Here is a 57,671-nt window from a genome sequence, read left to right on the forward strand (position 1 = left end):
CTGAAGCCAAGCTCAAGGAAGAAGGCTTTGCCTACCTGAAGTTGCGTGATTATCAGGAAAAGGCGATCCATGCAGTAGAACAAGCGTTAGCCAACAACCAACGCGACTGCTTGCTTGCCATGGCCACCGGCACCGGTAAAACCCGCACGATCATTGGCTTGATGTACCGCTTCCTGAAAGCGGAGCGCTTCAAGCGCATTCTGTTTCTGGTCGACCGCAGTGCCCTCGGCCAACAGGCTATCGACTCGTTTAACGACACTGCCCTTGAGCAAAACCACACTCTCGCTCAGATCTACGACATCAAAGAGCTGGGCGATATGGCAGCCGAGGCGGAGACCCGCATCCAGGTGGCCACCGTGCAGGCCATGGTCAGCCGTATCTTTCGCTCTGACACGCCGCCTTCGGTTGGCGAGTTCGACTGCATCATCGTTGACGAGGCCCACCGTGGTTACACCCTCGATCAAGAGATGAGCGAGGGCGAGCTGGTCGTTCGTGATCACAATCAGTACCTCTCACAGTACCGCCGTGTGCTGGATTATTTTGACGCGTGCAAAATCGGCCTGACCGCCACCCCGGCCAAACACACTAGCGAGATTTTCGGTAAGCCGGTGTTCACCTACAGCTATCGTGAAGCCGTGGCGGATGACTGGTTGATCGACCATGAACCACCGATCCGCTACGAAACCCAGCTCAGCAAAAACGGCATCCGATTTGAAAAGGGAGAAAAGGTCAGCATCATCGATACCCAGACCGGTGAAATTGATGTCGCCGAACTGGAAGACGAACTCAACTTTAATATCGAGTCGTTCAACCGCCGGGTGATCACGCCTGCTTTTGACAAAGTGATTTGCGATGCCCTAGCCAATGAGCTGGACCCCTTTGGCGAAGAAAAAACCATGATTTTCTGCGTCAACCAAGCCCATGCCGAACGGGTGAAAAACCTCCTGAATGCGGCCTTCAAAGACGCTTACGGTGAGCAATACAACCAAGCGACGGTGCAAATCATCACCGGCCAGAGCGACAAAGTTGAACAACTGATTCGTAAGTACAAAAACGAACCACACCCCAGCATCGCGATCACAGTAGACCTGCTCACCACAGGCATCGACGTGCCGAAAATCTGCAATCTGGTGTTTATGCGCCGGGTGCGCTCACGCATTCTCTATGAACAGATGAAAGGCCGCGCAACCCGACGTTGCGACGAAATTGGTAAAACGGTGTTCCGTATCTACGACCCCGTCGATCTCTACGCCAGCCTCGAAGCCGTCGACACCATGAAGCCCCTGGTGAAGAACCCGAATGTTTCGCTAGAGCAATTGGTCAGCGAACTCACCAGTGATGCCAGTCACGACGCTCCCGGCAACCAGGACGACAGTAGCCACGCCCACGATGTGCTCGACGTACTCAGCCAGCGCATCATGCGAATTCTGCGCAAGGCCGACCACAAAGCCGAATCCAAGCCCTCGGCGTTTTTCAAGGTAGTTGTCGCGTCAACCGTCTAACTATGCCGCTCTTTTCTCGACCTGTTGCTCTCGATCCGGGTTCAAAAACACGGTACCGATCGGCTCCCAGTTACGCGTCTGACCCGACCAGCGCTCCGGGGTTTTCCCCTTGGCTCGTTCGTACAGCTCATGTCGCAGGGCCAAGACTTGATGATCCAGCCCTCGATGCCGCTCGACTGGCGTGACAAAACGGATCCGGCTATGCCGGTGCTCGTGGTTATACCAACGCATAAAATCCCTCACCCAAGCTCGTGCGGCGTCCAAACTGGCAAAACCATCCTGTGGCCATTGCGGGCAGTACTTCAGCGTTCTAAACAGCGACTCCGAGTAGGGATTGTCGTTGCTCACCCGTGGTCGTCCCCGCGAGGGCGTGATGCCCAGCTCGTACATCTTGCTCAACAGCGTCACCGATTTCATCGGCGCTCCGTTGTCCGAGTGCAGCACCAGCGGTTCGCGTAAACACTGCTCGCCGATCACGCTGCGTTGCAGCAGTGCGGCGGCTTTCTCGCCGCTTTCCGCGTCGTAGACCTCCCAGCCCACGGCCTTGCGGCTGTAAATATCCTCGATCAGATAGAGATAGTAGTACTTGCCGCGTATCGGCGACGGCAGATACGTGATGTCCCACGACCAGACCTGATTGGGCGCTTTGGCCGCATGAGTCGTCGGTGCTGCGTACCGCCTGGGGCGCTGACAACGGCCTCGATGTTGCTGTTGACCCGCCGCACGCAAGACGCGATAAAACGTGGCCTCCGACGCTAGATAACGCCCTTGATCGGCCAGGCGCGGCACGATCTGGCTGGGCGGCAAGTGAGCATAATCAGCGCCGTTGCACAGCGTCACAATCGCCTGGCGCTCGACCTCACTCAGCGCATTACGCGGCGTTGGCCGTGTGACAGTCGTTCGGGCATCGGTGCGGATAACGTTTGTTTCAGTCCACCGTTGCAAAGTCCGCAGCGATAGTCCGATTTCCCGGCAGGCCCTGATTTTTCTGGCTCCCGCCACGACCGCGTTGCTCAGCCAGCCAACGAGTAACTGCCGTTCTGGCAAAGTCGTCAGTTGTCCTCGTTGTCGGTCCCCCAGTAGTCGTTGAGCTTTTTTCGCAGCACCAACAACGCAGCTGTTTCAGCAAGTGCCTTGTCTTTTCGACGCAGTTCGCGCTCAAGTTCCTGGATGCGTTTCTTATCTTTGCGAGACTGCTCCCGATCTTCTTTTTGCTGGGCCTTTTCCGATTTCTGGCCGGTGATGAAGGCTTGTCGCCAGGCAGTGATTTGCTCGGGGTAAAGGCCTTTGCGGCGGCAATACTCGCCCAGGTCGATCTCGGACAAGCCGGCCGCTTCAAGGACGACAGCAAACTTGGTTTCGGCTGACCAACTCTCGGCCGGTGACTTGTTTTCGGACACTGCACTTCCTTCAGAACTGAGCTGCTTGCGCCAGTTGGACAAAGACATTTCGCTGACCCCTTCGCGCCGGGAAACCTCGGCCATCGACAGGTTCAGTGGGGGAAGCAGCATCTTGAGTAATGCGGCTCTGCGTTCAGGTGAATAGTACGGCACAACCAATCTCTTTCCGCCCCCGGTATGCTTTTTAGGAAAAACCGGAGAGGCGACAACTATCCTGACACCGGGGGCCCTCCCTGAAGAAAAAACTCCAAGAGCTTGAAGATATTTGGGGCGTAGAACCTGCAAAACTGCACAAGCATCTGCACGAACTGGGACCCAAGCAGGCGGCCCAGTTTATTCGTCAGCATAGTCAGTTGCTGACCCAACTGGATGCAGTCAGCAACCTGATGGGCTCAGAAAACTATCCGATTATTTCCACCCACCGCGATGAACTGATGGTGCGTGAGCAAAGCTACGGCGCCTATCACAAACCTCAGGACTACCTCGAAAGCTTCCACGACTTTGTCCACAGCCAGCTCAACCAATCCGCAGCCTTGGGCGTGGTAGTCAATCGACCGAAAGACCTCACTCGCGAACAACTGCGTAGTGTCCGCTTACTTCTGGATCAGCACGGATTCAGCGAAGTCAGCCTGAAAAGCGCCTGGCGCAACCAGACCAACCAGGAAATCGCTGCGAGCATTATTGGCTATATCCGTCAGGCCGCTATCGGCGAAGCTCTGCTGCCCTTCGACCAACGCGTGGCCAATGCGATGCAGAAAATCTATGCCCTTCAGCAGTGGACGCCGGTACAACGCAAATGGCTTGATCGTCTGGCAAAACAATTGGTGCTTGAGGTGATCATCGACACCCAACAAGTCAACGAGGCCTTCCAGAACGATGGCGGCATCAGGAGCTTGAACCGCCACCTCGGCGGCAACCTGGATAAGGTACTGGAAGCCTTGAACGACAATCTGTGGCCCGAGGTCGGCTGAGCCAGTTGACAGGCGCTAAGCAAAAACGCCTAAACTGTCCTCAGTCCTAGGACAAAGGACAGTTGCTAACCGAGGCCCAATGAAGAGTCAAGACGTACTTCTGCTGATAAAACTGATCTGCCTGGAACAGCGCGAGCGTCTGCAGCGCCAGCTCGACAGCGAAACAGCAGAACTGATCAAGCTCAGCGATACCACCGACCAATGGCAAGGCTGGGAGGATCACCCAGAACAGGACCCGCCCGTTCATAACGACAGCTACTCTGTTCGCGCCCTACAAGCCTCACTCGGCATCAGCAAAACCGAAGTCGCCTCGGCACTGAAACGCTGTCAGCAGATTGGGTTACTCCGCATAGACCCAAACACCCAGCTACCTCGGGTCAACAACAAAGCGCTTTTGGGCTTTATTGAACATGGCCTGCGTTATGTCTTTCCAGTCAAACCCACCGAAATGGTGCGCGGTATCCCAACCAGCTTTTCCGCCCCCGTGTTACAGGGCAAGCTGATGAGTGGCGGCGACCTGATCCACGTTTGGCCAGACGCCTACGGCAATCGCAAAGGGCAGTCCATAACCCCTCTGTTCAAGACAGTACCGGGTGCGGTCAAAAGGGACTCCCTTTTGTATGAATACCTGGCGCTGATAGATGCCGTTCGCCTGGGTAATGCCCGGGAAGCCAATCTTGCAAACCAACTGCTGCGCGAGAAGATTTTGTAATCATGAGCCGCACACAAAACATTCAAATGCTCGAAGTCGTCGCCAAGGCGCTCGGGGAAGGCCTGTGCCAAGAGGTCGCGTTCGTCGGTGGTTGCACGACAGCCTTGTTGTTGACCGATGAATTCAGCCTGGAAGAGGTGCGCTACACCGACGATGTCGATTTGGTCGTGCACCTGACCGGCTATGCCCAGTGGCAACAGTTGGTCGAACAACTCAAGCAAAAGGGCTTCAAGCAATCGCCGCAGGATGAGGTTATTTGCCGCATGCGCCTGGGCGAGCTGAAAGTCGACTTCATGCCCGAAGACGCTGAAACTGCAAACCTTTTGGGCTGTAACAACCGCTGGTTCACCGATGGTTTAGCCACCGCGCAATGGCACGAATTGCCAAGCGGCTCTCGTATTCGCCTGTTCAGCCCGCCCTACTTCCTTGCCAGCAAACTTGAAGCCTACGCCGGTCGCGGCGCCCAAAACCCACTGGGCAGTCAAGACCTTGAGGACATTCTCAACCTGGTTAACGGCCGCGAAGAATTGTTGACCGAAGTAGAATCTGCCGCCCCCGAACTCCGTACCTACCTGACCCAGACAATGGCTGAACTGCTGCTGAGCAATGACTTCGGCTACCTGGTGCAGGACGCCGCTCGCGGCGATAGCGAACGAGAGCAGATCATCTGGCAACGTTTGCATCACATCGTCCGGGTAACCACCTGAATGCTCGCCACTGTTAAATGGCATACCCAAGCAGGCACCCTCACGGCGGACAACCGTGATGCCTTTGCCCATGCCCATGCCAGTCTCTACGTGATTGCCGATGGCAGCAGCAGTCATCCTCGCAGCGGAGAATTGGCCCAGGCCCTGCTTAATGATCTAACCATCGGCTTTAACCCGTTACTGACCACGGAACTGAACGCAGAGCAACTGGCCGAAGCACTGGTGCGAATAATTGCCCACAGCCATCAGACGCTACGTGACGATTTCCCCCTCGCAGCCTGCAGCTATCTAGTGCTTTGCCTGCTCCCCGATACTGCATTCACTGTTCATGAAGGTGACTGCTGCCTCGGCACCATTGAAGATGATGGTGAAATCAGTTGGCTGAGTGCTGTACATTGCGCCCCCAACTGGCAGGGCGACCTGACCCATGCGCAAATTGCACAGGCTTCATCGCGTCATACGTTGACCCGCTGCTTCAGCGCCCGGCGAACAAGTAGCCCTGAAATCAATTACTGGCCCGCCCGCCCCAATCAACACTGGTTGCTGGCGAGTGATGGCTTCTGGGCCGGTTTGTGTGCCCAGGAACAACAGACATTTTTGCGTGACGGCCACTTGCCCGCCCCGCCCACCGATGACGACATCAGTTGCCTGAGCGTCATTATGCGAACGATTTGACGAGCCGAACCATTCATCCTTTTCGACTCTTATTCAGCCCCATTTTTTAGAGCACTTCCCATGAACAACAGCGACATCGTCCAGAAGCTCTGGAACCTTTGCGACGTCCTGCGCGACGACGGCATCAACTACAGCGACTACGTCACCGAACTGGTGTTGCTGCTGTTCATCAAGATGGAATTCGAACAGGTTCAGAACAACGACAGCTTCAGCCACAAACTGCCCGTAGGCGCACGTTGGCCGGACCTGAACAGCAAATCCGGTTTGAACCTGCTCAACCACTACCGGCAGATGCTGCTCGATCTGGGCAAAAACACCGACCCACTGATCGCCGCCATCTACGCCGATGCCCAGACCCGCCTCAAAGAGCCGCGTCACCTGGAACAACTGATCAAAAGCCTCGACGGCATTGACTGGTTCAGCGCCCGTCGCGATGGCCTTGGTGACCTTTATGAAGGCCTGCTGGAAAAGAACGCCAGCGAAACCAAATCTGGCGCTGGTCAGTACTTCACCCCACGTCCGTTGATCGACAGCATCATTAACTGCATCAAGCCCCAGCCCCTTGAAACCATTCAGGATCCGGCAGCAGGTACTGCGGGCTTCTTGATTGCTGCCGATGCCTACATCAAGAGCCACACCGACGATCACTATGATCTTGATGAAAAAACCCGAAGCTTTCAGCGCAACCGTGCCTTTGTCGGTGTAGAGCTGGTGCCTGGCACCCGTCGCCTGGCGCTGATGAACACCTTGCTGCACGGCATGGAAGGTGATGAGGAAGGTGTGGTGCACTTGGGCAATGCTCTCGGGCAGACCGGGGCCAACTTGGAAAAAGTGGATGTCATCCTGTCCAACCCACCGTTTGGCACCGCCAAGGGCGGCGGCGGTCCGACCCGCGATGACCTGACCTACAAGACCAGTAACAAACAGTTGGCCTTCTTGCAGCACATTTATCGCGGCCTCAAACCCGGTGGCCGCGCCGCCGTGGTGCTGCCGGATAACGTGCTGTTCGAAGCGGGTGTCGGCACCGATGTGCGCCGTGACCTGATGGACAAGTGCAACCTGCACACCATCCTGCGTTTGCCCACCGGCATCTTTTACGCTCAGGGCGTGAAAACCAATGTGCTGTTCTTCCAAAAGGGCACCGTCGAAAACCCTCGTCAGGATCAAGGTTGCACGCAGCGTGTGTGGATCTATGACTTGCGCAGCAATATGCCAAGCTTCGGCAAACGCACTCCTTTCGGCGCACAGCACCTCAAACCATTTGAGGATGCCTACGGGGACAATGCCAACGGCAACAGCTCGCGTGCGGAGAATGTCGAAGGCAACGGTGAACTCAGTCGCTTCCGTGTGTTTACGCGCGAGCAGATAGAACAACGCGGCGATTCGCTGGATATCAGTTGGCTGAAGGATTCCGCCAGTCTTGATGCGAGCGACTTGCCGGCGCCCGAAATATTGGCCGGTGAAGCTATGGCCGAATTGACCGAAGCCCTGCATGAACTGGAAGAGCTGATGAAGGCGCTTGGGGCTGGGGACGAAGTGGTGGCACAGAAGCAACTGATGGCGGAAGTCATGGGATTGGTGGTTGCTCAGGAGAATGGGGATGAATGAGTTGCCAACGGGGTGGGTAACCGCTTGCATTCGCGATGTTGCTGACATAAACCCCAAGCAGGCTTTCGATGATCACTTGGCAGCAGGCTTTGTGCCCATGTCCCACGCCCCGACCAATTTCCGGGACAAGTTGCGTTTTAGTGATCGCAGCTGGGGCGACATCAAGAAGGCCTATACGAATTTTAAAAATGGCGACGTAATATTCGCCAAAGTGACTCCTTGCTTTGAAAACGGCAAAGCCGCGTTTGTTGAAGGTCTACCTAATGGTATAGGTGCGGGAAGCAGCGAATTTTTTGTACTGCGTCCATGTAATGAAGAGGTGTCAGCCAAATATCTGCTGGCGTTAGTTAAAAGCCGTGGATTCATGCGTGAAGGCGCATCGAACATGACCGGAGCAGTAGGCCTACGCCGTGTACCAAAACAGTTTGTTGAAAACTACCCTGTGTTGGTTCCACCATCTGCCGAACAAATCCGCATAGCCCAAAAACTTGATGAACTGCTGGCTCAGGTAGACACCCTCAAAGCCCGCATCGACGCCATCCCCACCCTGCTCAAACGCTTTCGCCAATCCGTCCTCGCTGCAGCAGTTTCCGGGCGGTTGACAGAGAGCTGGCGAGATGGAAAACAGCCTGAATGGTCATATCAAAAAGCCGCTGATGCTTGCGATAAAGTTCAAAGCGGAGGAACACCGAGAGAAGGGTTTACTGACCGCGGCGTTCCCTTTTTGAAGGTCTACAACATCGTCAATCAAAAAGTTGACTTTGACTATCGTGCGCAATGCATAACAGAAGCAATACACAAGGGGTCATCCGCAAAATCCATTGCAAAGCCTGGCGATGTCATCATGAACATCGTTGGGCCGCCGCTTGGCAAGATCGCAACAATTCCAGCAAGCCATGAAGAGTGGAACATTAATCAGGCGATCACACTCTTCAGACCGAGCAGCAGAATAATATCTGGCTGGATTACCATCGTTCTTGAAGGTGGCGATAATCTGCGAAATATAATTAATGAAACAAAGGGCTCAGCTGGGCAGGTGAACATTTCACTTTCTCAGTGCAGGAGTTTTGTGTTTCCTGTTCCATCGTTAATTGAACAACAAGAGATCGTCCACCGCGTCGAACAACTCTTCGCCTTCGCCGATCAACTGGAAGCCAAAGTCGCCTCAGCCAAAAGCCGTATCGACCAGTTAACCCAAAGCATCTTGGCCAAAGCCTTCCGCGGTGAACTCGTCCCCCAAGACCCGAACGACGAACCCGCCAGCGTGCTGCTGGAACGCATCAAGGCCCAGCGCGTCGCCGCCCCCAAAGCCAAGCGTGCGCAAAAAAGTGCGCGCGTTTAGTTTCGTTTACTGAAGGTGCCGCAATATCGGATGACGCCCGCAGACGTTGTAGGCAAACTCCGAATCTCGTATATGGGCACTTTGATGCCTTGTTGCGCTTTTCTTCGACGGGATACTCTCCTGACGTCGCTGACCATTCAGCGATCGGGCTTGGAAACCCGTCGAACCGTAGCGCAACAGCACCCCATCATGACTGCAGAGGTTTTTACGACTGCAATCCTGTGTTATGGCGGCTGTGCGTGGGACGCCTTCGGGCGTGCCGGTTCCTAGGTTCCCGGTTTTCCAACCTGCGTACAGCCGTCACCCATTCGCTTGGAAACGAATGTGGCGGCTCCTTGAACCCAGGAGTAACACCATGACCAAAACAGATACGCCCTCACCTTCAGAACTAAAAACCATCGGCTTCACGCCACTGATCTACTGCTCGGATCAGGCGTTATTCAACGTCCGCGCCGGCGTCCCCATAGTCGAAGCATTGGCACAGGCCTCCGACCTGCTGTTCCTCGCCAGATCATTTGCTCAGGATGCCGCCTTCGCAAAAGACACCGACCGCCACGCCTGGGCCGCGCATTATCTGACGGCAATGAGCAAGGCAGTGATTGATGACGTGGTAAAGGTCCTGACCCCGCGACCTGCCCGGACAAAGAGCAAATCCGAAGACCCGCGGCCTGAAAGCAACTAAAGGCACAGAAACGAAAAAGCCCCCGTTACCTTGCGATAACGGGGGCTTTTTGCTGGAAGCAGCAAGATCAAAAGATCGCAGGCTGCGCCAGCTCCTACGCGAAACGGGCTTTTTGTAAGGCTTACATTTCTACCTGTGTACCCAGCTCAATCACCCGGTTCACCGGCAACTTGAAGAACCGCAGGTTGCCGTTGGCGTTTTTCAGCATGAAGGCGAACAACACCTCACGCCAGCGGGCCATGCCGACGAGCTTGGAGGTGATGACCGTTTCCCGACTGAGGAAGTACGTCGTACGCATCGGGCTGAAGTCCAGCTCATCGAGATGGCACAGCTTCAGCGCTTGCGGCACATCCGGTTCGTCCGTGAAGCCGAAGTGCAGGATCACCCGGTAGAAGCCCTCACCGTAGGAGTCAACCTCAAACCGTCGCTGTGTCGGTACCCGCGGAATGTCCTCGTAAACCACCGTCAGCAACACCACCTGCTCATGCAGCACCTGGTTGTGCAGCAAGTTGTGCAACAACGCATGGGGCACCGCATCCGGCCGCGCGGTCAGGAACACCGCCGTACCCTGGACCCGGTGAGGTGGCTGCACACGAATACTGCTGATGAAAATCGGCAACGGCAGACCGCCCTCATCCAGCCGATCCACCAGCAGCTCTTTACCGCGTTTCCAGGTGGTCATCAGGATAAACAGCACAATCCCCGCCAATACCGGGAACGCACCGCCCTGCACGATTTTAGGCACGTTGGCAGCGAAGTACAGCCCGTCCACCAGCAGGAAGCCGACCAGGATCGGCACCGTCAGGACAGGTGACCATTTCCACAACAACAGCATGACCGCCGCCACCAGAATACTGGTGATCAACATGGTCCCGGTTACCGCCACACCGTAGGCCGAGGCCAGGGCGTTGGACGACCCGAAACCGATCACCAGCAAAATCACCCCGACCATCAGCGTCCAGTTCACCGCACCGATATAGATCTGACCTTGCTCGGCGCTTGAGGTGTGCTGAACGTACATGCGTGGAATGTAACCGAGCTGAATCGCCTGACGGGTCAGGGAGAACGCACCGGAAATCACCGCCTGGGAAGCAATCACCGTTGCCAGCGTCGACAGCACGACCAATGGGATCAATGCCCAGCCCGGTGCCAGCAGATAGAACGGGTTACGCGCGGCGTCCGGGTTCTCCAGCAGCAAGGCGCCCTGGCCAAAGTAGTTGAGCACCAGTGCCGGCAGCACTAACGCGAACCAGGCACGGGCAATCGGCTTGCGACCAAAGTGGCCCATGTCCGCATACAACGCTTCAGCACCGGTCAACGACAGCACCACCGCGCCAAGGATCGCGATACCGATGCCAGGATGAACCTCGAAAAACCGAACACCCCAGACCGGATTCAACGCTTGCAACACTTCCGGATACCGGGAAATACCAAGCGCTCCCATGACACCCAGCACCACGAACCACAACACCATCACCGGACCGAACAACTTGCCGATGCGGTCAGTGCCGTGTTTCTGGATCAGGAACAATCCCACCAGCACGATCAGCGACAACGGCACGACCCAGCGTTCGAGGCCCTCGAATGCCAGCTCCAGACCTTCCACCGCCGACAATACAGAGATCGCCGGGGTGATCATGCTGTCGCCGTAGAACAACGCAGCACCAATCAGGCCGAGGATCACCAGCACCGATTGCAGCCGCGGATACGATGCCGAGGCTCGCCGCGCCAGCGCGGTCAGGGCCATGATCCCGCCTTCGCCCTGGTTGTCGGCGCGCAGAATGAACAACACGTACTTGATCGAGACGACCCAGACCAGCGACCAGAAAATCAGCGCCAGAATCCCGAATACTCCGTCATGGTTGGCTTGCACCCCATAGCCGCCGGTAAACACCTCTTTGAGGGTGTAGAGCGGGCTGGTACCGATATCGCCATAAACCACCCCGACCGCCGCCACCAACATTCCCAAGGGCTTTGCTGCCCCGGAATGCGCTGAGCCTACTGCCTGACTACTTGCCTGACCCATCAACCACTCCTGCCACCAAGACCGGGGCTTCATGTAAAAAGCACGACACGAACAAGCGCCTGCGCTTTGCCAATCTGCGCAGACTGTCGTGCAGCATGCGCTGTTTTACTTATTGATACAGGCGATTTATTGACTGAGAAAATACGCCTGGGTGTAACGGCGCGAAGCATAGCGCAGCACTCGTCGTATTTCCCTCCATAAAGCTGGTCAAGTACGCTGACCACCGCTAGAATTGCGCACTTTTTGATCAGAGGCGCGTCAAGCGCCCGTCTGTCGCCTTGCCGTTGTCGGCTGGAGGCGTCACAAAACACCGAGGTTAGACATGTCCACCACAACGCCGGCCAACCCTAAAGTTGGCTTCGTATCCCTGGGTTGCCCGAAAGCACTGGTCGACTCCGAGCGCATCCTTACCCAATTGCGCATGGAAGGCTATGACGTCGTGTCCACCTATCAGGACGCCGATGTCGTGGTGGTCAACACCTGCGGCTTCATCGACTCGGCCAAGGCCGAATCCCTTGAAGTGATCGGCGAAGCCATCAAGGAAAACGGCAAGGTCATCGTCACCGGCTGCATGGGTGTCGAAGAAGGCAACATCCGCAACGTACACCCGAGCGTGCTGGCCGTCACCGGTCCGCAGCAGTACGAGCAAGTGGTCAATGCCGTGCACGACGTCGTGCCACCGCGCAAGGATCACAACCCGCTGATCGACCTGGTGCCGCCGCAAGGCATCAAGCTGACGCCGCGTCACTACGCCTACCTGAAGATTTCCGAAGGCTGCAACCACAGCTGCAGCTTCTGCATCATCCCGTCGATGCGCGGCAAACTGGTCAGCCGTCCGGTGGGCGATGTGCTCGACGAAGCCCAGCGTCTGGTCAAATCCGGCGTCAAAGAGCTGCTGGTAATTTCCCAGGACACCAGCGCCTATGGCGTTGACGTCAAGTACCGCACCGGTTTCTGGAACGGCGCGCCGGTGAAAACCCGCATGACCGAACTGTGCGAAGCGCTCAGCACCCTCGGCGTCTGGGTTCGCCTGCACTACGTTTACCCGTACCCACATGTCGACGAACTGATCCCGCTGATGGCCGCCGGGAAAATCCTGCCGTATCTGGACATCCCGTTCCAGCACGCCAGCCCGAAAGTGCTGAAGGCGATGAAACGCCCGGCGTTCGAAGACAAGACTCTGGCGCGCATCAAGAACTGGCGCGAGATCTGCCCGGACCTGATCATCCGTTCGACCTTCATCGTCGGCTTCCCCGGCGAAACCGAAGAAGACTTCCAGTACCTGCTGAACTGGCTGACCGAAGCCCAGCTCGACCGCGTTGGCTGCTTCCAGTACTCGCCGGTTGAAGGCGCTCCGGCCAACGATCTGGATCTGGAGATCATTCCGGATGAGGTCAAGCAAGACCGCTGGGACCGTTTCATGGCGCACCAGCAGGCCATCAGCTCGGCGCGCCTGCAAATGCGCATCGGCCGTGAAATCGAAGTACTGGTCGATGAAGTCGACGAGCAAGGCGCGGTCGGCCGTTGCTTCTTCGATGCCCCGGAAATCGACGGCAACGTCTTCATCGATAACGGCAGCAACCTCAAGCCAGGCGACAAGGTCTGGTGCAAAGTGACCGACGCCGACGAATACGACCTGTGGGCTGAACAGATCTAAACGCAAAAAATATGAAAAGCCCCGCTCTCTTCACGAGATGCGGGGCTTTTTTACGTCTATCGTATTGTTCAGCAAGAGGATTTAACCTCGCGCACAGAACAAGGGGCAGGCGGGCATGCGCCATCATTCGGTCATCCACACACCGAAACACAGCGACTACGAAGAACTGACCCGGGTCTGGGAGGCGTCGGTCCGCGCTACGCATGATTTTTTACCGGACAGTTACATCGAGCTGCTGAAGAACCTGGTGCTCACCCGCTATCTGGATGCCGTCATGCTGATCTGCACCCGTGACCGAAGCCAGCGCATCACCGGGTTCGCCGGCGTTGCGGCAGGCAAGATCGAAATGCTCTTTATCGCCCCCGAACACCGTGGCGAGGGCCTGGGCAAACAACTGCTGCGCTACGCCATGGAACACCTCAACGCCGATGAACTGGACGTCAACGAACAAAACCCGCAAGCCTTGGGGTTCTATTTCAAACAGGGTTTCGAAGTCATCGGACGCTCGGAGGTCGATGGCATGGGCCAGCCATATCCGCTGCTGCACATGCGTTTCAAGCAGGCCAATCAACAGGCCCGGCGCGGCTAAAAGCCACACAAGGCAAATGGACCCGCGATTAACCGGCGCGAGGCAGGTACAATGCCTCCCCCCTTTTGTAACGGCCCCTGTCATGACTGACCCGATTCGTCTCTCCAAACGCCTCATCGAGCTCGTCGGCTGCTCCCGTCGGGAGGCTGAGCTGTTCATTGAGGGCGGCTGGGTCACCGTGGACGGCGAAGTCATCGATGAGCCGCAGTTCAAGGTCGACACCCAGAAAGTCGAACTCGACCCCGAAGCCAAGGCCACCGCGCCGGAACCCGTGACCATCCTGCTGCACGCGCCAGCGGGCATGGATGCCGACACCGCCCTGCAACTGATCGGCCCCGAGACCCTGAGCGAAGAACACCGCTTCAGCAAACGTCCGCTCAAGGGCCACTTCCTGCGCCTGACCGCCAGCGCCGACCTGCAGGCCAACGCCAGCGGGCTGCTGGTGTTCACCCAGGACTGGAAGATCCTGCGCAAACTCACCGCCGATGCCAGCAAGATCGAGCAAGAGTATGTGGTCGAGGTCGAAGGTGACATGGTCGCTCACGGGCTCAACCGCCTGACCCACGGCCTGTCGTACAAAGGCAAGGAACTGCCAGCGGTCAAAGCCAGCTGGCAGAACGAAAATCGCCTGCGCTTCGCGATGAAAAACCCGCAACCGGGCCTCATCGCCCTGCTCTGCCAGGCTGTCGGCCTCAAGGTCGTCGCCATCCGCCGCATCCGTATCGGCGGTGTTTCCATCGGCAAAGTGCCGGTGGGTCAATGGCGCTATCTGTCTGCCAAAGAGAAATTCTAAGGCGGCCACACATTTCGGCGTCGCCGTTAACGGCAACGCCCACAGCTGAATGATCAGGACTGCACACATGATTCATAACGACGTACTGCGCAGCGTGCGCTACATGCTCGACATCAGTGACAAAAAAGTCATCGAGATCATCAAGCTCGGCGGCATGGATGTCACCCTGCCCGACCTGGTGACGTACCTCGACAAGAAAGAAGAAGACGAAGAAGGCTTCGTACGCTGCCCGGACGAGGTCATGGCGCACTTCCTTGATGGCCTGGTGTTCTTCAAGCGTGGCAAGGACGAAAGCCGTCCGCCGCAGCCGATCGAGCTGCCGGTCACCAACAACATCATTCTGAAAAAGCTGCGCGTGGCCTTCGAACTGAAAGAAGACGACATGCACGCGATCCTCAAGGCCGCCGAATTCCCGGTCTCCAAGCCTGAGCTGAGCGCACTGTTCCGCAAGTTCGGCCACACCAACTACCGCCCATGCGGCGACCAGTTGCTGCGCAACTTCCTCAAAGGCCTGACCCTGCGCGTTCGCGGCTGACCATGAGCTACAGCGTTTCCCCGATCGGCTTCGTGCGCTCCTGCTTCAAGGAGAAGTTCGCCATTCCGCGTCAGCCGCAACTGGCGCCGGCCGCTCGCGGCATTCTGGAGCTGGTGGCGCCGTTCGATCAGGGGGATGCGGTGCAAGGCCTGGAGCAGGTCAGCCATGTCTGGCTGCTGTTCCTGTTTCATCAGGCGCTGGAAGACAAGCCGCGACTCAAAGTCCGCCCACCGCGCTTGGGCGGCAACAAGTCCATGGGCGTGTTTGCCACGCGCGCAACCCATCGGCCCAACGGCATTGGCCAATCGGTGGTCAAGCTGGACAAGGTTGAAGCCAATCGCCTGTGGATCTCCGGCATCGACCTGCTGGACGGTACGCCGATTCTCGACATCAAACCCTACGTGCCCTACGCCGATATCATCCCGGGTGCGTCCAACGAGATCGCCAGCGCCGCGCCGCAGCTGATTCCGGTGCAGTGGGCGGATGCCGCCTTGCAACAGGCGTATACGCAGGCTCAGCGCCTTGAAGAGCCCTTGGTCGAGCTGATCGAGCAATGCCTGGCGCAAGACCCACGCCCGGCGTACCAGACACCTGCCCCCGAACGCGAATACGGCGCACAGTTCTGGGACCTGGACGTGCGCTGGCATTACCCGCAAGCCGGGCTGATTCGCGTCCTCGAAGTCATCCCTGCGAAAACCTGAACGCCAGAAACGCAAAAGCCCGCATTGCCTTCTCAGGCAACGCGGGCTTTTGCTTTTATGTGGGAGCAGCCCGGCTGCTCCCACATTTTTCAGTGCCGCTTACTTCTCGACGAACGCACGCTCGATCAGGTAGTCACCCGGCTCACGCATGCGCGGCGAAACTTTCAGGCCGAAGCTGTTCAGTACTTCGCTGGTTTCGTCGAGCATGCTCGGGCTGCCGCAGAGCATGGCACGGTCGTCTTCAGGATTGATCGGCGGCAGGCCGATGTCGCTGAACAGCTTGCCGCTGCGCATCAGGTCGGTCAGACGACCTTCGTTTTCGAACGGCTCGCGAGTCACGGTCGGATAGTAGATCAACTTGTCACGCAGGGCCTCGCCGAAGAATTCGTTCTGCGGCAGGTGCTCGGTGATGAACTCGCGGTAAGCGACTTCGTTGACGTAACGTACGCCGTGGCACAGGATCACTTTTTCGAAACGCTCGTAGGTTTCCGGATCCTGAATGACGCTCATGAACGGCGCCAGACCGGTGCCGGTGCTGAGCAGGTACAGATGCTTGCCAGGCTTCAAATCGTCCAGCACCAGGGTGCCGGTCGGCTTTTTGCTGATGATGATCTCGTCGCCTTCCTTCAGATGTTGCAACTGGGAAGTCAGCGGACCATCGGGAACCTTGATGCTGAAGAACTCGAGATGCTCTTCCCAGTTCGGGCTGGCAATCGAGTAAGCGCGCATAAGCGGGCGGCCGTTGGGCTGTTGCAGGCCGATCATCACGAACTGGCCGTTCTCGAAGCGCAGGCCCGGATCGCGGGTGCACTTGAAGCTGAACAGAGTGTCGTTCCAGTGGTGAACACTGAGGACACGCTCGTGGTTCATGTTGCTCATGTACGGGGGACTCCTGGAGATTTTGTCTGCGCATGCTCTGCGCCAAGAGAGCAGTGCGCAATTGCATCGCATTCTAATGGCAGCGACAATATCTGTTAACTGGATTATTAAGATAAGGGTTATCGGTTATATAGATATGCGATTTACTCTACGTCAACTTCAAGTCTTCGTCGCCGTCGCTCAGCAAGAGAGTGTCTCTCGTGCTGCGGGCCTGCTCAACCTTTCACAATCAGCGGCCAGCACCTCGATCACCGAACTCGAGCGCCAATCCAGCTGCCAATTGTTCGACCGCGCCGGCAAGCGGCTGAGCCTCAACGCCATGGGCAAACAACTGTTGCCGCAGGCGGTGGCCTTGCTCGACCAAGCCAAGGAAATCGAAGACCTGCTCAACGGCAAGTCCGGTTTCGGCTCGCTGGCGGTCGGTGCCACCCTCACCATCGGCAACTACCTGGCGACCTTACTGATCGGCAGCTTCATGCAGCGTCATCCGGAAAGCCAGGTGAAGCTGCATGTGCAGAACACTGCCAACATCGTGCAACAAGTCGCCCATTATGAAATTGATCTGGGTCTAATCGAAGGCGACTGCAGCCACCCGGACATCGAGGTACAAAGCTGGGTCGAGGATGAACTGGTGGTGTTTTGCGCCCCGCAACATCCGCTGGCCGCCCGTGGCCAGGCCAGCATGGAGGAGCTGACGCACGAGGCGTGGATCCTTCGCGAACAAGGCTCCGGCACGCGCCTGACCTTTGACCAGGCCATGCGTCACCACCGAAGCGCCTTGAATATCCGGCTTGAGCTGGAACACACCGAAGCGATCAAGCGCGCAGTGGAATCTGGCTTGGGGATTGGCTGTATTTCACGACTGGCGCTACGCGACGCGTTCCGCCGCGGCAGTCTGGTGGCGGTTGAAACACCGGACCTGGATCTGGCGCGGCAGTTTTATTTCATCTGGCACAAACAGAAATATCAGACGTCGGCCATGCGCGAATTTCTCGACCTGTGCCGCGCCTTCACCGCTGGGGTCCAGCGCAGTGACGAGATCGTTTTACCGACGATTGCTTAAAGCAGAATGACCGCCCACACCACCACGATCATGCTCAGGGCCACTAACTGAGCAGCGCTGCCCATGTCCTTGGCATTTTTCGACAGTGGGTGCCGCTCGAGGGAAATCCGGTCAATGGCCGCTTCCACGGCCGAATTGAGCAACTCGACAATCAGCGCCAGCATACAGACGGCAATCAGCAAGGCACGCTCGACACGGCTGACGTTCAGCACAAACGCCAGCGGAATCAGGATGACATTGAGCAGGACCAGTTGACGGAAAGCGGCTTCGCCGGTGAAGGCTGCACGCAGGCCATCGAGAGAATAACCACCTGCATTGAGAATGCGCTTGAGACCGGTTTGACCTTTGAAAGGCGACATAAAGTAGGCAACTGAACCAGAAGGAGTAGAAAAGCTAGATCAACAGAAGTTAAAAAAGCGTGAATGGAAGCGCCTTTAATGGCTGGAAATTGACTCAAGTTGTTGCAACAGCAACGCCGCCTGAGTCCGGGTACGCACCCCCAACTTGCGGAAAATCGCCGTCACATGCGCCTTGATCGTCGCCTCCGACACGCTCAATTCGTAGGCAATCTGCTTGTTCAGCAGACCTTCGCAGACCATGGTCAATACACGGAACTGCTGTGGCGTCAGACTGGCCAAGCCTTCGCTGGCAGCCTTGGCCTCGTCCGAAACGCTGACCGCTTCAAATGCCTGCGGCGGCCAGAAGACATCGCCATCCAGCACAGAGCGCACGGCCTGTTGAATCACTTCCAATGAACTGGATTTGGGAATGAAACCGCTGGCCCCGAACTCACGGGAGCGCACCATGATCGTGGCCTCTTCCTGAGCCGAAACCATCACCACCGGGATCTGCGGGTATTGACCGCGCAACAGCACCAGCCCGGAGAATCCGTACGCGCCCGGCATGTTCAGGTCCAGCAGCACCAGATCCCAGTCAGCCTTTTCAGTCAGACGGGCTTCCAGCTCGGCAATACTCGCCACTTCCACCAGACGAACCTCGGGGCCAAGGCCCAGGGTCACAGCCTGGTGCAGCGCGCTACGAAAGAGAGGGTGGTCATCGGCAATCAGGATTTCGTATGTGGCCATTTTTCAAATGATCCTGTTTTTTATGGCAGACCCGATGCATTCGGTATCGCCAAGGCAACTCGAGGCACCGCCAGACAGCGGCACCAACAGGGCACGTTCAACGCCAAGAGCCCATAAAACCGGCGTTTCAATCTTCGGCCGCACCCCAATCGGCGCCAAGGATGCCCAGCGAAGCCTGGGTGGTCAAGCCGCAACCCCGTGGTTACCTGTCAGTATGGGCGACTCTCAGGACATGATCGGGGCCGTGTGTTCAACGAAAGGCAGCAATTCTGTATGGGCCGGGGTCGAGACATTCATTTCCAGCTGATGCTTGGCATCGAGGTAATGCTGGCTGAACACATCGAAATAGGCATCCAGTGCCGATGCAGCGTCTACATCCCCCGCCAGATCCAGGCACAACGCAGCCACTTCCGCGGTGCACAGGTGTTCGCTGCGGGTAGACCTTCGCAAGCGGTACCGCGAGAGCTTTTCGGGGAGCAGGCTCAGAATCGGAAACCCGTCGAAATAAGGGCTTTTCCGAAAAATCTTTCTCGCCTCGGTCCAGGTTGCATCCAGCAGGATGAACAATGGGCGCTTCTCGCCAGTAGCCTCGACGGTATGCGTCACGCGTTCAGGAGCAACGTATTCGCCGGGAAAGACCAGATAAGGCTGCCATTGCGGGTCGGACAAAAGCTTGATCAGCTGCGGGTCGACCTCGGTACGCGACCAGATAAAGGCAAAGTTATCCCTGACCACGTCTGCGATCAGCCAGCCGGTATTGCTCGGTTTGAACACTTCCTTCCTGGTCATGATCAGGCATACACCGGCCCGTGATTCGACCTGGGGACGCCAGTTACACAGGCAGTGGCTCTCGATCACCCGGCACGTATGGCAACGGGGCGCTCGTGAACCGCGGGCCAGAAAAGGCTTGGTACTCTCCTCTTCTCGCTCATCGCGCAGACGGGCTACGGCGTTCGTGGCAAAACGTGGGGCTGCATTGCTCATCGCAGGCAGCATCCGCAGAGAAGGGATATCGACACAAAAAAACACTCGGCAAGGCAGGAAGTCGCGGCAGTTTACCAGAGCATCTCGCCCAAACCTGTACCGCCTACCCCCGCTCGCCTATAATCCGCCGCCACTGAACGCACCGCCATGTGGCTGGTCGAAGCACCAGTCACTGAACCAGGAGAGTTTCATGCTGCGCCTTATCGTCCCCACCGCTGCCCTTCTGCTGGCCCTGCCCTTCAGCGCTCAAGCAGCCTCCCTGAATGATTTGAATCTGGGCAAGATGCTGGAAAAGGTTGCTGCGGAAAGTAACGTCGGCCTGCCTCGGGAAATCAATGAGAACCTTCTCGACCAAGGTTATACGGTTGATGGCAAACAGCTGATCGACCACATTAGCGTGCAATCGGCTTATGCCGACGAAATGCGTGCCAACCCGAAAGTGGTTTATCTGCAACTGGGCGCCAGCGTGTGCCGCAACGTGAACTACCGCAAGCTGATGGCCAAGGGCGCGATCATGCGTTACGACTTTTCGGAAAACAAAACCAATCGCCCTGTAGGCTCGGCCAGCTACCAGGAATCGGATTGCCCTGCGCAAACGGCACAAAAGAAAAAGTAATCACGTCATCAGTGAGAACCTGCGCGTCGTTGCTCATCATCGGCGCGTAGCTCCGCCACCAGCGCCTGCAAATAAGGTGAGCGCCACTCTTTGTCCTCCAGGCGCCGACGACACTCCTCTTCAAGGCTCACGTGATTACGCGCGGCCGCCGCTTGCAGCAACCGATACAGTTGGGTATCGACCTCCAGAATCACCAGGCTCATTGCCTGCCTCCTTGCACTTGATCGCCAATCATTGCGCGATGATCCCCTACAACTCCTGGAGCCTTGCGCCTTGCCCTGGACGCAATGCTGTCTTGTTGTGTCTGTAACTGAGTAAATCAGAGCCATGGCCGTCCGACACAGGTTCTGACGGACGGTGACAGTCGGTAGTGAGCTCGTAATAAGTGATTGCCAGCGAAGACTTTCGAGGACCATGATCAAGTCAGCGCAACTCACCACAAGCGTCTAGATTCAATGTATTGGTGTTTAATGTTCAAGGCAGAAAAGGGGCTGCCGATTCAGAGTCCTGTCGTGCGAACGTTTCTTTCATCCAAGGGATAAGCAGAACCCGTCTGGATGACTCGACCGCTACTTCAACGCTTCATGGTCAGGTCGAGTCGGGTGTAGTGCCCAGCCCTCTTGCGGGCTGAGAGCGACACAAGCGGTGTCGCGGCTCAGGCGAATTTCTCGTTCGAGCCGAAGGTTTTGTGTAGAAGGAGAAGTTGAATGCCTTACCAACCGAATGAGCTTCTGGTGCGTCATTTTCAGAGCATCGGCGTCGATCTCACCAGCAAGATCGAAGAGCAACTCAACCTGGTTTCACCCAATAGCCCGAATATTCCGATTTATCGCGACATGATGTTGACTGTCTTGCGCATGGCACAAGAAGATCACAATCGCTGGAACGCCAAGATCACCCAGCAAACCCTGCGCGAACTTGAGCATGCCTTCCGTGTGCTGGAGCAGTTCAAGGGGCGGCGTAAAGTGACCGTTTTCGGCTCGGCACGTACGCCGGCTGAACATCCGCTGTACGCACTGGCTCGGGAGCTGGGCGCAAAACTCGCCCAATCGAACCTGATGGTCATCACCGGTGCTGGCGGCGGCATCATGGCCGCCGCCCATGAAGGTGCAGGTCGGGATAACAGCCTTGGATTCAATATCACCCTGCCCTTCGAGCAGCATGCGAATCCGACCGTAGGCGGCACTGCCAACCTTCTACCGTTTCACTTTTTCTTTACCCGCAAACTGTTTTTCGTCAAAGAAGCCGACGCGCTGGTGCTTTGCCCTGGCGGCTTCGGCACGCTGGACGAAGCCCTGGAAGTGCTGACCCTGATCCAGACCGGCAAAAGCCCGCTGGTTCCCGTGGTGTTGCTGGATGCTCCTGGCGGCACTTTCTGGGAAAGCGCGCTGGACTTCATCCGCAACCAACTGGAGGCCAACCATTACATCCTGTCGAACGACCTGAAGCTGATTCGTCTGGTGTACTCCGTCGATGACGCTGTGGCGGAAATCAATCAGTTCTACAGCAACTTCCACTCCAGCCGCTGGCTGAAACATCAGTTCGTGATCCGCATGAATCACAAACTCAACGACCATGCGCTCGAGCATATACAGGAGGCCTTTGCCGACCTGTGCCTGAGCGATCACTTTCATCAACATACTTACGGTGGCGAGGAGCACGACGAGGCTCAGTTCAGTCATCTGGTGCGACTGTCCTTCACGTTCAACGCCCGTGATCACGGACGCCTGCGTGAACTGGTCGACTACATCAACCTGCCGGAAAACTGGGCCACGGCTCAGCAGCCCCAGACGCCACAGCGCAAGCGGGAACAGATCAAGGTTACTTGAGCAAAAAAAGGCCCGACTATTTCAATAGTCAGGCCTTTTCAGTCAGTCATCCATTCCTCGGCCGCTGAACAAACGACCAATCATTTCCATGGAGTATCCCCGATAGGCGAGGAAGCGCCCTTGCTTGGCGCGCTCGCGGGCATCTATCGGCAAATGCCCGGCAAACTTGCGTCGCCAGGTGTCCTCCAGGTTTTCTTGCCAACTGATTCCGCTTTCACGCAGGGCGAGTTCGATATCGGCACGCTGCAAGCCACGCTGGCTCAACTCTTCGCGAATGCGCAAAGGGCCGTAGCCGGAGCGGGCGCGGTAGGAAACGAAGCTTTCAAGGTATCGGGATTCGGACAGCAGCCCCTCTTCCGTCAGACGGTCAAGTGCTGCCTCGATCATTTCATCAGAAGCGCCGCGCTGACGCAGTTTACGCGTCAACTCGACTCGACCGTGCTCGCGTCGTGCGAGCAGGTCCATTGCGGTTCGCCGCACCGCGACGAGGGTATCGAGTACGGCGGTCATCGGATCAATCAGATATCAGCGTCAGCCAGATCATCTTCGGTCTCTTTGACCGGCGAAGCCTTGACGTCAGCCGTTGGCGTCAGCAGCTTGTCGCGAATCTGTTTCTCAAGAGTGGCAGCGATGTCCGGGTTGTCCTGCAGGAACTTGGCCGAGTTGGCTTTGCCCTGGCCGATCTTGCTACCGTTGTAGGCATACCAGGCACCGGACTTCTCAACGAAGCCGTGCAGTACGCCAAGGTCGATCATCTCACCGTTGAGGTAGATGCCCTTGCCGTAAAGAATCTGGAACTCGGCCTGACGGAACGGCGAAGCCACCTTGTTTTTGACGACTTTGACGCGGGTTTCGCTGCCGACCACTTCGTCGCCTTCTTTCACCGCGCCGGTACGGCGGATGTCCAGACGAACCGAAGCATAGAACTTCAGCGCGTTACCACCGGTGGTGGTTTCCGGGCTGCCGAACATCACGCCGATTTTCATCCGGATCTGGTTGATGAAGATCACCAGGCAGTTGGCGTTCTTGATGTTACCGGTGATTTTACGCAGCGCCTGGGACATCAGACGGGCTTGCAGGCCCACGTGCATGTCACCCATTTCGCCTTCGATTTCGGCCTTCGGAACCAGGGCTGCCACGGAGTCGACGATGATCACGTCAACCGCGTTGGAACGCACCAGCATGTCGGTGATTTCCAGGGCTTGCTCGCCGGTATCCGGCTGGGAAACCAGCAGGTCGTCGACATTGACGCCCAGTTTACCGGCGTATTCCGGGTCCAGGGCGTGCTCGGCGTCGACGAATGCGCAGGTCGCGCCGGCTTTTTGAGCCTGGGCGATCACCGACAGTGTCAGCGTGGTTTTACCGGAGGATTCAGGACCGTAGATTTCAACGATACGGCCTTTTGGCAGACCGCCAATGCCGAGTGCGATGTCCAGACCCAGAGAGCCCGTGGAGATAGCCGGGATCGCCTGACGGTCCTGATCGCCCATACGCATTACGGCACCCTTGCCGAATTGACGTTCGATCTGACCCAGGGCCGCAGCCAAGGCTTTCTTCTTGTTGTCGTCCATTAAAGTCCTCACGTAATCAATAAGGCCTGACGGCCAACACCTGTATAAGTAGCCAGTATTATTCCACAGCGTTTCGGGATCGCCTACCCCTCATTTGAGATTTCTCCGGCGGCATACTGCAGCAACCCCTCTAGCGCGGCCTTCACCGTTTGTCGGCGGACGTCATCGCGGTTGCCCGCAAAGTATCGGCACTCCGAATACACGGCATCTCCGACCGCCCATGCCAGCCACACGGTGCCCACCGGCTTGTTCGGCGTACCGCCGTCCGGCCCTGCAATACCGCTGACCGCTACGGCAAAACGCGCGCGACTCTTGTGCTGGGCACCACGCACCATGGCTTCGACCACTTCACGGCTGACCGCCCCGACCTCAGCGAACAACTCGGCGGGCACATTCAGTTGCTGGGTCTTCTGGCGATTGGAATAGGTGACATAACCCGCCTCGAACCACGCCGAGCTGCCGGCAATCCGGGTGATCGCCTCGGCGATCCCGCCGCCGGTGCAGGACTCGGCCGTGCTGACATGGGCATTGAGCACCTGCAAACGCCGGCCTAGTTGCGCGGCAAGCTGGGTGATTTCGTTCACGACTCTCTCCTCGAACAGGCGGGCATGCGCACTACCGTACACGAGCGAATCACGCTTGCAAGACGCAGGCTAGATCAAAATGTGAGCGAACAAGCGCTCTGACATAGGCCTGTCAGGCCTGCAAGGCAATCAGTCCGCGGTCGCCTGCATCGATGATGCCGATAATTCGTTGAGCATACGCCGACTCATGGCCGACTTGCGCAAGGAACGCGGCGATGCGTTTGTGGGCGGGCGTTCGACATGATCTTGAGCCGCTGCCCTTCTGTTACAGGCATGAGGATGCCCTCGATTTGCTTTTGTTTAAGGCCGAAGAGCGAGCGCAGTGAATTCGTTGGTTCCCCGGGTTCAGAAAACGTCAGAACCGGCCACTCGACTTCAAGGGGGTATCGTCATCCCACAGCCTTATGCCCTTGAGTTCCGAATGCGACTCTTCGCCTGCAGGCGCGCTGGCCAACGCAACATCGGCGCGACCACGCAACTGGGCGGTGCTCACACGGAAGTACTCGGCGATCTTCGAGATGTGTTTATCCGAAGGATCGGCGATCTTCCTGCTGAGAATCCGCGAGAGGGTGGATTGAGGCACGCCAGTGCGACGGTGAAGCTCCGCGGGGGAGATCCCGTGCTGATTGAGCAGCGCTCTTAAGACGGTAGAAACATTGTGTTTTTGCATAACGCGCATAGCGCTTGTTCTTTTCGAAGATGACAAATGCCGATTTGCATAGCCAGTGCATAAATCGCAGAAATGTGCAGCGGACCTTTCATCCCTGCGTAGGTCGGACTGCCCATGGTAACCTTGCGCCCATCGCGGAAAAACCGGGCCAATGCCCCATTTTTGCCCCACCTCTTTCAACGAATTCGCCTGATTACCTGATGAATAAAGCACTCTCCGATCTGTCTTCCCACACCCCGATGATGCAGCAGTACTGGCGCCTGAAGAACCAGCACCCTGACCAGTTGATGTTCTACCGCATGGGTGACTTCTACGAGATCTTCTATGAAGACGCGAAGAAGGCCGCCAAGTTGCTGGACATCACCCTGACCGCCCGTGGGCAGTCGGCTGGACAGGCGATTCCGATGTGCGGGATTCCTTACCACGCTGCGGAAGGTTACCTGGCGAAGCTGGTCAAGCTCGGTGAGTCGGTGGTGATCTGTGAACAGGTCGGCGACCCGGCAACCAGTAAAGGTCCGGTAGACCGTCAGGTTGTACGAATCATCACCCCCGGCACCGTCAGCGACGAAGCGCTGCTGGATGAGCGCCGCGACAATCTGATCGCCGCCGTGCTGGGTGACGAGCGCCTGTTCGGCCTGGCTGTGCTGGACATCACCAGCGGCAACTTCAGCGTGCTGGAGATTAAAGGCTGGGAGAACCTGCTGGCGGAGCTGGAGCGGGTCAATCCGGTCGAGCTGATGATTCCGGATGACTGGCCAAAAGACCTGCCTGCGGAAAAACGTCGCGGCGTTCGTCGTCGCGCACCGTGGGATTTCGAGCGTGATTCGGCGCTGAAAAGTCTTTGCCAGCAATTTTCCACCCAGGACCTCAAGGGTTTCGGCTGTGAGAACCTGACCCTGGCCATCGGTGCCGCCGGCTGCCTGCTGAGCTACGCCAAGGAAACCCAGCGCACCGCCCTGCCGCATTTGCGCAGCCTGCGTCATGAACGTCTGGACGATACCGTGGTGCTGGACGGTGCGAGCCGGCGCAACCTGGAGCTGGACACCAACCTTGCCGGTGGCCGTGAAAACACCCTGCAATCGGTGGTCGACCGCTGCCAGACCGCCATGGGCAGTCGCTTGCTGACCCGTTGGTTGAATCGCCCGCTGCGCGACTTGAGCGTGCTGCTGGCACGCCAGACCTCGATCACCTGCCTGCTTGATGGTTACCGCTTCGAGAAACTGCAACCGCAATTGAAAGAGATCGGGGACATCGAGCGGATCCTGGCGCGTATCGGCCTGCGTAACGCTCGCCCTCGTGACCTGGCTCGCCTGCGCGACGCCCTCGGCGCCCTGCCAGAACTGCAAGTGGCGATGACCGAACTTGAGGCGCCACACCTTCACCAACTGGCCGTGACTACCAGCACCTATCCCGAGCTGGCCGCCCTGCTGGAAAAAGCCATCATCGACAACCCGCCGGCGGTGATCCGCGACGGTGGCGTGTTGAAAACCGGTTACGACGCCGAGCTCGACGAACTGCAATCGCTGAGCGAAAACGCCGGACAATTCCTGATCGACCTCGAAGCCCGCGAGAAGGCGCGTACCGGCCTGGCCAACCTGAAAGTCGGCTACAACCGGATTCACGGTTATTTCATCGAACTGCCCAGCAAGCAAGCCGAGCAGGCGCCGGCCGATTACATCCGCCGCCAGACCCTCAAGGGTGCCGAGCGTTTCATCACGCCTGAGCTCAAAGCCTTCGAAGACAAGGCGCTGTCAGCCAAGAGCCGCGCGCTGGCCCGCGAGAAAATGCTTTACGAAGCCCTGCTCGAAGACCTGATCAGCCAACTGCCGCCACTGCAGGACACTGCCGCGGCACTGGCCGAGCTGGATGTCTTGAGCAACCTGGCCGAGCGTGCGCTGAACCTTGACCTGAACTGCCCTCGGTTCGTCAGCGAACCGTGCATGCGCATCAGCCAGGGCCGTCACCCGGTGGTTGAACAAGTATTGACCACGCCGTTCGTGGCCAACGACCTGAGCCTCGACGACAGCACGCGGATGCTGGTGATTACCGGCCCGAACATGGGCGGTAAATCCACTTACATGCGGCAAACCGCGCTGATCGTGCTACTGGCGCATATCGGCAGCTTTGTGCCCGCAGCCAGTTGCGAATTGTCGCTGGTGGACCGGATCTTCACCCGGATCGGCTCCAGCGATGACCTGGCCGGTGGCCGTTCGACCTTCATGGTCGAGATGAGCGAAACCGCGAACATCCTGCACAACGCCACCGAACGCAGCCTGGTACTGATGGACGAAGTCGGCCGTGGCACCAGCACCTTCGACGGTCTGTCGCTGGCTTGGGCTGCGGCCGAGCGTCTGGCTCAGCTGCGCGCTTACACGCTGTTCGCCACCCACTACTTCGAGCTGACAGTACTGCCGGAAAACCAGCCGCTGGTGGCCAACGTCCACCTCAATGCCACTGAGCACAACGAGCGCATCGTATTCCTCCACCACGTACTGCCCGGCCCTGCCAGCCAGAGCTATGGATTGGCGGTTGCGCAACTGGCCGGCGTCCCCACCGAGGTGATCCTGCGGGCTCGCGAGCATCTGGGGCGACTGGAAGCCACCGCGCTACCTCACGAAACGGCGCAGCCAACCAAAGGCAAACCGGTCGCGCCGCAGCAGAGCGATATGTTCGCCAGCCTGCCGCATCCAGTGCTCGATGAACTCGCCAAGCTCGATCTGGATGACATGACCCCGCGTAGGGCGCTCGAAATGCTCTATACATTAAAGACACGGATCTAACGCACTTGCCTGCAAGCTGTTAGAATCTCGCGCGGTTTGGGATGCTGCAGGCAAATAGCCTGGTCTGCAGACTATCGCTCCCAAACCTGGCGACCCCACCGTGAAGGGGCGCAGCACGCCGCCGCCTGAGGAGAGAATTAGAATGACCTTCGTCGTCACCGACAACTGCATCAAGTGCAAGTACACCGACTGCGTAGAAGTGTGTCCGGTGGACTGCTTTTACGAAGGCCCGAACTTCCTGGTGATTCACCCGGATGAGTGCATCGACTGCGCCCTGTGCGAGCCAGAATGCCCTGCTGTGGCCATCTTCTCTGAAGACGAAGTCCCGAGTGAGATGCAAGAATTCATTCAGTTGAACGTTGAACTGGCCGAGATCTGGCCCAACATCACTGAGAAGAAAGATCCGCTGCCGGATGCGGCAGAGTTTGATGGCGTTAAAGGCAAGATCAAAGACCTCGCTCGCTGATCATTGCCGCGCTCTTGAGCTGCGCTCTCGAAAAGGCCCCTTGCGGGCCTTTTTGCGTTTCAGGGGTTGCGATCCTTTTCTGCAGGCAAAAAAAGGGGCGGTATGACCCGCCCACATTTTTTCCCTATTCCCTGTGTTCCTTTTCATCGTCCTGATGAATCACGTCCCTGCGATGTTCCTTGACCATCATCCTTGATGGCTGTGTCTATCCGTCGACACAGGGCTGATATTAAAGAGTTCCCTGACAAGAGCAATCACCTGCCACGGGCAAACCTGGGCGAAACGATCCGTTTAACAATGATAAATATTGTTATAAATCAAACAGTTAACAAATTTATCCGCCAAAGATAGACGACCACCACCCGGTAGAAAAACCGAACACTTACGAAAGAGTAAGCCATGGCTTACGTTAACCTGCGAAAGCGTCCGAATAGCTCTTACAAAGCTTAAACAGCATATTAATTGGGGAATAACAAAAAGCCCCGAAACAGACGGGGCTATTGTTATCGGGCGAATGCGCTTCCGCTACTGGAACAGCGACTCGCTCGACAGGCCATTCTTTTCAAGGATTTCACGCAGACGTTTCAGACCTTCAACCTGAATCTGTCTGACCCGTTCACGGGTCAGGCCAATCTCCAGGCCTACGTCTTCCAGCGTACTGCTCTCGTGGCCGCGCAGGCCGAAGCGGCGGATCACCACCTCGCGCTGTTTGTCCGTCAGCTCCGAGAGCCACTGATCGATGCTCTGCGACAGGTCATCATCCTGAAGCAGCTCACAAGGATCGGTAGGGCGGTCATCGGTAAGGGTGTCCAGCAGGGTTTTATCCGAATCCGGACCCAGTGAGACGTCGACCGAAGAAACCCGCTCGTTCAGGCCCAGCATGCGCTTGACCTCTCCTACCGGTTTTTCCAGCAGGTTGGCGATTTCTTCGGGTGAGGGTTCATGATCAAGTTTTTGCGTCAGCTCCCGTGCTGCCCGAAGGTAGACGTTGAGCTCTTTGACCACATGAATCGGCAACCGGATGGTCCGGGTCTGATTCATGATTGCACGCTCGATAGTCTGGCGGATCCACCAGGTCGCGTAGGTCGAAAAGCGGAAGCCGCGCTCGGGGTCGAACTTCTCCACTGCCCGGATCAGGCCGAGGTTACCCTCTTCGATCAGGTCAAGCAGCGACAGTCCACGATTGACGTAGCGTCGGGCGATTTTCACCACCAGTCGCAGGTTGCTTTCAATCATGCGTTTGCGCCCAGCCGGATCGCCACTTTGCGACAGGCGCGCAAAATGAACTTCTTCTTCCGGTGACAACAAGGGGGAAAAGCCGATTTCGTTGAGGTACAACTGGGTAGCATCGAGCGCTCGGGTGTAGTCGATGTACTTATGCTGCTTGAGCGTTGCGGAGTGCCTGGATTTGGCGCGAACTGAAGGCGTAGCTGATCCTTCATTCGACATCTCGTCCGATGCGACGTCGGTCTCCATCAGGAGAACCTCATCGTCGATGTCAAACTCCGGCACTTCTTTACTGAGAGCCATTGTTATAGTCCTTAGGTGAGTTCGACCTCAAGCTCAAGCGACGCCTTTATCCTTGGCAACGCTGGAGCCTGTTCCCTCTACGTGACGGAACAGGCTGGTAACAAATCAACGACGTGGCAGGAATTGCAGCGGATCTACAGGTTTACCTTGTCGGCGAATCTCAAAATGCAGTTTCACCCGGTCTGTACCCGTTGACCCCATTTCGGCAATTGTCTGTCCGACTTTGACCTGCTGCCCCTCCCGAACCAACAGCCTGCGGTTGTGACCGTAGGCACTGACGTAGGTATCGCTGTGCTTGATGATGACCAATTCGCCGTAGCCCCGCAAGCCACTCCCGGCGTAAACCACCGTCCCATCAGACGCAGCTAAAACAGGCTGTCCCAAATCCCCGGCGATATCAATTCCTTTATTCAAACTACCGTTTGAAGAGAATTTTCCAATCAAAATGCCGTTGGATGGCCATCCCCAGCCTGTCGGCGCAGGCCCTGCAGGAGGCAATGGCGCAGGCGCCGGTTTGTTTGCGACGGACGGTGCAGCCGTCTCTTTGGCCGGGCTCGCACCCGATGCCGGACGTCGGGTGACGGTGAATTTGCTCGAAGAAGAGGCGGTTGTTCCGGACGGGGTCACCACCTCTGTCGGCGTTGAACCGGAACGCCCATCGAAGCGAATCGTCTGACCTGGATGGATTGTGTAAGGCGTAGGAATGTTGTTGCGTGCCGCCAGGGCCTTGTAGTCCCAGCCGTAGCGAAAGGCGATCGAGAACAGGGTATCGCCGCGACGGACCACGTATTGGCCGGTGGTTACTGCGGGGCGTTGAGCCGCCGCGTTATTACGATCGACCACTCCCACATCGCTTGAACGCGTGCTGGAGCAACCGACCAACAAGGAACTCAAGACAAGGCCAGTCACCAGGCGCTGAAAGCTTGTTGTACCGATACGCTGCGCAATGACTGTGAGACTCACCCGCCGCTCCCTTTGTGGTGGTTGAAGATAAAAATCGCCGTATTCAGGCATGAAATGTCGCAAGTATAACTGGCCGTTCGGGCTTTACCGTCGACAAAACAAAATCGACACGCGCACACGTTTGCTGATCGCTGTTCCATCGCGTTTAACCGATCAATGCCGCTGTAAGACCAAGGTAATCAAATAGAATTCAGCATCTTTAAATAAATGCTTAAGCCAGAGGCCCATGGAGCAAAGGCACAAAGCGTACCCCCCCCAAAACACGTCTGGAAAAGCCTTGTTCTTCACGGATGATCAACATCAATTGCTGAACCTCCCCTGAACCAACCGGAATCACCAGCCGCCCGCCCGGGGCTAATTGATCGAGCAACGCCTGAGGTACATCGGTCGCCACCGCGGTGACGATAATGCCGTTATACGGCGCCAGCGCCGGCCAGCCTTCCCAACCGTCGCCCCAGCGAAACACCACGTTGCGCAGGTTCAACTCGACCAGACGCTCCTTGGCGCGATCCTGCAGGACCTTGATGCGCTCGACAGAAAACACCCGCTCGACCAGTTGCGACAACACCGCTGTCTGGTAACCGGACCCGGTGCCGATCTCCAGCACTTTATCCAGAGGACCGGCCTCCAGCAGCAGCTCGCTCATGCGAGCCACCATATAAGGCTGCGAAATGGTCTGGTTATGGCCGATCGGCAATGCCGTGTCTTCGTAGGCTCGATGCGCCAGGGCTTCATCGACAAACAGATGACGCGGTGTACGCCGAATGACCTCCAACACCTGGGCGTTGGACAGACCTTCCTCATAGAGGCGCTGAATCAGCCGTTCACGCGTGCGCTGGGAGGTCATCCCGATTCCACGACGCTGGATATCGTCTTGTTCTCGAGCCATCAGCGCAGCCCCTCCAGCCAGCCATCAAGACTTCCAAAAGCATCATTGAAGGTGCGATCGAGTTGCAGCGGCGTGATCGAGACATAACCCTGCATCACCGCATGGAAATCCGTGCCTGGCCCGCCATCTTCCACATCACCGGCCGCGGCAATCCAATAGCCGGACTTGCCACGCGGGTCGACTACCTTTATCGGCGCAGCAGCGCGGGCGCGATGGCCCAGTCGGGTCAGCTGGATGCCTCGAATGTGAGCCAGAGGCAGATTGGGAATGTTCACGTTCAGCACCGTGCGCGGTGGCAAATCAAGGTCGGCATGAGCCTCTACCAGCTTGCGCGCAAAGTAGGCCGCCGTCGGCAGGTGTTCCACTTGCCGCGATACCAGCGAAAAGGCAAACGACGGTAGCGTGAGGAAACGCCCTTCGAGTGCCGCCGCGACCGTGCCGGAATACAGCACATCGTCGCCCAGGTTGGCCCCCATGTTAATCCCGGAAACCACCATATCCGGCTCGCACTCCAACAAACCGTTGAGGCCCAGGTGCACGCAATCGGTCGGCGTGCCATTAAGGCTGATAAAGCCATTGGCCAGAGTTTGCGGGTGCAACGGACGGTCGAGCGTCAGTGAACTGCTGGCGCCGCTTTTGTCCTGGTCAGGGGCGATAACCACGCACTCGGTGTAATCCGCCAGCGCAGCATGAAGCGCGGCAAGGCCGGGTGCTGTTACCCCATCGTCGTTAGAAATCAGAATACGCATGAGCTGTCCGTCTGCCCGACCGGCACCAGATCGACGAGTTCACGCACCAATACGGTGGCGAAGCATCCGGCCGGAAGGACGAATTCCAGTTGCAGAATGTCCAGCGAGGGATAATGCCACGTCAACCCGCCAATGGGCAGCCGCAGGATGCGACGTTCATGGTTCATTCCAGCGTTTATCAACCAATCGCGCAGATCCGCTTCGCGTGCCGCGACCTGCTGCTCCAGTTCATGAGTCGCACCGGTCGCGGGTGACTCGCCCTCGCCCCACTGCGGCCCGGTCGGGTGCAGGTCGAGGATCGCCAGACGCGGGTCGCTGCATTCGGCCTCACCTGCCGGGAAGAAGCTGCGGCTGTCGGTGAAAGCCAGCAGGTCGCCCACCTGGGCGCGCTGCCAGCTGCCATCGGCGACCCGCGCCGCCAACACCTGATTGAACAGAAAGCTGCGCGCGGTAGAGAGCAGGCGCGAACGCACGTTGCGCTGCTCCGGCAAGGCTTTACGTGCCGCCCAGTCACGGGCATCCACCACGTTGCCGCCGTTATGACCGAAACGCTGCGCGCCGAAGTAGTTGGGAACGCCTTGTTTGGCGATCAGTTGCAGACGCGCGTCAATCGCCGCCTTGTCGCCGGTGAGCTGGGTCAGGCGCAAGGTGAAACCATTGGCCGAATGCGCACCGCGCTGCAACTTGCGTTTATGCCGTGCGGTCTTGAGGATTTTCAGTGTGTCGTTTTCTGCCGCGGACAAGTCAGGATCGGCTTTGCCGGGCAATTGCACGCTGAACCACTGGCGGGTCAGTGCCTGGCGATCTTTCAAGCCGGCATAGCTGACGGTGCGCAACGGCACGCCGGCAGCCTTGGCAATCCGCCGGGCCGCCTCTTCAGTGTTCAGGCCGCGTTTCTCCACCCAGATCCACAGGTGTTCGCCTTCGCCGGTCAGCGGAATGTCGAGGACTTCATCGACCTGAAAATCTTCCGCGATGGCTTTCAGTACGGCAGTGCCGAGGGCTTCGCCGTAGGCACGCGGGCCGAGCAATTGCAGTTCATTCATGCGCGCAGCAACAAGGCAACGGAGTGCACGGCAATGCCTTCTTCGCGACCGACAAAGCCGAGCTTTTCGGTGGTGGTAGCTTTCACGTTCACTTGATCCAACTCAACTTGAAGATCCGCGGCGATCAGCACGCGCATCGATTCGATATGCGGGGCCATTTTCGGCGCCTGGGCAACGATGGTGTTATCGACATTACCGACCTTCCAGCCCTTGGCGTGGATCAGCGCGACAACGTGACGCAACAGTACGCGGCTGTCAGCACCTTTGAATTGCGGGTCGGTGTCTGGAAAGTGTTTACCGATATCACCCAGCGCCGCTGCGCCGAGCAAGGCATCGCTCAACGAATGCAGCAAGACGTCGCCGTCGGAATGGGCGAGCAGTCCGAAACCGTGTGCAATTCGCACGCCGCCCAGAGTAATGAAATCGCCTTCAGCGAAACGGTGCACATCATAGCCGTGGCCAATACGCATAAAAAAACGCCCCGATTTAGTCAGGGCGTGATTCTACCTGCTTTGGCGGACATTAGGCGCCTAGAGCGTGTGCGTGATGTCGCAAGTGTTCATCAATAAAGCTGGCGATAAAGAAATAGCTGTGGTCATAGCCCGGTTGCAGACGCAAGGTCAGCGGATGGCCAGCCAGTTTCGCCGCCTGCTGCAGCGCTTCGGGTTTGAGCTGAGTGGCGAGGAAATCATCCCGATCGCCCTGATCCACCAGCAACGGCAGCTTTTCGCTGGCCTCGCTGATCAACACACAGGCATCCCACTCGCGCCACTTCGAACGCTCTTCACCCAGGTAGCGCGAAAACGCCTTCTGACCCCAAGGGCAATCCATTGGATTGTTGATAGGCGCGAAGGCCGACACCGACTGATACCGCCCAGGGTTGCGCAAGGCACAGACCAGTGCGCCGTGCCCGCCCATGGAGTGGCCGCTGACGCCGCGTTTGTCCGAGGCCGGAAAATGCGCTTCGACCAACGCGGGCAATTCCTGCACCACATAGTCGTGCATCCGATAGTGCTTGGCCCAAGGCTCCTGCGTGGCATTCAGATAGAACCCGGCACCGAGGCCAAAATCCCATGCGCCATCCGGGTCGCCCGGAACATCAGCACCTCGCGGACTGGTGTCCGGCGCGACGATGATCAGCCCCAGCTCGGCCGCCATGCGCATCGCGCCAGCCTTGTGCATGAAGTTTTCGTCGGTGCAGGTCAATCCCGACAACCAGTACAACACCGGCAGCTTACCGCCCTGCTCCGCTTGCGGCGGCAAGTACACGGCAAACACCATGTCGCAGCCCAGCACCTCGGAATGATGCTTGTAGCGTTTATGCCAGCCACCGAAGCTTTTCTGGCATGAGAGATTTTCCAGACTCATGGCCGACCTCAGAAATGGATGACAGAGCGGATGCTTTTGCCTTCATGCATCAGGTCGAATGCCTTGTTGATGTCTTCCAGACCCATGGTATGGGTAATGAACGTGTCCAACGGGATTTCGCCAGTCTGGGCCATTTCCACGTAGCTTGGCAGCTCGGTGCGACCGCGCACGCCGCCGAATGCCGAACCACGCCAGACGCGACCGGTCACCAACTGGAACGGACGGGTGGAAATTTCCTGGCCAGCACCGGCAACGCCGATGATCACCGATTCACCCCAACCCTTGTGGCAGCACTCCAGTGCCGCACGCATCAGCTGTACATTGCCGATGCACTCGAAGGAAAAGTCGACGCCACCGTCAGTCATGTCGACGATCACATCCTGAATCGGACGATCGAAATCTTTCGGGTTCACACAATCGGTAGCGCCCAACTGCTTGGCGATTTCGAACTTGGCCGGGTTGATGTCGATGGCAATAATTCGCCCGGCCTTGGCTTTGACCGCGCCGATGACCGCTGACAGGCCAATACCGCCCAGACCGAAGATGGCCACGGTGTCGCCCGGTTTGACCTTGGCAGTGTTGATGACCGCGCCGATACCGGTGGTGACGCCGCAACCCAACAGGCAGACTTTTTCCAGCGGCGCTTCTTTAGGAATTTTCGCGACGGAGATTTCCGGCAACACGGTGTATTCGGAGAAGGTCGACGTGCCCATGTAGTGAAAAATCGGCTGACCTTTGTAGGAGAAGCGCGTGGTGCCGTCTGGCATCAGGCCTTTGCCCTGGGTCGCACGAATAGCCTGGCAGAGGTTGGTCTTGCCCGATTTGCAGAATTTGCACTGGCCGCATTCCGGGGTGTACAGCGGAATCACGTGATCGCCGACCGCAACCGACGTCACGCCTTCGCCAATGGCTTCGACAATCGCGCCACCTTCGTGGCCGAGGATCGACGGGAAGATGCCTTCCGGGTCAGCGCCCGACAGGGTGTAGGCGTCGGTATGGCAAACACCGGAAGCGACCACACGCAACAGGACTTCACCCGCCTTGGGCATGGCGACATCGACTTCAACGATCTCAAGGGGTTTCTTGGCCTCGAAGGCAACGGCAGCGCGCGACTTGATCATCCTGTCTCTCCAGCGAATAAAAACGAGACAACGAGTGTAAAACACCACCAGACGATTAATAATCCAGCCAAAAGCAAAACATTATTGCTGCACAGGGATAATCTTCATGTCCGAAAACCGCTGGGAAGGCATCGATGAGTTCGTTGCCGTCGCCGAATGCAATCAGTTCACGGCTGCCGCCGAACGCCTTGGGGTTTCGTCTTCGCACATCAGTCGACAAATCGTACGCCTTGAAGAGCGCCTGCAAACCCGCCTGCTTTACCGCAGTACCCGTCGGGTGACGCTGACCGAAGCCGGGCAGACTTTCCTGCAACACTGCCAACGCTTGCAGGACGGACGCGAAGAAGCCTTGCGCGCCGTCGGCGACCTCACCAGCGAGCCCAAAGGCATGCTGCGCATGACCTGTGCAGTGGCGTACGGCGAGCGCTTTATCGTGCCGCTGGTGACCAGTTTCATGGGGCTTTATCCACAATTGCGGGTCGATATCGAGCTCAGTAACCGTCCGCTCGATCTGGTGCACGAGGGCCTGGACCTGGCAATCCGACTCGGCCGCCTGCAAGACTCACGGCTGGTGGCCACGCGCCTGGCGCCACGGCGTATGTACTTATGCGCATCACCGTCCTATCTGGAACGCTATGGCCGACCACACAGTTTGTCCGAGCTGAGTCGGCATAACTGCCTGATCGGCAGCTCGGACATCTGGCAACTGGAACAGGACGGCAGAGAGTTTTCCCAGAGAGTACAAGGCAATTGGCGCTGTAACAGCGGGCAAGCGGTGCTGGACGCGGCGCTACAAGGTGTCGGATTGTGTCAGCTGCCGGACTATTACGTGCTGGAGCACCTGAACAATGGCGCACTGGTGTCGTTGCTGGATGCTCATCAACCACCGAACACCGCCGTCTGGGCGCTGTATCCACAGCAACGGCATCTATCGCCGAAAGTGCGCAAACTCGTGGACTATCTGAAAGAAGGGTTGGCAAAAAGGCCGGAATACCAAGTTTGATCAAAAGATCGCAGCCTGCGGCAGCTCCAAAGATAACCAATAACACGCCCCCACCACTCAACAGGCCGAGCGTTAGCTCGCCTGCCGCTTTTGACCTTGACCTGCCCGCCCCTATCGGAAGGCCGAGCGCAGGTGTTCATCAGGGGGTGGGCGCGCAGCGCCGTACGGCGCAGCCGGACACATCGAGAGGAGGTCGTCGCGTAGCAGACCGTAGGCGATGCCCCCTGATGAATACCGGAGTGAGGGAACGCCGAGCCTAAGCGAGGTGCCGTACGCTTGGGGCGAAGCCATTTGGTTCCTTTTTGGCGTTTGAAAAAGGGACTCGCCGTAAGGGCGAAACCCTAAGTAGCCGTTACCGCAGGAATGGATCTGTACACCTGCAAGAGATTGGCCGGCTGTCTGGCCGCCATCGCGAGCAAGCTCGGCTCCCACATCAGTTGAGTGGTATGACAGAGGTATCAGCGGCGATTCGCCCAACGCAAGCGCAACCATTCAAGGTCTTCAGGCCGGGTAACCTTGAGATTATCCGCCCGCCCCTCGATCAAGCGTGGCGCCTGACCCGCCCACTCCATCGCAGAGGCCTCATCGGTAACAGTCACATCAGCCACCAGACTGTCAGCCAACGCCCGATGCAATGCCCCCAGACGAAACATCTGCGGCGTATACGCCTGCCAGATCAAGCTGCGGTCAACGGTTTCAAGAACCCGACCATGCTTGTCCACACGCTTGAGCGTGTCACGCGCAGGCACCGCGAGTAACCCGCCGACAGGATCATCAGCCAACTCCGACAGCAACTTGTCGAGATCGTCGCGAGCCAGGTTCGGTCGTGCTGCGTCATGGACCAACACCCAGTCTTCATCGGCAGCGCCTTGCGCATGCAAATGCAGCAACGCGTTCAGCACCGAGCCCGAGCGCTCTTCACCACCGTCCACCCGTTGAATACGCGGGTCGGTGGCACACGCCAGGGTCGGCCAATAAGGATCATCAACAGCAAGACTGACCACCAGGCCTTTCAAGGCTGGATGATCGAGGAAACAGCCAAGGCTGTGTTCGAGAATAGTGCGCCCGCCCAGTTGCAGATATTGCTTGGGACGGTCCGCGGCCATACGGGCACCGACGCCCGCGGCAGGAATCACGGCCCAGAAGGCCGGTAACGTATTCATCATTGAGCCAACTGGTAAAGGGTTTCACCGTCCTTGACCATGCCCAACTCATGGCGAGCCCGCTCTTCAACGGTCTCCATGCCTTTTTTCAACTCACTGACCTCGGCGTCCATGACCCGATTGCGCTCCAGCAACGACTCGTTCTCAGCGTGCTGATCGGCAATCTGCTGGGTCAGCTCGGCCACTTGCGCCAGACTGCCATTACCCACCCACAGGCGGTATTGCAGACCAGCCAGCAGCAGGAGCAAGACAAGAAACAACCAGTAAGGACTGCGCATCGAATATCAGGTATCCAGTGAAAAAAGACAGCCATGCCAACTTTAAAGCTTCTGATAGCACGAAGCCTGGAAGAACCAGGCTCGTACTCTAAGGCACCAGATTAGTGGCAAAAACGTCGCTGTAGCGATTTTTCCGACACAATCCGGTGTCTTTTTACTATCCCAAGCTTAGCCGCGGAATTCGCCACGACCGTTGTACTTGGCTTTGCCACCCAATTGCTCTTCGATGCGCAGCAGTTGGTTGTACTTGGAAACGCGGTCGGAACGGCACAGCGAACCGGTTTTGATCTGGCCAGCCGAAGTACCCACAGCCAGGTCGGCAATGGTCGAATCTTCGGTTTCGCCGGAACGGTGCGAGATCACGGCAGTGTAACCAGCCGCCTTGGCCATCTGGATAGCTTCCAGGGTTTCGGTCAGGGTGCCGATCTGGTTGAACTTGATCAGGATCGAGTTGGCGATCTTCTTGTCGATGCCTTCTTTCAGGATCTTGGTGTTGGTCACGAACAGGTCGTCGCCCACCAGCTGGGTTTTTTCGCCGATTTTGTCGGTGAGGATTTTCCAGCCAGCCCAGTCGGACTCGTCCAGGCCATCTTCAATGGAGATGATCGGGTAACGCTCAGTCAGGCCTTTGAGGTAGTCGGCAAAACCTTCAGCGGTGAACACCTGGCCTTCACCGGACAGGTTGTACTTGCCATCTTCGTAGAATTCGCTGGCCGCGCAGTCCAGAGCCAGGGTCACGTCGGTGCCCAGTTTGTAGCCAGCGTTGGCCACGGCTTCGGAGATCACTTTGAGTGCATCTTCGTTGGACGCCAGGTTCGGTGCGAAACCACCTTCGTCACCCACTGCAGTGCTCAGGCCACGAGCCTTCAGCACAGCTTTGAGGTGATGGAAAATCTCGGTGCCCATGCGCAGACCTTCCGAGAAAGTCTTGGCGCCCACTGGCTGAACCATGAATTCCTGGATGTCGACGTTGTTATCGGCGTGTTCGCCACCGTTGATGATGTTCATCATCGGAACCGGCATCGAGTAAACACCCGGAGTGCCGTTCAGGTTGGCGATGTGTGCGTACAGCGGCAGGTCCTGATCGTGAGCAGCAGCCTTGGCAGCCGCCAGGGATACGGCGAGGATCGCGTTGGCGCCCAGGCTACCCTTGTTCTCGGTACCGTCCAGTTCGATCATGATGCGGTCGAGGGCTTTCTGGTCAACCGGGTCTTTACCCAGCAGCGCGGTGCGAATCGGGCCATTGATGTTGGCCACGGCTTTCAGTACACCCTTGCCCAGGTAACGGCTCTTGTCGCCATCACGCAGCTCGAGCGCTTCGCGCGAACCGGTGGAAGCACCGGACGGCGCGCAGGCGCTGCCGATGATGCCGTTATCGAGAAGCACGTCCGCTTCGACGGTGGGATTGCCACGGGAGTCGAGAACTTCACGACCTTTGATGTCGACGATTTTTGCCATTGTTGTAAACACTCCAAAGTTGACGAAAACGCTGTAGGAGCACGGCTTGCCGGCGATGGGGTCAAGGACACCATCGCTGGCAAGCCATGCTCCTACAAGAGCAGTGCGGCCAGCGGGCCAGAGCGATAAATCGAGCGGTACTTTACCGGAGAATTGAGGATTACGCGGTTTCTACCGTCGGAAAACTCTTCACCAGCTCGTCCAGAGCCTTGAGCTGAGCCAGGAATGGCGCAAGCTTGTCCAGACGCAGGGCGCAAGGGCCGTCGCATTTGGCGTTGTCCGGATCCGGATGCGCTTCCAGGAACAGGCCGGCCAGCGACTGGCTCATGCCCGCCTTGGCCAGATCAGTGACCTGGGCGCGGCGTCCGCCGGCAGAGTCCGAGCGGCCACCCGGCATTTGCAGCGCGTGGGTAACGTCGAAGAACACCGGGTATTCGAACTGCTTCATGATGCCGAAGCCGAGCATGTCCACGACCAGGTTGTTGTAGCCGAAGCTCGAACCACGCTCGCAGAGGATCAACTGATCGTTACCGGCCTCTTCGCATTTGCTCAGGATGTGTTTCATTTCCTGAGGGGCGAGGAACTGGGCTTTCTTGATGTTGATCACCGCACCGGTCTTGGCCATCGCCACGACCAGATCGGTCTGGCGCGACAGGAAGGCCGGCAACTGGATGATCTCGCAGACTTCAGCGACAACGGCAGCCTGCTCAGGCTCATGGACATCGGTGATGATCGGCACGCCAAAGGCTTGCTTGATGTCCTGGAAAATCCGCATACCTTCCTCGAGGCCGGGGCCCCGATAGGACGTTACCGACGAGCGGTTGGCCTTGTCGAAGCTGGCCTTGAACACGTAAGGGATACCGAGTTTCTCGGTGACCTTTACGTACTCTTCACAGACCTGCATCGCCATGTCACGGCTTTCCAGCACGTTCATGCCACCGAACAGCACCATCGGCTTGTCGTTGGCGATTTCGATGCTGCCTACGCGGATGATCTTTTGAGCCATCAGGTTCAAGCCTTCTTCTGGTGTTGAGCCAAAGCTGCTTTGACGAAACCGCTGAACAACGGGTGACCATCGCGCGGAGTCGAGGTGAACTCCGGGTGGAACTGGCAAGCAACGAACCACGGGTGGTTCGGCGCTTCAACCACTTCAACCAGCGCACCGTCACCGGAACGACCGGAGATTTTCAGACCGGCTTCGATCAGTTGCGGCAACAGCTTGTTGTTCACTTCATAGCGATGACGATGACGCTCGACGATCACATCCTTCGCGTAGCAATCGTGGACCAGGGAGCCAGCTTCCAGCAGGCAATCCTGAGCACCCAGACGCATGGTGCCGCCCAGATCGGACGATTCGGAACGGGTTTCAACGGCGCCGGTGGCATCTTCCCACTCGGTGATCAGACCCACGACCGGGTGACCGCTGGCGCGATCGAATTCGGTGGAGTTGGCGTCTTTCCAGCCCAGCACGTTACGGGCGAACTCGATCACGGCGACTTGCATGCCCAGGCAGATACCCAGGTACGGAACCTTGTTTTCGCGAGCGTATTGAACGGCGGTGATCTTGCCTTCCACGCCACGCAGACCGAAGCCGCCTGGAACCAGAATCGCATCAGCGCCTTCCAGCAGCGCGGTGCCCTGGTTCTCGATGTCTTCGGAGTCGATGTAACGCAGGTTGACCTTGGTACGGTTGCTGATGCCGGCGTGACTCATCGCTTCGATCAGCGACTTGTAGGCATCCAGCAGCTCCATGTACTTGCCGACCATCGCGATGGTGACTTCGTGCTCAGGGTTGAGCTTGGCATCGACCACGGCTTCCCACTCGGACAGATCGGCGCCGCCACATTGCAGGCCGAAACGTTCTACGACGAAATCATCCAGGCCCTGGGAGTGCAGAATGCCCGGAATCTTGTAGATGGTGTCGGCGTCTTCCAGCGCGATAACCGCACGTTCTTCAACGTTGGTGAACTGCGCGATCTTGCGACGCGAAGAGATATCGATCGGGTGGTCGGAGCGGCACACCAGCACGTCTGGCTGCAGGCCGATGGAACGCAGTTCCTTGACCGAGTGCTGGGTGGGCTTGGTTTTGGTTTCGCCAGCAGTGGCGATGTACGGCACCAGTGTCAGGTGCATCAGCATCGCGCGCTTGGCGCCGACTTCGAAACGCAATTGACGGATGGCTTCGAGGAACGGCTGGGATTCGATGTCACCCACGGTGCCACCGATCTCGACCATGGCCACGTCGGCATCGCCTGCACCCTTGATGATGCGGCGCTTGATTTCGTCGGTGATGTGCGGAATCACCTGGATGGTTGCGCCCAGGTAATCACCACGGCGCTCTTTGCGCAGGACGTGCTCGTAGACACGGCCGGTGGTGAAGTTGTTGTTCTGGGTCATGGTCGTGCGGATAAACCGCTCGTAGTGGCCCAGGTCCAGGTCGGTCTCGGCGCCGTCGTGAGTGACGAACACTTCACCGTGCTGGAACGGGCTCATGGTGCCCGGGTCAACGTTGATGTACGGGTCCAGCTTGAGCATGGTGACCTTAAGTCCCCGCGCCTCCAGGATGGCCGCCAATGAAGCCGATGCAATGCCTTTCCCCAATGAAGAAACAACACCGCCCGTGACGAATATGTAGCGCGTCATGAAAAACCCTAGAAGTCTGCGTTAAAGCGGTCCGAGCCGCCGGGGAAAGCGAAGGAAGGCCGAAGCCCCCGATCACCTGCATTAATTACAGTGCATCTTTCAAAAAAACCGCCGCGTTGGGACAGACCGGAAGAAGAATCACCGGTACGTTGCTCGCTACACATTTTTTGGAATCGCCCAGCAAAGACTGCTTGGTAATCGGCAACTCCTGCAATTCAGTTGAATCCACAGAAGTTGTATCAAGAAGGGAGCGTAGTCTACCGGAAAGCCCCTTTCAGCTCAAACCTTGATCGTTGATCGCTGGCTGCCACCGCAAAAGACAGTTTCCCCCCGCGCTACCGTCGAGTCCATGCAGGTTTGCCACCGCAAGCAATTGTTCATTGCAGTAGAGCAGCGGCAATCTGCCACGGGCAAACAGCGGCAGGCCGCTTTCATTGAGCAAACGCTTGAGGTCGCGATGCCCCCGCCCGGACAAATGCATGACTTCACCGCCCTGCCGGTAGCGCACGCTTAATGCGCCGGCAGGCACGGTCCCCCTGAAGGTCAGCCGGCCGTTGTTCGGCAGCAGCAGTGCCACCGACGGATCAGGCCACAGCGGAGCCGGCTCGGGGAGGCTCAACCAATGGCCGGACAACCACCAGATTCGTCCGTTCGCACGATGTAACTCACCGTCTGCCAGGCACCAGATCGGCCGCGCATCCGTCGCTGCATCGCGCAAATTTTCCCAACCCGACCAATGGTCACTGTCCGGCATACGCGTCAACGGCGCCAGCCAGTGGCTGAGGGCATTGCGCTGGCGGGCGGCGGAAAGTTTTTCGAGCGCAGCCATTTCCAGAGACGGCACACCCAGCCAATAGAATTCGCTAACGGTTGCGGCGGCCGCCAAATCTATCTTGGCCAAGTCATCGAGCAGCCCCTGCGCCTCACTCAAATGCGCGGCGCTACGGGCAATGGTGGTCACGGCCTGCGGCCAACGCTGAGTCAACGCTGGAAAAATCTGCTGGCGAAGGTAATTGCGAGAAAACTGTTGATCGGCGTTCGACGGATCTTCGATCCAGCTCAACTGATGCTCGACGGCATAGGCTTCGAGCTCAGCCCGCGACACCTCCAGCAACGGCCGCAGCAAAAAACCACGTCCCAATGGACGCTGCGACGGGATCGCCGACAACCCCCTCACCCCGGCCCCGCGCAATAGACGGAACAAAAGGGTTTCCGCCTGATCGTTCCGGTGCTGCCCCGTCAGTAGCAGCTCATTGGTTTGAGTCGCCTCGACAAAGGCGCCATACCGCGCCTCACGCGCCGCGCGCTCCAGGCTCGCCCCAGGCTGGACCTGAACGTGAATAACCTCCAACGGCACACCCAGTGCGTCACACACCCGCTGACAATGCTCCGGCCACGCATCAGCCACAGCCTGGAGGCCGTGATGGATGTGAATGGCTTTGAGTTCAGGCAGGGAATGTTTTTTTGCGAGTTGCGCAAGAAGGTGCAGCAGAACAGTGGAGTCGAGACCACCGGAGAAGGCGACACGCCAAGCCGGCGCGGTGCGCCAGGGCGCAAGTTTCAGCAGCAACTGGGCAGGTAGATCAATCGTGGGCTGACGCATATCGATCACTCCGCACAAATCAAATGTGGGAGCGAGCCTGCTCGCGATAGCGGTTCAACAGCCAACAGATTTGTTGAATGTCAGGCCACCATCGCGAGCAGGCTCGCTCCCACACGGTATAGCGAGGTCAGATCAGAGACCGTAGCTCATCAGACGCTCGTAACGGCGGGCCAGCAGCGCGTCGTTGTCGAACTTCTTCAGCATCGCCAGTTGCGAGCTCAGTTCCGCACGGATCGAGGCAGCAGCAGCGGCCGGATCACGGTGCGCGCCACCCAGTGGCTCGCTGATCACTTTATCAACGATACCCAGGCCTTTCAGGCGCTCGGCGGTGATGCCCATGGCTTCAGCGGCATCCGGGGCTTTCTCGGCAGTTTTCCACAGGATCGAGGCGCAACCTTCCGGCGAGATCACCGCGTAGGTCGAGTACTGCAGCATGTTCAACTGATCGCAAACGCCGATCGCGAGCGCACCACCGGAACCACCCTCACCGATCACGGTGGCGATGATTGGGGTTTTCAGGCGGGCCATGACACGCAGGTTCCAGGCAATCGCTTCGCTCTGGTTACGCTCTTCAGCGTCGATGCCAGGGTATGCACCCGGGGTGTCGATGAAGGTCAGGATCGGCATTTTGAAACGCTCGGCCATTTCCATCAAACGGCAGGCCTTGCGGTAGCCCTCAGGACGCGGCATGCCGAAGTTGCGGCGAACCTTCTCGCGCACTTCACGGCCTTTCTGGTGGCCAATGATCATCACCGGCTGGTCGTCCAGACGGGCAACACCACCAACAATCGCAGCGTCGTCGGAGAAGTGACGGTCACCGTGCAATTCGTCGAACTCAGTGAAGATGTGCTCGATGTAGTCCAGGGTGTACGGGCGACGCGGATGACGCGCCAGACGCGCGATCTGCCAGCTGGTCAACTTGCCGAAGATGTCTTCGGTGAGCGTGCTGCTCTTGTCCTGCAGGCGGGAGATTTCATCGCCGATATTCAGCGAATTGTCATTACCGACCAAGCGCAACTCTTCGATCTTGGCTTGCAGGTCGGCGATCGGCTGTTCGAAATCAAGAAAATTCGGGTTCATAGGCGTCCGTCTTGGGTCGACGTCCAAGAGAGCTTGGGCCGGCCGGTTGTCTATTCGCGCCCTACCTTAAGGGACAGGCGCGTTCAGGTCGAGATTAAAAATTGGGTCGAGGTCAAGGCGTGGTTCTTGATGGTAAAGAATGGCACCTGACCGTCAACGGTATTGGAGGAAGACGTTGTCTCGCCCGAACTGGTCACGCAGGGCTTGAATCAAGGCATCCGCCGGATCGATTCGCCAGGTCTCGCTGAACTGCAACAAGGCCTTGGCGTCAGGACTGGTGTACTCCATGGTAATCGGACACGCGCCGCGATGACGCTTGAACAACTCGCCCAGCCAGCGTAGCTGATCGCCTTTGAGGTCTTGGGTCTGGACCTTCAAACGCAGGCTTTCGGCCAGGTTGGTGCGCGCATCTTCCATGCTCATCACCCGCTTGACCCGCAAGCGCAGGCCACCGGAGAAGTCGTCATTGCTGACTTCGCCTTCGACCACCACCATCGCGTCGGTCTGCAACAGCGACTGCGCGGAATGGAACGCCTCGGCAAACAGCGACGCTTCGATCCGGCCCGAGCGGTCGTCGAGGGTGATGAAACCCATCTTGTCGCCCTTTTTGTTCTTCATCACCCGCAAGGCGATGATCATGCCCGCAACCGTTTGTGTATCACGCGCCGGTTTCAAATCAATGATGCGTTGACGGGCAAAGCGGCGGATTTCACCTTCGTATTCGTCAATCGGGTGACCGGTCAGGTACAGCCCCAGGGTATCTTTCTCCCCCTTCAGGCGCTCCTTGAGCGTCAGCTCCTTGGCCTTGCGGTGATTGGCGTAGACGTCAGCGTCCGCTTCAACAAACAGGCCGCCAAACAGGTCCGCGTGCCCACTGTCGTGGGTCCGTGCGGTCTGCTCGGCCGCCTTGATCGCTTCTTCCATGGCCGTCAGCAAGACTGCGCGATTGCGGTCGATGTTGGCCTGATAGGCTTTCGGCTCATCGTGGAAGTACGGGCCGAGTCGGTCCAGCGCACCACTGCGGATCAACCCGTCGAGGGTCCGCTTGTTGATGCGCTTGAGGTCGACCCGGGCGCAAAAATCGAACAGATCCTTGAACGGCCCTTCCAGGCGCGCCTCGGTTATCGCTTCAACCGGCCCTTCGCCAACCCCCTTGATCGCCCCCAGACCGTAAATAATCCGGCCTTCGTCGTTCACCGTGAACTTGAACTCCGACGTGTTCACGTCCGGGGCGTCGAGGCGCAGCTTCATGGTCCGCACTTCTTCGATCAAGGTCACGACCTTGTCGGTGTTGTGCATATCCGCCGAGAGTACCGCCGCCATGAACGGCGCTGGGTAGTGGGCTTTCAGCCAGGCGGTCTGGTACGACACCAGGCCGTAGGCGGCAGAGTGAGATTTGTTGAAGCCGTAACCGGCGAATTTTTCCACCAGGTCGAAAATGTTACCGGCAAGGTCAGCATCGATATTATTGGTCGCGCACCCTTCAATGAAACCGCCGCGCTGCTTGGCCATTTCTTCGGGCTTTTTCTTACCCATGGCCCGACGCAGCATGTCCGCACCACCGAGGGTGTATCCGGCCATGACCTGAGCGATCTGCATCACCTGTTCCTGATACAGGATGATGCCGTAGGTGGGTGCCAATACCGGCTTGAGGCCTTCGTACTGGTAATCCGAGTGCGGGTACGCCAGCTCGGCGCGACCGTGCTTACGGTTGATGAAGTCATCCACCATGCCCGATTGCAGCGGGCCTGGACGGAACAACGCCACGAGTGCGATCAAGTCTTCCAGGCAGTCGGGCTTGAGCTTTTTGATCAGCTCTTTCATGCCGCGCGACTCGAGCTGGAACACCGCAGTGGTTTCAGCTTTTTGCAGCAGCGTGTAGGTCGGTTTGTCGTCCAGCGGGATAAACGCGATATCCAGCGGCGGCTCATTGACCTTGGCACGGTCGCGGTTGATGGTTTTCAGCGCCCAATCAATGATCGTGAGGGTTCGCAGACCCAGGAAGTCGAACTTCACCAGACCGGCAGCCTCGACGTCGTCCTTGTCGAACTGGGTTACCAGGCCGCCCCCTTCTTCGTCGCAATAGATCGGTGAGAAGTCGGTCAGCTTGGTCGGCGCGATCACCACACCACCGGCGTGCTTACCGACGTTTCGCACAACGCCTTCAAGCTTGCGCGCCATCTCCCAGATTTCCGCGGCCTCTTCATCGACCTTGATGAAGTCCCGGAGGATTTCTTCCTGATCAAAGGCTTTTTCCAGGGTCATGCCGACTTCGAAGGGGATCATCTTCGACAGACGATCCGCCAAACCGTAGGACTTGCCCTGCACCCGCGCCACGTCACGGACCACAGCCTTGGCGGCCATGGAACCGAAGGTAATGATCTGGCTTACCGCGTTGCGGCCGTATTTCTCGGCCACGTAGTCGATCACCCGATCACGACCGTCCATGCAGAAGTCGACGTCAAAGTCGGGCATGGAAACCCGTTCCGGGTTCAGGAAACGTTCGAACAGCAGGTCATATTCCAGCGGGTCGAGGTCGGTGATTTTCTGCACATAGGCCACTAGCGACCCGGCACCCGACCCACGGCCAGGACCTACCGGTACGCCGTTATTCTTGGCCCACTGGATAAAGTCCATAACGATCAGGAAGTAACCGGGGAAGCCCATCTGGATGATGATATCCAGCTCGAAATTCAACCGGTCGACATAGACCTGACGCTTGGCCTCGTAATCTTCGGTCGTGTCCTTGGGCAGCAGAACACTCAAGCGCTCTTCCAGGCCGTCGAAGGAAACTTTGCGGAAGTACTCGTCGATGGTCATGCCATCGGGAATCGGGAAGTTGGGCAGGAAGTGTTTGCCAAGCTTCACATCGATATTGCAGCGCTTGGCGATCTCGACGGTGTTTTCCAGCGCTTCGGGCAAGTCGCTGAACAACTCGGCCATTTCCTCGGCGCTCTTGAGGTACTGCTGATCGCTGTAGTTCTTCGAACGGCGCGGATCGTCGAGCGCCCGCCCTTCACCGATGCACACACGGGTTTCGTGAGCGGCGAAGTCTTCCTGCTTGATGAAGCGCACATCGTTGGTCGCCACCAGCGGTGCGCCGATCTTGTCGGCCAGGGCCACAGCGGCGTGCAACTGTTCTTCGTCGTTGGGGCGATTGGTGCGCTGGATTTCCAGATAGAAACGATCCGGGAATACTGCCATCCACTCACGGGCCAAAGTCTCGGCCTCATCAGGATTGCCACCGAGCAATGCAATACCGATCTCGCCCTCTTTCGCCGCCGAGAGCATGATCAAGCCTTCATTGGCTTCGGCCACCCACTTGCGCTCGATGATGATCTGACCATTGCGCTGACCGTCGATAAAGCCACGCGAAATCAACTCGGTGAGGTTGCGGTAGCCAACGGCGTTCATCACCAGAAAGCTGATCCGGCTCAGCGGGTTATCAGGGTCCTTGTTCGACAACCACAAGTCGGCGCCACAGATCGGCTTGATCCCGGCGCCCATGGCGTTTTTGTAGAACTTGACCAGCGAACACATGTTGTTCTGATCAGTGACCGCCACGGCAGGCATGTTCATGCCGACCAGGGTCTTGACCAGCGGTTTGATTCGCACCAGACCGTCGACCAGGGAGTATTCAGTGTGCAGGCGCAGGTGAACGAATGAAGCCGGCATAGTGATCCTGATAATAACGTGGAGACAACAAGGCCCGGAAATCCGGCGATTTAAAGCTACTGCGCTTGATAATCCAGCGTTGAACGGTAGCTCGAAATGCTCATTGACTAGAGTCAACTCCGCTTTCTCGCCGCCGTTCGCCTTGTCTTACCTGCGCTCGTGACGCTTTAAAGTGCCGGATTGTACCGGGCCCCGAGCAAAACATCAGCCTGTCGACTAAACCTCAATCAGGCCTTCACGCGCCTCATAGGCAAGGCGCACCGGCGCGAACGAACGCCGATGAATCGGCGTCGGCCCCAATCGAGCCAAGGCCTCCAGATGAACGGGCGTCGGGTAGCCTTTGTGGCCGCCGATGCCGTAACCCGGATAAATCAATTCGAACGCCGCCATTTCGCGATCACGACTGACTTTCGCCAGAATCGATGCCGCTGCGATCGCCGGGACCTTACTATCGCCTTTAACCACCGCATCAGCCGGCATGGCCAGTTTCGGGCAGCGGTTGCCATCGATCATCGCCAGCTTCGGCGTGATATGCAGGCCTTCGACCGCACGCTGCATGGCCAGCATGGTGGCGTGGAGAATATTCAGCTCATCGATTTCTTCGACTTCGGCACGTGCGATGCACCAGCTCAGAGCTTTTTCGCAAATTTCGTCGTAGAGCTTTTCACGGCGTGCTTCGGTGAGCTTCTTCGAGTCATTGAGCCCAAGGATCGGCCGGTTCGGATCGAGGATCACCGCCGCCGTCACCACTGCGCCACAGAGCGGGCCGCGACCCACCTCATCGACACCGGCGACCAGGTCCTCGGCGTCTGCGACGAGGGTGAAATCCAGACCCATTTGCATCTTTACGTTACTCATTGAGGTTTGCCGATCAGATTGAGGACGGCATCTGCGGCCTGATTCGAGGCGTCGCGACGCAGGGTCCGGTGAATCTGGTCAAAACCGGTGGTTTGCTCTTCACCGCCATCAATCAACGGCGACAGCGTCAGCGCCAATGCCTCGGGGGTCGCATCGTCTTGCAGCAATTCGGGCACCAGCAGACGCTGAGCCAGCAAATTCGGCAAGGAGATGTAAGGGCTTTTCACCATGCGCTTGAGGATCCAGAACGTCAGCGGCGCCAGACGGTAGGCCACGACCATCGGACGCTTGTACAACAGGGCTTCCAGCGTTGCAGTCCCCGACGCAATCAGCACCGCGTCGCACGCGGCCAGTGCCTGATGGGAGCGGCCATCGAGCAAGGTCACCGGCAAATCGCGGCCAGCCAACAGCTCTTCGAGCTGCACACGGCGTTCAGGGCTGGCGCACGGCATGACGAACCGCACGCCAGGCCGCATGGCCCGCAAACGCTCGGCGGTGTCGAGGAACAAGGCACCCAGGCGCCCAACTTCCCCGCCCCGGCTGCCCGGCATCAGCGCAACCAGCGGACCTTCTGGCAGTCCCAGTTCGGCGCGCGCAACTGAGCGGTCAGCCTCAAGAGGAATCACATCGGCCAGGGAGTGACCGACAAACCTCACCGGCACGCCTTTCTCTTCGTAGAATTTGGCTTCAAACGGGAACAGCGTGAGCATTAGATCGCAACCTTCGCGAATCTTCAGCACACGCTTTTGACGCCATGCCCAAACCGATGGACTGACGTAATGCACAGTCTTGATTCCAGCCTGGCGCAGTTTGAGTTCGATGTTAAGGGTGAAATCCGGAGCGTCGATGCCGATGAAAACATCCGGTTTTTCGGCGATGAGGGTCGCGATCAGTTTTTTGCGGCGAGCCAACAGCTCACGCAAGCGGCCGAGCACCTCGACCAGGCCCATGACCGCCAGACGCTCCATCGGGAAGTAAGACGTCAGGCCTTCAGCCTGCATCAGCGGACCGCCGACACCGATGAACTCAACCGCAGGATGCTGTGCCTTGAGCGCACGCATCAGACCCGCACCCAAAATATCGCCGGAGGCTTCGCCCGCCACCAGTGCAATACGCAGACTGGCCATGATTAACGGGTGATGCCGCGAGTCGAAGACTGAATGGAGTCACGGAATATCGCGACTTCCGGGAACTCTTCCGACGGCTCGGCCAACTCGGCAAGCGCTTGTTCGACTGTGAAACCCTGGCGATAAACCACTTTGTAGGCGCGGCGTAATGCATGGATCGCATCTTCGCTGAAACCACGGCGACGCATGCCTTCGAAGTTCATGCTACGAGCTTCGGCAGGGTTGCCGAACACCGTGACATAGGCTGGAACATCCTTGCCTATGGCTGTGCCCATACCCGAAAAACTGTGGGCGCCAATATGGCAATACTGATGAACCAGGGTAAAACCCGACAGGATCGCCCAGTCATCGACGTGCACATGACCGGCCAACGCGGTGTTGTTGACCAGGATGCAGTTATTGCCGATAACGCTGTCATGACCAATGTGGGCATAGGCCATGATCAGGTTGTGGTCGCCCAGGGTCGTTTCGGAACGATCCTGAACAGTGCCACGGTGAATCGTCACGCCTTCACGGATGACATTGTGGTCACCGATCACCAGGCGGGTTTCTTCACCCTTGTACTTTAAATCGGGCGTGTCCTCACCTACCGAGGAAAACTGGTAAATGCGGTTGTGCTTACCGATACGTGTCGGCCCTTTGAGAATCACGTGCGGGCCGATCACTGTTCCCTCGCCGATTTCCACACCAGCGCCGACGATCGACCACGGGCCGACCTCGACGTCGTCGGCCAGAATGGCCGTCGGATCGATGATTGCGCGAGGGTCAATCAAACTCATAGTTTGCGTTCCGCACAGATGATTTCAGCAGAGCAGACTGGCTTGCCATCGACCGAAGCCTGGCATTCGAACTTCCAGATCTGACGCTTGCAGCTGATGAACTTCGCTTCAAGAATCAACTGATCACCCGGCAGAACCGGCTGGCGGAAACGCAGCTTGTCGGAGCCGACAAAGTAGTAAAGCGTGCCATCGGCCGGCTTTACGTCGAGCATTTTGAAACCAAGGATCCCGGCAGCCTGAGCCATCGCTTCAATGATCAGTACGCCCGGCATGATTGGATGCGCAGGGAAGTGACCGTTGAAGAATGGCTCGTTGATGCTGACATTCTTGTAGGCGCGAATGCGCTTGCCTTCAACATCCAGCTCCACTACCCGGTCCACCAACAGGAACGGGTAACGGTGAGGCAGGTATTCGCGAATCTCGTTGATGTCCATCATTTCGGGGGGAAGCCTATGTAAAGATTGGGAGCGCGCGACTGACGCACACTCCTCTAGCAAATCAAGGAGGCAGTCTAACGGCTGTGCACACTTGATATGGAAATGGTATCAGCCATCTGATGAAGCATTGCTGTCGGGGGTCACGTCCCCAACACGCTTTTCCAGCTGTCGCAAACGTCGCGCGATGTCATCGAGCTGACGGATACGTGCCGCGCTTTTGCGCCACTCGGCAGCCGGTTGCATGGCCGTCCCGGACGAATAGGAACCCGGCTCGGTAATCGAGTGAGTCACCATGGTCATTCCGGTCAGGAATACGTTGTCGCAAATATCAATGTGTCCGACCAGCCCCACACCACCCGCCAGCATGCAGTGCTTGCCGATTTTGGTGCTGCCGGAAATCCCCACGCACGCCGCCATGGCGGTGTGATCACCGACTTGCACGTTGTGGGCGATCTGAATCTGGTTATCGAGCTTCACACCATTACCGATGATGGTGTCGGCCAGCGCACCGCGGTCGATGGCGGTATTCACGCCAATCTCCACATCGTCACCGATCAATACCCCACCCACCTGGGCGATCTTCTGCCAGATGCCTTTTTCGTTGGCAAAACCAAAGCCTTCACCACCGAGCACGGCACCGGACTGAATCACCACGCGCTTGCCGATGCGTACGTCGTGGTACAGCGTCACTCGCGGGGCCAACCAGCCGCCCTCACCGATCTCGCTGCGCGCACCGATGAAGCAGTGGGCACCGACCGTCACACCTGCGGCGATTCGCGCAGCGCTTTCGATCACGGCAAACGCGCCAATGCTCGCAGCCGGATCAACCACCGCATCCGCTGCCACCACCGCTGTCGGATGGATACCGGCAGCAGCCTTGGGTTTGGGGTCGAACAGATGGGAAACCCGCGCATACGCCAGGTACGGATCAGGCACAACCAGCGCATCACCGGCAAAACCTTCTGCGTCAGCGGCCTTCAGCAACACGGCTGCGGCCTGGCTGTCAGCCAGATATTTACGGTATTGGGGGTTTGCCAGAAAGCTCAACTGAGCTGGGCCAGCCTCCTGCAAGGTGGCTAGCCCAGTGATTTCTTTTTCCGCGGAGCCACGGAGAGTGGCACCGAGGAACTCGGCCAATTGGCCGAGCTTTATAGTCGCTGTCATGGATTACTTCAGCTGATTCATGCGCTCGATTACCTGGCGAGTGATGTCGTACTGAGGCTTGACATCAATCACTGCGCCACGCTCGAAGACCAGGTCAAAAGCACCTTTCTTGATGACTTCTTCCACAGCGCTGTCCAGTTTCGGCTTGAGCTGCTTCAGCATTTCACGGTCAGCAACAGCTTTGGCTTCGTTCAGCTCTTTGGACTGGAACTGGAAGTCACGGGCCTTTTGCTTGAATTCAAGCTCAAGACGCTCACGCTCGCCCTGAGCCATTTTGTCGCCACCGCTAACCAGACGATCCTGAATGCCTTTGGCACTGCTTTCCAGGGTTTTGAGCTTGGTCAGTTGCGGGCCGAACTTCTTCTCGGCATCCACGGCGTATTTCTTCGCCGCGTCAGATTCCAGCAAAGCCATCTGATAGTTCAGTACTGCGATTTTCATTTCGGCAAATGCCGGGGTTGCTACCAGGACAGTTGCCAGGAGAACCAATTGAGTCAACTTACGCACGATGCACTCCTACAAAATCCATTGTCGTTATCTTGGATCAGGCTATTAGAAAGTCTGACCGAGGGAGAATTGGAACACCTGAGTCTCCGCATTGCTGTCCGGTTTCTTGACCGGCATTGCCAAGGCAAAGCTCAACGGACCAAGGGCGGTAACCCATGTCACACCCACACCCACCGAACTGGCCATATTGCTAAGGCTGACTTCATTGCACAGTGTTTTGGACTTCGAACCATCGGCGTTAGTGCTCTGTGTGCAACTCGAGTCGAACACGTTACCCACGTCCCAGAATACCGATGTACGCAAAGAACGCTGATCCTTCACGAACGGCAGAGGGAACAGAACCTCTACACCGCCCTGAATCAGGACGTTACCACCAAACGGCAGCGGATTCTGATCCGGGTCGACAGAAGTTCCCGGGTTAACAGCACGGCTCGGTGTACTGCGAGGACCCAGGGTGCTGTCCTTGAAGCCGCGAACCGAGTTGAAACCACCTGCGAAGTAGTTCTCATAGAACGGCAGCCCGCTGGTAGAACCATAACCATCGCCGTAACCCAGCTCGGTGTGCAGGCGCATGGTGTAGTTTTCAGTCAATGGCTGGAACAACTGACCACGGTAGTCGAGCTTGAAGAACGACAGATCGCTGCCCGGGGTAGTGGCTTCCAGTGTCAGGCTTTGCGAGTGACCACGGGTCGCCAGCACGCCTTTATTCAGAGTTGACTCGGACCAACCGGCCGAAGCCTTGAAGTTCAGGTACTGGTCGCCTTCACGGTTCACGAAGTCAAAAATCTCGTCAACGGTGTACTGACCGGTCTTGATCTTGTCTTGCTGCGCACTCAGACCAAAGGTCAGACGCGAAGTTTCACTGATCGGATAACCGACGTTGATACCCGCGCCCAGGCTGTCTACCGCATAGCTGGCTACGTTGACATCAAGGTTTTTGTAGTCAGTGGTGCGATAGAAAGCGTTGTAACCCAGGCTCACGCCATCGGCTGTCCAGTACGGGTCGACATAACCGAAGTTATAACGGCTCTGGTATTGGCTACGGGTCAAGCCAATGCTGACCTTGTTACCGGTACCCAGGAAGTTGTTCTGGGTAATCGAACCACCCAGGATCAAACCGGCGCTCTGGGCAAAACCAACGCTGGCGGTAATCGAGCCGGAAGCTTGTTCTTCAACGGCGTAGTTCACGTCAACCTGGTCATCGACACCCGGTACAGCCGGAGTCTCGACGTTGACTTCCTTGAAGAAGCCCAGACGTTCCAGACGGGTCTTGGACTGGTCGATCAGGTAGGTCGAAGCCCAGCCACCTTCCATCTGGCGCATTTCACGACGGAGCACTTCGTCTTCCGACTTGGTGTTGCCGCGAAAGTTGATACGGTTTACGTAAGCACGCTTGCCCGGATCGACCACAAAGGTGATATCAACGGTGTGATCGTCGTCATGCGGAGTCGGTACGCCGTTGACGTTGGCGAAGGTGTAACCCTCGTTACCCAGGCGACGGGTAATCAATTCAGAAGTCGTGGTCATCAGCTTGCGTGAGAAGACCTGGCCTTTTTGCACCAGCAGCAGCGCCTTGACCTGGTCTTCAGGGACCTTCAGGTCACCGCTGAGCTTCACGTCACGAACGTTGTACTTCTGACCTTCGTTGATGTTGACGGTGATATAGACGTGTTTTTTGTCCGGGGTGATCGAAACCTGGGTCGAAGCGATATCCATATTGATATAGCCACGGTCCAGGTAGTAGGAACGCAGACGCTCCAGGTCACCGGAGAGTTTTTCACGAGCGTACTTGTCATCGTTCTTGAAGAACGACAACCAGTTGCTGGTCTTGAGTTCGAACAGGTCGATCAGGTCTTCATCAGGGAAAACCGTGTTACCCACCACGTTGATGTGCTGGATAGCCGCGACAGTGCCTTCGTTGATATTGACCTTCAAGCCAACGCGGTTGCGCGGCTGAGGAACAACTTCAGTGTCAACGGTGGCCGAGTAGCGACCTTGAGCGACGTACTGGCGCTGCAGCTCGTTACGCACGCCTTCAAGCGTCGCACGCTGGAAGATCTCGCCTTCGGCCAGACCGGATTGTTTAAGGCCTTTCATCAGGTCTTCAGTGGAGATCGCCTTGTTGCCTTCGATCTCGATACTGGCGACCGACGGGCGTTCGACTACCGTAATGACCAGGACATTGCCATCGCGGCCCAGCTGGATATCTTGAAAGAAACCGGTTTTGAACAGCGCACGAGTGGATTCCACCAGGCGACGATCATCCGCCTGTTCACCGACGTTCAACGGCAAGGCACCAAAGACGCTACCCGCGGATACCCGCTGGAGGCCATTGATGCGAATATCGGAGATAGTGAAGGACTCGGCGTGAACTTCGGCGATCATCAATACGGTGAAAACCGCAGTTAGCAGCAGACGTTTCATGAAGTCCTTTCTTATTCCAACTGGCAATAAACAAACTGCCGCAAAATGCGGCAGATTCGCAATTCAGCGAAGCGTTACAGTCGACCCAGATCGTTGACCAGAGCAAGCAACATCACCCCGATCACCAAACTGATACCGATCTGTATCCCCCAACTCTGCACCCGATCCGACAAGGGACGACCACGCGCCCACTCGATCAGATAAAACAACAAATGCCCCCCATCCAGTACAGGAATGGGCAACAAATTCAGAACGCCCAGGCTAATACTCAGATAAGCCAGGAAATTCAGGAAATCAGCGACACCCGACTGGGCAGAAGCGCCCGCCACTTTAGCAATGGTTATCGGTCCACTCAAGTTTTTTACCGAGAGCTCGCCGAACAACATTTTCTTTAGTGAATCAAGGGTCAGCACACTCATGGTCCAGGTGCGTCGAGCACCTTCGCCAATCGCGGCCACAGGACCGAAGCTGACCTCGCGAATCATGACTGGTGGCCAATTGATGGCCTTCACCCCAGCCCCCAGATAACCACTGGCTACTTTCGCCTTGTCGCGAGCTGCCAAGGTAACCGGGACGTCGATTTGAGCACCGTCACGCTCGATATGCAGCACAATTTTGGTATCAGGACGCACACGTACCCAATCGACCACTTGCTGCCAATCGGTCAACGCCTGGCCATCGAGTGCCAGCAGACGGTCACCGGTCTTCAGGCCAGCTGCCTGCGCCGGGCCTTTAGGGTCCAGCTCAGCCAACACTGGCGGCAATGCCGGACGCCAAGGGCGAATACCCAGCGAACGAATCGGGTCCGGTTCATCAGCCCCCTTGAGCCAATGATCCAGGACCAGCTCACGCGGTGAATCAACGGTAGAGCCCTGTTCGCGCACCAGCAATTGCAACGAACCGCTTTCACCAAGACGCCGGACCAGTTGCAGATTCACTGCTGCCCAACCCGAAGTCGGCTCCCCATCGATGGCGACGATTTCCTGCCCCGGATTCAAGCCGGCCCTGGCGGCCATGCTGCCGACTTCAACGACTCCGATGACAGGACGCACCTGCTCGGTGCCAAGCATCGCCAGCACCCAGAAAAACGTCAACGCCAACAAAAAGTTGGCGACAGGCCCGGCAGCAACGATGGCGATACGCTGACGAACGGATTTGCGATTAAAGGCCTGATCAAGCTGATCGGATGGCACTTCACCTTCACGCTCGTCAAGCATCTTCACGTAACCACCCAGAGGGATGGCGGCGATCACGAACTCGGTGCCGCGCCGGTCATGCCAGCGCAGCAATGGCAGGCCGAAGCCCACGGAGAAACGCAGAACCTTGACGCCACAGCGACGCGCGACCCAGAAATGGCCAAATTCATGGAAGGTGACCAG

General features: G+C 57.7%; 53 protein-coding genes and 2 pseudogenes (2 of these 55 cut by a window edge). 19 read left to right on the forward strand and 36 right to left on the reverse strand.

Translation table 11 applies throughout. The features are described 5' to 3' along the window. Window positions 1-1,502 carry the 3' portion of a type I restriction-modification system endonuclease gene (hsdR, locus tag HK44_RS08885; protein WP_024264814.1) on the forward strand. It extends 1,273 nt beyond the left edge of the window, so the window shows 1,502 of its 2,775 coding nt (coding positions 1,274-2,775); the start codon falls outside the window, past its left edge; the stop codon is at window positions 1,500-1,502. On the opposite strand, the gene HK44_RS08890 is transcribed toward hsdR, so the two are convergent. Then, a protein-coding gene (locus tag HK44_RS08890; protein WP_141651692.1) for an IS3 family transposase occupies window positions 1,503-3,055 on the reverse strand; the annotation gives its coding sequence in 2 pieces (ribosomal slippage) (window positions 1,503-2,593 and window positions 2,593-3,055; 1,554 coding nt in all). Between the two features lie 200 nt (window positions 3,056-3,255). Here HK44_RS08890 and HK44_RS08895 point away from each other — a divergent pair. The 7 genes from HK44_RS08895 (at window position 3,256) to HK44_RS08925 (ending at window position 9,599) form a co-directional block, all read left to right on the forward strand. Further along, window positions 3,256-3,873 (forward strand): type I restriction-modification enzyme R subunit C-terminal domain-containing protein, encoded by a 618-nt coding sequence (locus HK44_RS08895; RefSeq protein ID WP_024264818.1) that lies wholly within the window; start codon window positions 3,256-3,258, stop codon window positions 3,871-3,873. A 79-nt stretch (window positions 3,874-3,952) separates the two neighbouring features. Further along, a complete protein-coding gene (locus tag HK44_RS08900; protein WP_019692140.1) occupies window positions 3,953-4,585 on the forward strand; it encodes a hypothetical protein in 633 nt (210 codons plus the stop codon). Between the two features lie 2 nt (window positions 4,586-4,587). Next, window positions 4,588-5,292, forward strand: a complete 705-nt coding sequence (locus HK44_RS08905; RefSeq protein WP_019692139.1) for a hypothetical protein — start codon at window positions 4,588-4,590, stop codon at window positions 5,290-5,292. Then, the gene (locus tag HK44_RS08910; RefSeq protein ID WP_019692138.1) at window positions 5,293-5,967 is read left to right on the forward strand and encodes a protein phosphatase 2C domain-containing protein; all 675 of its coding nucleotides are present in this window, start codon (window positions 5,293-5,295) and stop codon (window positions 5,965-5,967) included. A 60-nt stretch (window positions 5,968-6,027) separates the two neighbouring features. After that, window positions 6,028-7,575 (forward strand): HsdM family class I SAM-dependent methyltransferase, encoded by a 1,548-nt coding sequence (locus HK44_RS08915; RefSeq protein ID WP_019692137.1) that lies wholly within the window; start codon window positions 6,028-6,030, stop codon window positions 7,573-7,575. After that, on the forward strand, window positions 7,568-8,917 hold the full coding sequence (locus HK44_RS08920) for a restriction endonuclease subunit S (protein ID WP_019692136.1): 1,350 nt from the start codon (window positions 7,568-7,570) through the stop codon (window positions 8,915-8,917). The genes HK44_RS08915 and HK44_RS08920 overlap by 8 nt, the downstream gene beginning before the upstream one ends. A gap of 355 nt (window positions 8,918-9,272) precedes the next feature. Beyond that, window positions 9,273-9,599: a DUF3077 domain-containing protein gene (locus tag HK44_RS08925; protein WP_019692135.1), complete on the forward strand. Its 327-nt coding sequence runs from the start codon at window positions 9,273-9,275 to the stop codon at window positions 9,597-9,599. 121 nt (window positions 9,600-9,720) lie between these two features. Here the strand turns inward: HK44_RS08925 and HK44_RS08930 are convergent, their stop codons facing one another. Continuing rightward, window positions 9,721-11,562 (reverse strand): potassium transporter Kup, encoded by a 1,842-nt coding sequence (locus tag HK44_RS08930; RefSeq protein WP_431357325.1) that lies wholly within the window; start codon window positions 11,560-11,562, stop codon window positions 9,721-9,723. A 385-nt stretch (window positions 11,563-11,947) separates the two neighbouring features. Between HK44_RS08930 and rimO the strand changes: the two genes are divergently transcribed. The 5 genes from rimO (at window position 11,948) to tsaA (ending at window position 15,900) form a co-directional block, all read left to right on the forward strand. After that, on the forward strand, window positions 11,948-13,282 hold the full coding sequence (gene rimO, locus HK44_RS08935) for a 30S ribosomal protein S12 methylthiotransferase RimO (RefSeq protein WP_019692133.1): 1,335 nt from the start codon (window positions 11,948-11,950) through the stop codon (window positions 13,280-13,282). Between the two features lie 115 nt (window positions 13,283-13,397). Continuing rightward, window positions 13,398-13,871: a GNAT family N-acetyltransferase gene (locus tag HK44_RS08940; protein ID WP_019692132.1), complete on the forward strand. Its 474-nt coding sequence runs from the start codon at window positions 13,398-13,400 to the stop codon at window positions 13,869-13,871. 82 nt (window positions 13,872-13,953) lie between these two features. Then, window positions 13,954-14,664, forward strand: coding sequence for an rRNA pseudouridine synthase (locus tag HK44_RS08945; RefSeq protein ID WP_019692131.1), 711 nt, complete (start codon window positions 13,954-13,956; stop codon window positions 14,662-14,664). Window positions 14,665-14,731: 67 nt separating this feature from the next. After that, window positions 14,732-15,199: a DUF1456 family protein gene (locus tag HK44_RS08950; RefSeq protein WP_019692130.1), complete on the forward strand. Its 468-nt coding sequence runs from the start codon at window positions 14,732-14,734 to the stop codon at window positions 15,197-15,199. A gap of 2 nt (window positions 15,200-15,201) precedes the next feature. Beyond that, window positions 15,202-15,900 carry a tRNA (N6-threonylcarbamoyladenosine(37)-N6)-methyltransferase TrmO gene (gene tsaA, locus HK44_RS08955; protein ID WP_019692129.1) on the forward strand — a complete coding sequence of 233 codons (699 nt, stop codon included), beginning with the start codon at window positions 15,202-15,204 and terminating at the stop codon, window positions 15,898-15,900. 99 nt (window positions 15,901-15,999) lie between these two features. On the opposite strand, the gene fpr is transcribed toward tsaA, so the two are convergent. Next, window positions 16,000-16,779: a ferredoxin-NADP reductase gene (fpr, locus tag HK44_RS08960; protein ID WP_003189055.1), complete on the reverse strand. Its 780-nt coding sequence runs from the start codon at window positions 16,777-16,779 to the stop codon at window positions 16,000-16,002. Window positions 16,780-16,915: 136 nt separating this feature from the next. Between fpr and HK44_RS08965 the strand changes: the two genes are divergently transcribed. After that, window positions 16,916-17,842: a LysR family transcriptional regulator gene (locus HK44_RS08965; protein ID WP_024264819.1), complete on the forward strand. Its 927-nt coding sequence runs from the start codon at window positions 16,916-16,918 to the stop codon at window positions 17,840-17,842. Here HK44_RS08965 and HK44_RS08970 read toward each other — a convergent pair. The 3 genes from HK44_RS08970 to HK44_RS08980 all read right to left on the reverse strand — a co-directional run bounded on the left by HK44_RS08970 (window position 17,839) and on the right by HK44_RS08980 (window position 19,911). Beyond that, window positions 17,839-18,201, reverse strand: coding sequence for a diacylglycerol kinase (locus tag HK44_RS08970; RefSeq protein ID WP_019692127.1), 363 nt, complete (start codon window positions 18,199-18,201; stop codon window positions 17,839-17,841). The two genes, HK44_RS08965 and HK44_RS08970, sit on opposite strands and share 4 nt — an antisense overlap. 75 nt (window positions 18,202-18,276) lie before the next feature. Beyond that, window positions 18,277-18,927 (reverse strand): response regulator transcription factor ErdR, encoded by a 651-nt coding sequence (erdR, locus tag HK44_RS08975; protein WP_019692126.1) that lies wholly within the window; start codon window positions 18,925-18,927, stop codon window positions 18,277-18,279. 225 nt (window positions 18,928-19,152) lie between these two features. Beyond that, complete coding sequence (locus HK44_RS08980) at window positions 19,153-19,911, reverse strand: tRNA-uridine aminocarboxypropyltransferase (protein ID WP_019692125.1); 759 nt, start codon at window positions 19,909-19,911, stop codon at window positions 19,153-19,155. 190 nt (window positions 19,912-20,101) lie between these two features. Here HK44_RS08980 and HK44_RS08985 point away from each other — a divergent pair, with 190 nt between their 5' ends. Next, on the forward strand, window positions 20,102-20,527 hold the full coding sequence (locus tag HK44_RS08985; protein ID WP_019692124.1) for a PA3611 family quorum-sensing-regulated virulence factor: 426 nt from the start codon (window positions 20,102-20,104) through the stop codon (window positions 20,525-20,527). 8 nt (window positions 20,528-20,535) lie between these two features. Here the strand turns inward: HK44_RS08985 and HK44_RS08990 are convergent, their stop codons facing one another. Next, window positions 20,536-20,730 carry a FitA-like ribbon-helix-helix domain-containing protein gene (locus tag HK44_RS08990; protein WP_019692123.1) on the reverse strand — a complete coding sequence of 65 codons (195 nt, stop codon included), beginning with the start codon at window positions 20,728-20,730 and terminating at the stop codon, window positions 20,536-20,538. A 504-nt stretch (window positions 20,731-21,234) separates the two neighbouring features. Here HK44_RS08990 and HK44_RS08995 point away from each other — a divergent pair. Continuing rightward, window positions 21,235-22,356, forward strand: a complete 1,122-nt coding sequence (locus HK44_RS08995) for an LOG family protein (RefSeq protein ID WP_019692122.1) — start codon at window positions 21,235-21,237, stop codon at window positions 22,354-22,356. Between the two features lie 42 nt (window positions 22,357-22,398). Here the strand turns inward: HK44_RS08995 and recX are convergent, their stop codons facing one another. The 5 genes and pseudogenes from recX to HK44_RS09015 all read right to left on the reverse strand — a co-directional run. Beyond that, window positions 22,399-22,866, reverse strand: coding sequence for a recombination regulator RecX (recX, locus tag HK44_RS09000; RefSeq protein WP_019692121.1), 468 nt, complete (start codon window positions 22,864-22,866; stop codon window positions 22,399-22,401). A gap of 8 nt (window positions 22,867-22,874) precedes the next feature. Continuing rightward, window positions 22,875-23,927, reverse strand: coding sequence for a recombinase RecA (gene recA, locus HK44_RS09005; protein WP_019692120.1), 1,053 nt, complete (start codon window positions 23,925-23,927; stop codon window positions 22,875-22,877). Window positions 23,928-24,010: 83 nt separating this feature from the next. Beyond that, window positions 24,011-24,511: a CinA family protein gene (locus HK44_RS09010; protein ID WP_019692119.1), complete on the reverse strand. Its 501-nt coding sequence runs from the start codon at window positions 24,509-24,511 to the stop codon at window positions 24,011-24,013. A 112-nt stretch (window positions 24,512-24,623) separates the two neighbouring features. Further along, window positions 24,624-24,698 (reverse strand): annotated as a pseudogene (locus HK44_RS29670) (lysis protein); the annotation flags it as partial. Between the two features lie 186 nt (window positions 24,699-24,884). After that, window positions 24,885-25,181 (reverse strand): annotated as a pseudogene (locus HK44_RS09015) (helix-turn-helix domain-containing protein); the annotation flags it as partial. Window positions 25,182-25,381: 200 nt separating this feature from the next. Between HK44_RS09015 and mutS the strand changes: the two are divergent. Together mutS and fdxA are read left to right on the forward strand one after the other, a co-directional pair. Further along, window positions 25,382-27,961 carry a DNA mismatch repair protein MutS gene (gene mutS, locus HK44_RS09020; RefSeq protein ID WP_019692116.1) on the forward strand — a complete coding sequence of 860 codons (2,580 nt, stop codon included), beginning with the start codon at window positions 25,382-25,384 and terminating at the stop codon, window positions 27,959-27,961. A gap of 142 nt (window positions 27,962-28,103) precedes the next feature. Further along, window positions 28,104-28,427, forward strand: coding sequence for a ferredoxin FdxA (gene fdxA, locus HK44_RS09025; protein WP_019692115.1), 324 nt, complete (start codon window positions 28,104-28,106; stop codon window positions 28,425-28,427). A 525-nt stretch (window positions 28,428-28,952) separates the two neighbouring features. Here the strand turns inward: fdxA and rpoS are convergent. The 8 genes from rpoS to HK44_RS09065 form a co-directional block, all read right to left on the reverse strand. After that, a complete protein-coding gene (gene rpoS, locus HK44_RS09030) occupies window positions 28,953-29,957 on the reverse strand; it encodes an RNA polymerase sigma factor RpoS (RefSeq protein WP_019692114.1) in 1,005 nt (334 codons plus the stop codon). A 105-nt stretch (window positions 29,958-30,062) separates the two neighbouring features. Continuing rightward, entirely contained in the window at window positions 30,063-30,920 is an 858-nt protein-coding gene (locus HK44_RS09035) for a peptidoglycan DD-metalloendopeptidase family protein (protein ID WP_019692113.1), read from the reverse strand. A 211-nt stretch (window positions 30,921-31,131) separates the two neighbouring features. Continuing rightward, window positions 31,132-31,767, reverse strand: a complete 636-nt coding sequence (locus HK44_RS09040; RefSeq protein ID WP_187682492.1) for a protein-L-isoaspartate(D-aspartate) O-methyltransferase — start codon at window positions 31,765-31,767, stop codon at window positions 31,132-31,134. A gap of 41 nt (window positions 31,768-31,808) precedes the next feature. Continuing rightward, the gene (gene surE / locus HK44_RS09045) at window positions 31,809-32,558 is read right to left on the reverse strand and encodes a 5'/3'-nucleotidase SurE (RefSeq protein WP_019692111.1); all 750 of its coding nucleotides are present in this window, start codon (window positions 32,556-32,558) and stop codon (window positions 31,809-31,811) included. After that, window positions 32,546-33,604, reverse strand: a complete 1,059-nt coding sequence (truD, locus tag HK44_RS09050; protein ID WP_019692110.1) for a tRNA pseudouridine(13) synthase TruD — start codon at window positions 33,602-33,604, stop codon at window positions 32,546-32,548. The genes surE and truD overlap by 13 nt, the downstream gene beginning before the upstream one ends. After that, window positions 33,601-34,074 carry a 2-C-methyl-D-erythritol 2,4-cyclodiphosphate synthase gene (ispF, locus tag HK44_RS09055; protein ID WP_019692109.1) on the reverse strand — a complete coding sequence of 158 codons (474 nt, stop codon included), beginning with the start codon at window positions 34,072-34,074 and terminating at the stop codon, window positions 33,601-33,603. The genes truD and ispF overlap by 4 nt, the downstream gene beginning before the upstream one ends. Before the next feature lie 52 nt (window positions 34,075-34,126). Beyond that, complete coding sequence (gene fghA, locus HK44_RS09060; RefSeq protein WP_019692108.1) at window positions 34,127-34,972, reverse strand: S-formylglutathione hydrolase; 846 nt, start codon at window positions 34,970-34,972, stop codon at window positions 34,127-34,129. Window positions 34,973-34,980: 8 nt separating this feature from the next. Then, window positions 34,981-36,093, reverse strand: a complete 1,113-nt coding sequence (locus tag HK44_RS09065) for an S-(hydroxymethyl)glutathione dehydrogenase/class III alcohol dehydrogenase (protein ID WP_019692107.1) — start codon at window positions 36,091-36,093, stop codon at window positions 34,981-34,983. A gap of 106 nt (window positions 36,094-36,199) precedes the next feature. Between HK44_RS09065 and HK44_RS09070 the strand changes: the two genes are divergently transcribed. Then, window positions 36,200-37,096 (forward strand): LysR substrate-binding domain-containing protein, encoded by an 897-nt coding sequence (locus tag HK44_RS09070; RefSeq protein WP_019692106.1) that lies wholly within the window; start codon window positions 36,200-36,202, stop codon window positions 37,094-37,096. 458 nt (window positions 37,097-37,554) lie between these two features. Here HK44_RS09070 and ispD read toward each other — a convergent pair whose 3' ends face one another. The 16 genes from ispD to rseP all read right to left on the reverse strand — a co-directional run. Continuing rightward, window positions 37,555-38,262 carry a 2-C-methyl-D-erythritol 4-phosphate cytidylyltransferase gene (gene ispD, locus HK44_RS09075; protein ID WP_019692105.1) on the reverse strand — a complete coding sequence of 236 codons (708 nt, stop codon included), beginning with the start codon at window positions 38,260-38,262 and terminating at the stop codon, window positions 37,555-37,557. Continuing rightward, on the reverse strand, window positions 38,259-38,537 hold the full coding sequence (gene ftsB / locus HK44_RS09080) for a cell division protein FtsB (RefSeq protein WP_019692104.1): 279 nt from the start codon (window positions 38,535-38,537) through the stop codon (window positions 38,259-38,261). The genes ispD and ftsB overlap by 4 nt, the downstream gene beginning before the upstream one ends. Before the next feature lie 168 nt (window positions 38,538-38,705). Next, the gene (gene eno / locus HK44_RS09085) at window positions 38,706-39,995 is read right to left on the reverse strand and encodes a phosphopyruvate hydratase (RefSeq protein ID WP_019692103.1); all 1,290 of its coding nucleotides are present in this window, start codon (window positions 39,993-39,995) and stop codon (window positions 38,706-38,708) included. Between the two features lie 160 nt (window positions 39,996-40,155). Further along, on the reverse strand, window positions 40,156-41,001 hold the full coding sequence (kdsA, locus tag HK44_RS09090) for a 3-deoxy-8-phosphooctulonate synthase (protein ID WP_019692102.1): 846 nt from the start codon (window positions 40,999-41,001) through the stop codon (window positions 40,156-40,158). 5 nt (window positions 41,002-41,006) lie between these two features. Further along, window positions 41,007-42,638, reverse strand: coding sequence for a CTP synthase (locus tag HK44_RS09095; RefSeq protein ID WP_019692101.1), 1,632 nt, complete (start codon window positions 42,636-42,638; stop codon window positions 41,007-41,009). A 274-nt stretch (window positions 42,639-42,912) separates the two neighbouring features. Further along, the gene (tilS, locus tag HK44_RS09100) at window positions 42,913-44,241 is read right to left on the reverse strand and encodes a tRNA lysidine(34) synthetase TilS (protein WP_019692100.1); all 1,329 of its coding nucleotides are present in this window, start codon (window positions 44,239-44,241) and stop codon (window positions 42,913-42,915) included. Window positions 44,242-44,373: 132 nt separating this feature from the next. Beyond that, window positions 44,374-45,321, reverse strand: coding sequence for an acetyl-CoA carboxylase carboxyltransferase subunit alpha (locus tag HK44_RS09105; protein ID WP_019692099.1), 948 nt, complete (start codon window positions 45,319-45,321; stop codon window positions 44,374-44,376). A 153-nt stretch (window positions 45,322-45,474) separates the two neighbouring features. After that, window positions 45,475-48,996 (reverse strand): DNA polymerase III subunit alpha, encoded by a 3,522-nt coding sequence (gene dnaE / locus HK44_RS09110; RefSeq protein ID WP_019692098.1) that lies wholly within the window; start codon window positions 48,994-48,996, stop codon window positions 45,475-45,477. A 216-nt stretch (window positions 48,997-49,212) separates the two neighbouring features. Continuing rightward, window positions 49,213-49,839 carry a ribonuclease HII gene (rnhB, locus tag HK44_RS09115; RefSeq protein WP_031319359.1) on the reverse strand — a complete coding sequence of 209 codons (627 nt, stop codon included), beginning with the start codon at window positions 49,837-49,839 and terminating at the stop codon, window positions 49,213-49,215. A gap of 11 nt (window positions 49,840-49,850) precedes the next feature. Then, window positions 49,851-50,981, reverse strand: coding sequence for a lipid-A-disaccharide synthase (gene lpxB, locus HK44_RS09120; protein WP_019692096.1), 1,131 nt, complete (start codon window positions 50,979-50,981; stop codon window positions 49,851-49,853). A gap of 2 nt (window positions 50,982-50,983) precedes the next feature. After that, window positions 50,984-51,760 carry an acyl-ACP--UDP-N-acetylglucosamine O-acyltransferase gene (gene lpxA / locus HK44_RS09125; protein WP_019692095.1) on the reverse strand — a complete coding sequence of 259 codons (777 nt, stop codon included), beginning with the start codon at window positions 51,758-51,760 and terminating at the stop codon, window positions 50,984-50,986. Then, on the reverse strand, window positions 51,757-52,197 hold the full coding sequence (fabZ, locus tag HK44_RS09130) for a 3-hydroxyacyl-ACP dehydratase FabZ (RefSeq protein WP_007978374.1): 441 nt from the start codon (window positions 52,195-52,197) through the stop codon (window positions 51,757-51,759). Before fabZ ends, lpxA begins: the two co-directional genes overlap by 4 nt. Window positions 52,198-52,305: 108 nt before the next feature. Beyond that, a complete protein-coding gene (gene lpxD, locus HK44_RS09135) occupies window positions 52,306-53,361 on the reverse strand; it encodes a UDP-3-O-(3-hydroxymyristoyl)glucosamine N-acyltransferase (RefSeq protein WP_019692094.1) in 1,056 nt (351 codons plus the stop codon). Between the two features lie 3 nt (window positions 53,362-53,364). Further along, a complete protein-coding gene (locus tag HK44_RS09140; protein ID WP_019692093.1) occupies window positions 53,365-53,868 on the reverse strand; it encodes an OmpH family outer membrane protein in 504 nt (167 codons plus the stop codon). 45 nt (window positions 53,869-53,913) lie between these two features. Next, window positions 53,914-56,292: an outer membrane protein assembly factor BamA gene (gene bamA / locus HK44_RS09145; protein ID WP_019692092.1), complete on the reverse strand. Its 2,379-nt coding sequence runs from the start codon at window positions 56,290-56,292 to the stop codon at window positions 53,914-53,916. A 74-nt stretch (window positions 56,293-56,366) separates the two neighbouring features. Continuing rightward, a protein-coding gene (gene rseP / locus HK44_RS09150; RefSeq protein ID WP_019692091.1) for a sigma E protease regulator RseP crosses the window boundary here: on the reverse strand, window positions 56,367-57,671 show its 3' portion. It continues 48 nt past the right edge of the window; 1,305 of the gene's 1,353 nt are visible here — the last part of the coding sequence; its start codon lies beyond the right edge, outside the window; the stop codon is at window positions 56,367-56,369.

Source organism: Pseudomonas fluorescens HK44 (assembly GCF_000217955.3).
GTDB lineage: Bacteria > Pseudomonadota > Gammaproteobacteria > Pseudomonadales > Pseudomonadaceae > Aquipseudomonas > Aquipseudomonas fluorescens_AQ.

Coding starts and splice junctions, on each gene's coding strand:
- HK44_RS08900 (WP_019692140.1), top strand. CDS start 3,953: ATGAAGAGTCAAGACGTACTTCTGCTGATAAAACTGATCTGCCTGGAA.
- HK44_RS08905 (WP_019692139.1), top strand. CDS start 4,588: ATGAGCCGCACACAAAACATTCAAATGCTCGAAGTCGTCGCCAAGGCG.
- HK44_RS08910 (WP_019692138.1), top strand. CDS start 5,293: ATGCTCGCCACTGTTAAATGGCATACCCAAGCAGGCACCCTCACGGCG.
- HK44_RS08915 (WP_019692137.1), top strand. CDS start 6,028: ATGAACAACAGCGACATCGTCCAGAAGCTCTGGAACCTTTGCGACGTC.
- HK44_RS08920 (WP_019692136.1), top strand. CDS start 7,568: ATGAATGAGTTGCCAACGGGGTGGGTAACCGCTTGCATTCGCGATGTT.
- HK44_RS08925 (WP_019692135.1), top strand. CDS start 9,273: ATGACCAAAACAGATACGCCCTCACCTTCAGAACTAAAAACCATCGGC.
- HK44_RS08930 (WP_431357325.1), bottom strand. CDS start 11,562: ATGTTGGTGGCGGCGGTCGGGGTGGTTTATGGCGATATCGGTACCAGC.
- rimO (WP_019692133.1), top strand. CDS start 11,948: ATGTCCACCACAACGCCGGCCAACCCTAAAGTTGGCTTCGTATCCCTG.
- HK44_RS08940 (WP_019692132.1), top strand. CDS start 13,398: ATGCGCCATCATTCGGTCATCCACACACCGAAACACAGCGACTACGAA.
- HK44_RS08945 (WP_019692131.1), top strand. CDS start 13,954: ATGACTGACCCGATTCGTCTCTCCAAACGCCTCATCGAGCTCGTCGGC.
- HK44_RS08950 (WP_019692130.1), top strand. CDS start 14,732: ATGATTCATAACGACGTACTGCGCAGCGTGCGCTACATGCTCGACATC.
- tsaA (WP_019692129.1), top strand. CDS start 15,202: ATGAGCTACAGCGTTTCCCCGATCGGCTTCGTGCGCTCCTGCTTCAAG.
- fpr (WP_003189055.1), bottom strand. CDS start 16,779: ATGAGCAACATGAACCACGAGCGTGTCCTCAGTGTTCACCACTGGAAC.
- HK44_RS08965 (WP_024264819.1), top strand. CDS start 16,916: ATGCGATTTACTCTACGTCAACTTCAAGTCTTCGTCGCCGTCGCTCAG.
- HK44_RS08970 (WP_019692127.1), bottom strand. CDS start 18,201: ATGTCGCCTTTCAAAGGTCAAACCGGTCTCAAGCGCATTCTCAATGCA.
- erdR (WP_019692126.1), bottom strand. CDS start 18,927: ATGGCCACATACGAAATCCTGATTGCCGATGACCACCCTCTCTTTCGT.
- HK44_RS08980 (WP_019692125.1), bottom strand. CDS start 19,911: ATGAGCAATGCAGCCCCACGTTTTGCCACGAACGCCGTAGCCCGTCTG.
- HK44_RS08985 (WP_019692124.1), top strand. CDS start 20,102: ATGCTGCGCCTTATCGTCCCCACCGCTGCCCTTCTGCTGGCCCTGCCC.
- HK44_RS08990 (WP_019692123.1), bottom strand. CDS start 20,730: ATGAGCCTGGTGATTCTGGAGGTCGATACCCAACTGTATCGGTTGCTG.
- HK44_RS08995 (WP_019692122.1), top strand. CDS start 21,235: ATGCCTTACCAACCGAATGAGCTTCTGGTGCGTCATTTTCAGAGCATC.
- recX (WP_019692121.1), bottom strand. CDS start 22,866: ATGACCGCCGTACTCGATACCCTCGTCGCGGTGCGGCGAACCGCAATG.
- recA (WP_019692120.1), bottom strand. CDS start 23,927: ATGGACGACAACAAGAAGAAAGCCTTGGCTGCGGCCCTGGGTCAGATC.
- mutS (WP_019692116.1), top strand. CDS start 25,382: ATGAATAAAGCACTCTCCGATCTGTCTTCCCACACCCCGATGATGCAG.
- fdxA (WP_019692115.1), top strand. CDS start 28,104: ATGACCTTCGTCGTCACCGACAACTGCATCAAGTGCAAGTACACCGAC.
- rpoS (WP_019692114.1), bottom strand. CDS start 29,957: ATGGCTCTCAGTAAAGAAGTGCCGGAGTTTGACATCGACGATGAGGTT.
- HK44_RS09040 (WP_187682492.1), bottom strand. CDS start 31,767: ATGACCTCCCAGCGCACGCGTGAACGGCTGATTCAGCGCCTCTATGAG.
- surE (WP_019692111.1), bottom strand. CDS start 32,558: ATGCGTATTCTGATTTCTAACGACGATGGGGTAACAGCACCCGGCCTT.
- truD (WP_019692110.1), bottom strand. CDS start 33,604: ATGAATGAACTGCAATTGCTCGGCCCGCGTGCCTACGGCGAAGCCCTC.
- ispF (WP_019692109.1), bottom strand. CDS start 34,074: ATGCGTATTGGCCACGGCTATGATGTGCACCGTTTCGCTGAAGGCGAT.
- fghA (WP_019692108.1), bottom strand. CDS start 34,972: ATGAGTCTGGAAAATCTCTCATGCCAGAAAAGCTTCGGTGGCTGGCAT.
- HK44_RS09065 (WP_019692107.1), bottom strand. CDS start 36,093: ATGATCAAGTCGCGCGCTGCCGTTGCCTTCGAGGCCAAGAAACCCCTT.
- HK44_RS09070 (WP_019692106.1), top strand. CDS start 36,200: ATGTCCGAAAACCGCTGGGAAGGCATCGATGAGTTCGTTGCCGTCGCC.
- ispD (WP_019692105.1), bottom strand. CDS start 38,262: ATGATGAATACGTTACCGGCCTTCTGGGCCGTGATTCCTGCCGCGGGC.
- ftsB (WP_019692104.1), bottom strand. CDS start 38,537: ATGCGCAGTCCTTACTGGTTGTTTCTTGTCTTGCTCCTGCTGCTGGCT.
- eno (WP_019692103.1), bottom strand. CDS start 39,995: ATGGCAAAAATCGTCGACATCAAAGGTCGTGAAGTTCTCGACTCCCGT.
- kdsA (WP_019692102.1), bottom strand. CDS start 41,001: ATGGCTCAAAAGATCATCCGCGTAGGCAGCATCGAAATCGCCAACGAC.
- HK44_RS09095 (WP_019692101.1), bottom strand. CDS start 42,638: ATGACGCGCTACATATTCGTCACGGGCGGTGTTGTTTCTTCATTGGGG.
- tilS (WP_019692100.1), bottom strand. CDS start 44,241: ATGCGTCAGCCCACGATTGATCTACCTGCCCAGTTGCTGCTGAAACTT.
- HK44_RS09105 (WP_019692099.1), bottom strand. CDS start 45,321: ATGAACCCGAATTTTCTTGATTTCGAACAGCCGATCGCCGACCTGCAA.
- dnaE (WP_019692098.1), bottom strand. CDS start 48,996: ATGCCGGCTTCATTCGTTCACCTGCGCCTGCACACTGAATACTCCCTG.
- rnhB (WP_031319359.1), bottom strand. CDS start 49,839: ATGCAAATGGGTCTGGATTTCACCCTCGTCGCAGACGCCGAGGACCTG.
- lpxB (WP_019692096.1), bottom strand. CDS start 50,981: ATGGCCAGTCTGCGTATTGCACTGGTGGCGGGCGAAGCCTCCGGCGAT.
- lpxA (WP_019692095.1), bottom strand. CDS start 51,760: ATGAGTTTGATTGACCCTCGCGCAATCATCGATCCGACGGCCATTCTG.
- fabZ (WP_007978374.1), bottom strand. CDS start 52,197: ATGATGGACATCAACGAGATTCGCGAATACCTGCCTCACCGTTACCCG.
- lpxD (WP_019692094.1), bottom strand. CDS start 53,361: ATGACAGCGACTATAAAGCTCGGCCAATTGGCCGAGTTCCTCGGTGCC.
- bamA (WP_019692092.1), bottom strand. CDS start 56,292: ATGAAACGTCTGCTGCTAACTGCGGTTTTCACCGTATTGATGATCGCC.